At 59.3% G+C, this 57,671-nt stretch carries 44 protein-coding genes, 1 tRNA gene, 1 pseudogene and 1 riboswitch; of the genes and pseudogenes, 22 read left to right on the forward strand and 24 right to left on the reverse strand.

The window, feature by feature from the left end; all coding sequences use genetic code 11:
• Positions 1-394: 394 nt before the first annotated feature.
• Positions 395-1,144 (reverse strand): methyltransferase domain-containing protein, encoded by a 750-nt coding sequence (locus OXE05_00250; GenBank protein ID MCY4435749.1) that lies wholly within the window; start codon positions 1,142-1,144, stop codon positions 395-397.
• Between the two features lie 674 nt (positions 1,145-1,818).
• Here OXE05_00250 and OXE05_00255 point away from each other — a divergent pair.
• The 6 genes from OXE05_00255 to OXE05_00280 all read left to right on the forward strand — a co-directional run bounded on the left by OXE05_00255 (position 1,819) and on the right by OXE05_00280 (position 8,180).
• Positions 1,819-2,337: a c-type cytochrome gene (locus OXE05_00255; protein ID MCY4435750.1), complete on the forward strand. Its 519-nt coding sequence runs from the start codon at positions 1,819-1,821 to the stop codon at positions 2,335-2,337.
• Positions 2,338-2,399: 62 nt separating this feature from the next.
• Positions 2,400-2,858, forward strand: a complete 459-nt coding sequence (locus tag OXE05_00260) for a cytochrome c (protein ID MCY4435751.1) — start codon at positions 2,400-2,402, stop codon at positions 2,856-2,858.
• Between the two features lie 475 nt (positions 2,859-3,333).
• Positions 3,334-4,227, forward strand: coding sequence for a 4-(cytidine 5'-diphospho)-2-C-methyl-D-erythritol kinase (ispE, locus tag OXE05_00265; protein ID MCY4435752.1), 894 nt, complete (start codon positions 3,334-3,336; stop codon positions 4,225-4,227).
• Between the two features lie 84 nt (positions 4,228-4,311).
• Positions 4,312-5,706: a sulfatase gene (locus OXE05_00270; protein ID MCY4435753.1), complete on the forward strand. Its 1,395-nt coding sequence runs from the start codon at positions 4,312-4,314 to the stop codon at positions 5,704-5,706.
• Positions 5,707-5,910: 204 nt separating this feature from the next.
• A complete protein-coding gene (locus OXE05_00275) occupies positions 5,911-7,461 on the forward strand; it encodes a GMC family oxidoreductase N-terminal domain-containing protein (GenBank protein ID MCY4435754.1) in 1,551 nt (516 codons plus the stop codon).
• A 74-nt stretch (positions 7,462-7,535) separates the two neighbouring features.
• Positions 7,536-8,180 (forward strand): hypothetical protein, encoded by a 645-nt coding sequence (locus tag OXE05_00280; protein ID MCY4435755.1) that lies wholly within the window; start codon positions 7,536-7,538, stop codon positions 8,178-8,180.
• Positions 8,181-8,339: 159 nt separating this feature from the next.
• Here the strand turns inward: OXE05_00280 and OXE05_00285 are convergent, their stop codons facing one another.
• A complete protein-coding gene (locus OXE05_00285; GenBank protein ID MCY4435756.1) occupies positions 8,340-9,272 on the reverse strand; it encodes an acetamidase/formamidase family protein in 933 nt (310 codons plus the stop codon).
• A gap of 325 nt (positions 9,273-9,597) precedes the next feature.
• On the opposite strand from OXE05_00285, the gene OXE05_00290 reads away from it, so the two are divergent.
• From OXE05_00290 to OXE05_00305, 4 genes are all read left to right on the forward strand, one after another.
• Positions 9,598-9,674, forward strand: a tRNA-Val gene (locus OXE05_00290).
• Between the two features lie 66 nt (positions 9,675-9,740).
• The gene (locus OXE05_00295; GenBank protein ID MCY4435757.1) at positions 9,741-10,100 is read left to right on the forward strand and encodes a hypothetical protein; all 360 of its coding nucleotides are present in this window, start codon (positions 9,741-9,743) and stop codon (positions 10,098-10,100) included.
• A gap of 267 nt (positions 10,101-10,367) precedes the next feature.
• Positions 10,368-12,110: a purine/pyrimidine permease gene (locus tag OXE05_00300; GenBank protein MCY4435758.1), complete on the forward strand. Its 1,743-nt coding sequence runs from the start codon at positions 10,368-10,370 to the stop codon at positions 12,108-12,110.
• A gap of 636 nt (positions 12,111-12,746) precedes the next feature.
• Positions 12,747-13,319 (forward strand): GNAT family N-acetyltransferase, encoded by a 573-nt coding sequence (locus OXE05_00305; protein MCY4435759.1) that lies wholly within the window; start codon positions 12,747-12,749, stop codon positions 13,317-13,319.
• A 215-nt stretch (positions 13,320-13,534) separates the two neighbouring features.
• Here the strand turns inward: OXE05_00305 and OXE05_00310 are convergent, their stop codons facing one another.
• The 13 genes from OXE05_00310 to OXE05_00370 all read right to left on the reverse strand — a co-directional run bounded on the left by OXE05_00310 (position 13,535) and on the right by OXE05_00370 (position 32,355).
• The gene (locus OXE05_00310; protein ID MCY4435760.1) at positions 13,535-15,151 is read right to left on the reverse strand and encodes a SulP family inorganic anion transporter; all 1,617 of its coding nucleotides are present in this window, start codon (positions 15,149-15,151) and stop codon (positions 13,535-13,537) included.
• Between the two features lie 379 nt (positions 15,152-15,530).
• Positions 15,531-16,550 (reverse strand): potassium channel protein, encoded by a 1,020-nt coding sequence (locus tag OXE05_00315; GenBank protein MCY4435761.1) that lies wholly within the window; start codon positions 16,548-16,550, stop codon positions 15,531-15,533.
• A 471-nt stretch (positions 16,551-17,021) separates the two neighbouring features.
• Complete coding sequence (locus tag OXE05_00320) at positions 17,022-18,869, reverse strand: ATP-dependent helicase (protein MCY4435762.1); 1,848 nt, start codon at positions 18,867-18,869, stop codon at positions 17,022-17,024.
• A 2-nt stretch (positions 18,870-18,871) separates the two neighbouring features.
• On the reverse strand, positions 18,872-20,683 hold the full coding sequence (locus OXE05_00325) for an AAA family ATPase (GenBank protein MCY4435763.1): 1,812 nt from the start codon (positions 20,681-20,683) through the stop codon (positions 18,872-18,874).
• Positions 20,684-20,848: 165 nt separating this feature from the next.
• The gene (locus OXE05_00330; GenBank protein ID MCY4435764.1) at positions 20,849-21,247 is read right to left on the reverse strand and encodes a hypothetical protein; all 399 of its coding nucleotides are present in this window, start codon (positions 21,245-21,247) and stop codon (positions 20,849-20,851) included.
• Between the two features lie 902 nt (positions 21,248-22,149).
• Positions 22,150-24,324, reverse strand: a complete 2,175-nt coding sequence (gene katG, locus OXE05_00335) for a catalase/peroxidase HPI (GenBank protein MCY4435765.1) — start codon at positions 24,322-24,324, stop codon at positions 22,150-22,152.
• Positions 24,325-24,654: 330 nt separating this feature from the next.
• The gene (locus OXE05_00340) at positions 24,655-25,728 is read right to left on the reverse strand and encodes an ABC transporter permease subunit (GenBank protein MCY4435766.1); all 1,074 of its coding nucleotides are present in this window, start codon (positions 25,726-25,728) and stop codon (positions 24,655-24,657) included.
• Positions 25,725-26,645 (reverse strand): ABC transporter ATP-binding protein, encoded by a 921-nt coding sequence (locus tag OXE05_00345; protein ID MCY4435767.1) that lies wholly within the window; start codon positions 26,643-26,645, stop codon positions 25,725-25,727. Before OXE05_00345 ends, OXE05_00340 begins: the two co-directional genes overlap by 4 nt.
• Positions 26,646-27,085: 440 nt before the next feature.
• Positions 27,086-28,657, reverse strand: coding sequence for a D-aminoacylase (locus OXE05_00350; GenBank protein MCY4435768.1), 1,572 nt, complete (start codon positions 28,655-28,657; stop codon positions 27,086-27,088).
• Between the two features lie 74 nt (positions 28,658-28,731).
• Positions 28,732-29,079, reverse strand: coding sequence for a nucleotidyltransferase domain-containing protein (locus tag OXE05_00355; protein ID MCY4435769.1), 348 nt, complete (start codon positions 29,077-29,079; stop codon positions 28,732-28,734).
• Positions 29,076-29,420: a DUF86 domain-containing protein gene (locus OXE05_00360; protein ID MCY4435770.1), complete on the reverse strand. Its 345-nt coding sequence runs from the start codon at positions 29,418-29,420 to the stop codon at positions 29,076-29,078. The genes OXE05_00355 and OXE05_00360 overlap by 4 nt, the downstream gene beginning before the upstream one ends.
• A gap of 237 nt (positions 29,421-29,657) precedes the next feature.
• On the reverse strand, positions 29,658-30,626 hold the full coding sequence (locus tag OXE05_00365; protein ID MCY4435771.1) for an acetamidase/formamidase family protein: 969 nt from the start codon (positions 30,624-30,626) through the stop codon (positions 29,658-29,660).
• Between the two features lie 28 nt (positions 30,627-30,654).
• Complete coding sequence (locus tag OXE05_00370) at positions 30,655-32,355, reverse strand: thiamine pyrophosphate-binding protein (protein MCY4435772.1); 1,701 nt, start codon at positions 32,353-32,355, stop codon at positions 30,655-30,657.
• A 107-nt stretch (positions 32,356-32,462) separates the two neighbouring features.
• On the opposite strand from OXE05_00370, the gene rplI reads away from it, so the two are divergent.
• The 4 genes from rplI to OXE05_00390 all read left to right on the forward strand — a co-directional run bounded on the left by rplI (position 32,463) and on the right by OXE05_00390 (position 36,084).
• Positions 32,463-32,915, forward strand: coding sequence for a 50S ribosomal protein L9 (gene rplI / locus OXE05_00375; protein ID MCY4435773.1), 453 nt, complete (start codon positions 32,463-32,465; stop codon positions 32,913-32,915).
• Complete coding sequence (gene dnaB / locus OXE05_00380; protein MCY4435774.1) at positions 32,916-34,289, forward strand: replicative DNA helicase; 1,374 nt, start codon at positions 32,916-32,918, stop codon at positions 34,287-34,289.
• A 664-nt stretch (positions 34,290-34,953) separates the two neighbouring features.
• Positions 34,954-35,748, forward strand: a complete 795-nt coding sequence (locus tag OXE05_00385) for a carbon-nitrogen hydrolase family protein (GenBank protein ID MCY4435775.1) — start codon at positions 34,954-34,956, stop codon at positions 35,746-35,748.
• Positions 35,749-35,811: 63 nt separating this feature from the next.
• Positions 35,812-36,084 carry a HigA family addiction module antitoxin gene (locus tag OXE05_00390; protein ID MCY4435776.1) on the forward strand — a complete coding sequence of 91 codons (273 nt, stop codon included), beginning with the start codon at positions 35,812-35,814 and terminating at the stop codon, positions 36,082-36,084.
• 43 nt (positions 36,085-36,127) lie between these two features.
• Here the strand turns inward: OXE05_00390 and ybeY are convergent, their stop codons facing one another.
• From ybeY to OXE05_00405, 3 genes are all read right to left on the reverse strand, one after another.
• Positions 36,128-36,613, reverse strand: coding sequence for an rRNA maturation RNase YbeY (ybeY, locus tag OXE05_00395; protein MCY4435777.1), 486 nt, complete (start codon positions 36,611-36,613; stop codon positions 36,128-36,130).
• Positions 36,614-36,690: 77 nt separating this feature from the next.
• A complete protein-coding gene (locus OXE05_00400) occupies positions 36,691-37,425 on the reverse strand; it encodes a glycosyltransferase family 2 protein (protein MCY4435778.1) in 735 nt (244 codons plus the stop codon).
• A gap of 837 nt (positions 37,426-38,262) precedes the next feature.
• Positions 38,263-38,391, reverse strand: a riboswitch (cyclic di-AMP (ydaO/yuaA leader).
• 160 nt (positions 38,392-38,551) lie between these two features.
• Positions 38,552-40,114, reverse strand: a complete 1,563-nt coding sequence (locus OXE05_00405; protein MCY4435779.1) for an ABC transporter substrate-binding protein — start codon at positions 40,112-40,114, stop codon at positions 38,552-38,554.
• Positions 40,115-40,555: 441 nt separating this feature from the next.
• Here OXE05_00405 and OXE05_00410 point away from each other — a divergent pair, with 441 nt between their 5' ends.
• The gene (locus OXE05_00410; protein MCY4435780.1) at positions 40,556-41,497 is read left to right on the forward strand and encodes an aldo/keto reductase; all 942 of its coding nucleotides are present in this window, start codon (positions 40,556-40,558) and stop codon (positions 41,495-41,497) included.
• 34 nt (positions 41,498-41,531) lie between these two features.
• Here the strand turns inward: OXE05_00410 and OXE05_00415 are convergent, their stop codons facing one another.
• Together OXE05_00415 and OXE05_00420 are read right to left on the reverse strand one after the other, a co-directional pair.
• Positions 41,532-42,425 (reverse strand): hypothetical protein, encoded by an 894-nt coding sequence (locus OXE05_00415; protein ID MCY4435781.1) that lies wholly within the window; start codon positions 42,423-42,425, stop codon positions 41,532-41,534.
• Between the two features lie 183 nt (positions 42,426-42,608).
• A pseudogene (locus tag OXE05_00420) lies at positions 42,609-42,911 on the reverse strand (ABC transporter six-transmembrane domain-containing protein).
• Between the two features lie 12 nt (positions 42,912-42,923).
• Here OXE05_00420 and OXE05_00425 point away from each other — a divergent pair.
• The 3 genes from OXE05_00425 to OXE05_00435 are packed head-to-tail and all read left to right on the forward strand — an operon-like array spanning position 42,924 to position 44,712.
• Positions 42,924-43,130 carry a hypothetical protein gene (locus tag OXE05_00425; protein MCY4435782.1) on the forward strand — a complete coding sequence of 69 codons (207 nt, stop codon included), beginning with the start codon at positions 42,924-42,926 and terminating at the stop codon, positions 43,128-43,130.
• A complete protein-coding gene (gene thiI / locus OXE05_00430) occupies positions 43,114-44,391 on the forward strand; it encodes a tRNA 4-thiouridine(8) synthase ThiI (GenBank protein MCY4435783.1) in 1,278 nt (425 codons plus the stop codon). The genes OXE05_00425 and thiI overlap by 17 nt, the downstream gene beginning before the upstream one ends.
• A gap of 33 nt (positions 44,392-44,424) precedes the next feature.
• The gene (locus tag OXE05_00435) at positions 44,425-44,712 is read left to right on the forward strand and encodes a DUF2283 domain-containing protein (GenBank protein MCY4435784.1); all 288 of its coding nucleotides are present in this window, start codon (positions 44,425-44,427) and stop codon (positions 44,710-44,712) included.
• On the opposite strand, the gene OXE05_00440 is transcribed toward OXE05_00435, so the two are convergent.
• From OXE05_00440 to OXE05_00450, 3 genes are all read right to left on the reverse strand, one after another.
• The gene (locus OXE05_00440) at positions 44,709-45,404 is read right to left on the reverse strand and encodes a ribonuclease H-like domain-containing protein (GenBank protein MCY4435785.1); all 696 of its coding nucleotides are present in this window, start codon (positions 45,402-45,404) and stop codon (positions 44,709-44,711) included. The genes OXE05_00435 and OXE05_00440 overlap by 4 nt on opposite strands.
• A gap of 883 nt (positions 45,405-46,287) precedes the next feature.
• Entirely contained in the window at positions 46,288-47,586 is a 1,299-nt protein-coding gene (locus tag OXE05_00445) for a DegT/DnrJ/EryC1/StrS family aminotransferase (protein MCY4435786.1), read from the reverse strand.
• Between the two features lie 354 nt (positions 47,587-47,940).
• A complete protein-coding gene (locus OXE05_00450; protein MCY4435787.1) occupies positions 47,941-49,218 on the reverse strand; it encodes a hypothetical protein in 1,278 nt (425 codons plus the stop codon).
• 548 nt (positions 49,219-49,766) lie between these two features.
• Between OXE05_00450 and dxr the strand changes: the two genes are divergently transcribed.
• From dxr to OXE05_00470, 4 genes are all read left to right on the forward strand, one after another.
• Positions 49,767-50,972 (forward strand): 1-deoxy-D-xylulose-5-phosphate reductoisomerase, encoded by a 1,206-nt coding sequence (gene dxr, locus OXE05_00455; GenBank protein MCY4435788.1) that lies wholly within the window; start codon positions 49,767-49,769, stop codon positions 50,970-50,972.
• A gap of 37 nt (positions 50,973-51,009) precedes the next feature.
• Positions 51,010-52,038 (forward strand): M50 family metallopeptidase, encoded by a 1,029-nt coding sequence (locus OXE05_00460; protein ID MCY4435789.1) that lies wholly within the window; start codon positions 51,010-51,012, stop codon positions 52,036-52,038.
• Positions 52,039-52,109: 71 nt separating this feature from the next.
• Positions 52,110-53,276 carry an iron-containing alcohol dehydrogenase gene (locus tag OXE05_00465; GenBank protein ID MCY4435790.1) on the forward strand — a complete coding sequence of 389 codons (1,167 nt, stop codon included), beginning with the start codon at positions 52,110-52,112 and terminating at the stop codon, positions 53,274-53,276.
• A gap of 330 nt (positions 53,277-53,606) precedes the next feature.
• Positions 53,607-55,985 carry a YfhO family protein gene (locus OXE05_00470; protein ID MCY4435791.1) on the forward strand — a complete coding sequence of 793 codons (2,379 nt, stop codon included), beginning with the start codon at positions 53,607-53,609 and terminating at the stop codon, positions 55,983-55,985.
• A 423-nt stretch (positions 55,986-56,408) separates the two neighbouring features.
• Here the strand turns inward: OXE05_00470 and OXE05_00475 are convergent, their stop codons facing one another.
• Complete coding sequence (locus OXE05_00475) at positions 56,409-57,260, reverse strand: sugar phosphate isomerase/epimerase (protein MCY4435792.1); 852 nt, start codon at positions 57,258-57,260, stop codon at positions 56,409-56,411.
• Positions 57,261-57,671: the final 411 nt, after the last annotated feature.

Raw genomic sequence — 57,671 nt, forward strand, 5'->3', positions numbered from 1 at the left:
CAGGAGACCTTTGCATAACCCTCGCCACAGCGCAGATGTCCCCTCTCCCTCGACGGGAGAGGGCTAGAGCCTGCCCCGTACTCGATACGGGGGTGAGGGTGAATCTCCTGAATTCTCTCCATAGCATACCGATGTTTGCTCGGCTACATCTTGACACTGCACCAGCGCAAGGGGCCACTGCAACATAAAGATCCCCTCACCCCGACCCTCTCCCCGAGGAGAGGGAGGTTTTCTCGCCGACAGGTAAGTTACGCAAAGGTCCCCCCAGGGAGAGGGAGTCACTTTGCGCTTGCGGGTCGGTCGTACGCCAATCCCGCCGGTCATATGACAAAGCCTCTATTGAGCGTTTCGCCAGGCTTCCGACCCCGGCAGGAGAAGATGCGTGCCGTTTCGTTCATTGTTTTCGGCCTACCATGAAGCGGGTGAGCAAGCCGAATTGGGGCGGCGCGATTGCGAATGTCTCGCGTAGTGCCGGCGGCGCAGCGGCGAAGCGCGCACGCAACTCTTCAACAGCCTCCGGCGGTGTTTGCTGGCGGGCAACCCAATCGTCAAATTCCAGCATCTTCAGCCAGGTGTGCGTCACCGCAAAGTTGAGGCCCGCAGCGTGAAAGAAACCCCGCCACTCACCTTGGCTCCACTCGCGCACGTGCGAAGGGTCGCGCAGCACCTCCACAGCATTAATCCAGCGGTCCGCGATGGAATCGTCTGGTGACGTATTGTCCACCACCAAGAAGCGGCCTCCAGCGGTCAGGACACGCGACACTTCCTGCACCACGCGGGCGGGCTGTTGGAAGTGGTGCCCGGTGTAACGGCAAACGACGAGGGAAAAGCTCTCATCGGGAAACGGCAGGTGCTCAGCATTGCCGACGCTGGCTGCAAAATGAGCAATGCCGCGCTCGTAGGCGTTGCGGCAGGCGGTCAAGACCATCTGGGGCGTGATGTCAAAGCCGATGATCTGTCCCGCTGCGCGGGACAGAGCAAAGGCGGCGTGGCCCGCGCCGGTGCCGACATCCAGTGCGCGGGCATGTTGGCCGGGGCCGGCCTGCTCCACGAGCCAGTCCAGGTCCTCGCCCTCCGCGAAGGCCGCGCTTTGGCTATACGCTTCTGCCGCGCGGCCGAACTGTTTCTGAACTTGCTGATACATCGTCTCAGATAACCGTATCGCTCCATCAGGCCGGCAGACGAGATGAATCACTTACTCTAAGGAGAACTTCGCCCATCCCATGCTGTCTGCCCGCAAGACTCATTCTGCCTGGGAGACCATCGCGCAGCCCAATTCTGCAGGCGGCAAGACTCCCTCTCCCCAGGAAGACCCTATACACCCACCTAGCAGGCCGAAAGACTCCCTCTCACCAGAAAGCCCCTGTGCGCCCCTGCCCTGCAGGCCGCAAGACCCCCTTTCCCTGGGGAGAGGGCCGGTGTGAGGGGAATTCTACACCGTTACCGTCTATTGCCGCACGCTCGTCAGGACCGAAAATACATCCTTGGGACCAAGCCGTCTCATCCGCAGTCCCAAATCATCCGGCCTCCGCTTAATCGCCGCACTCCGCGCGGTTGCACAGCAACGACACAACTGGGCACTCACGGCGGCTGTAACGTTACATCCTCAATGGGTCAAGCAGTCTCGATTCAGCAACTCCACGCCTCCGCCTCTCCGCATGGTAAAGGATGCGCCGCACTCAGGGCAACGGGAACATGACACTGGTTTAGTGCTATGCTAGAATCGTGGTTCGGGTGAAGAAGATGACACGTCCTTTGACGAATGGATATATAAGTTTCTTTGTGTACGAAGCTCGTGGCAAGAAGGAGTTGCTCTTGATGCGGTGGGGTTTGCGCGTTCCCTTGGCGCTCGTCGCGCTTGTGCTTTCGTTGATACTTATCAGCGCATGTGGTGGCGGAGAGAAAGCAGCCTGGAGTTGGGATGAAGACCCAACGCCCGAGACAGTCGCCTCCACAGATTCCTCTACCAACAAGAAAGATGATGCATGCGAACCGATGCCGGATTGTATCGAGGTTACCGTGGACCTCAGTAAGGGCAGGGCCGAGGACGGGATGGAGTTATTCGAGACAAAGGGATGCGTCGCCTGTCATCAGGTTGAAGAAGGCGGCCCCGGCGGCACAATTGGCCCCTTACTTGCCGGCATCGGCGATCCCGCGGCGCGCCCGCAACTGGCGGCGGGTGATGAAGGTGCGGCAGGCATTCCCAACACGCCGGAGAACATCTGGCGCTGGGTGCAGTTCCCGCAAAAGATCAAGCCGGGAACGGAAATGGCGCCGCAACCCCTTGATGAGCAAGAGGCCGCTGACCTGGTGGCGTATCTGCAGACGCTGAAGTAGTGCCTCCGGCGAACCGCAATTGGCCGCAGAGTTCGTGCGGCTCTTTCAGGGACCCGTAGTCGATGCGCAGGCTTGTCCAAATCGCTGCGGGCCTATCTCTCGTCACTCTGTTGCTTGCTGCACTTACCGGCTGTCTTCCTTGGGATTCTCAGGAGCAGTCGCCTGCTCAAACCATCGCGAATGGCGGTTCCCGCGCTTCCGCCAAGCCGCTGCCGACCGTTCCGCCGGGAATTCTGGACAAAGGCAGCGCATCACAGGGCCAAGCGCTCTTCGCAAGCAAGGGGTGTACTGCTTGCCACAAGATCGGCGGTGAAGGCGGCAGCGCCGGTCCCGCCTTGGACGGCATCGGCGACAGGACGAAGCGGCCAACGCTGGCAGGCAATCTTAAAAATACGCCGGGGAACTTGTGGCTCTGGATTACGGATCCGCGAGCAGTCAAGCGTGATACCCTCATGGCGTCGCAGCCGCTCACCGCCCAAGAAGCCGCCGACCTCGTAGCATACCTGGAGACTTTGAAATAGGGGACAGTACGGGCGGGAGGACTCCCTCCCCCTGGGAAGAGAACAGGCGAATGATCCCACTCTCCCTGAGGAGACTTTTGCATAACCCTTGCTGGGGCGGGAAAGTCCCCTCTCCCGGCGGGAGAGGGTTAGGGTGAGGGGGAGATTCCCGCAATCCGGGAGCTTCTTTTGCCGCTATTGCACTCTGGCGTATCGGTCTTGCTGGTATTGAGGACGGGTTAAGCAGAAATGCCCCTCACCCCGGCCCTCTCCCCAGGGAAAGTGAGTAGTTCTTGCGCATCCGGCCGGGGTTGCGCAAAGGCCTCCTTAGACAACATGACCTGCCTTTCCACTCTTCGTCAAACTCAGGACAGGCAAGCTCTGAGAGTCCGCATGCTCGTGCAGACTGCACCTTTGAAACACCCTAGAGCCGAATTGAGTTGAACGCAGGGATGGCAAGGTACCGGCCATCCCTGTTGTGCATTAAGATGGTGTCGTGCCTGCACGAGAGATCGGGATCACCGTGGTTGTTAAATGCTTCGCCAAGATCAACCTGACCCTGGAGATACTGGGGAAACGCGCCGACGGCTTCCATGAGGTCCGCTCGGTTATGCAGACCGTCGGGCTGGCCGACCGGCTGGAGGTCGCGGCGGCAGACGAACTATCCTTCACATGTTCAGACCCCGTGCTGGCAAAGCCGGAAAATCTCGTGTATCGCGCCGCGCGGCTGCTACAGACAGAATTCTCCGTGCGGGCGGGCGCCGCGCTCCGTCTGGAGAAACGCATACCGGTCGCGGCCGGCTTGGGCGGCGGCAGCAGCGATGCGGCGGGAGCTATCATTGCCCTTAACCGGCTGTGGAATCTTCAACTATCCCTAACGGAGATGCAGGCACTGGCTGCCGGATTAGGATCGGACGTGCCGTTCTTTCTCACCGGCGGCACGGCGCTTGCCACCGGTCGCGGTGAACGCATCACACCACTGCCGCCACTGCCGCCGCACTGGGTGGTGCTCGTACCCCTGCCAATCACGCTCAGCACGGCGTCTGTATACGATTCCGTAAATCCGTTCGATTACACCGCAGGTGTCGCGACCGCAGATATCGTCGCCGCTGCCCAACACGGCGCGCTCTCATCGCAGACCCGCTGGCACAACGCGCTTGAGCGCCCCGCCCGCGCGCTCGCGCCCGCCCTCGCGGCAGCACAGGCTGCACTGCTTGACGCTGGCGCGCCACACGCCCACGTCTCCGGCAGCGGCCCGACGGTGTTCACAGTCTGCCGAGACGAAGCTGCGGCCCGCAGGCTTGCCGACCGCCTCCGGGCGCAGGGGTGCACCGCGGCAATCGTCCCCTTCGTGCAGTCCGGCTGGACGTGGGGCGGCGCAGTCGCGTAACACCAGGAGCCAGCTGGAAAAGATTCCGCCCGTTGCTCGCGGCTTATGGTACATTTGTCAGAAGTAATTCAAGGGGGCGGAGCGATGAATGTCATCTGGATTGTTGCCGACACCTTCCGCAGAGACCACATCGGCGCCTACGGCAATCCCAGGATTCACACGCCTTCCCTCGATGCATTGGCCGCCAGGTCAGTCAGGTTCGACAGCCACTATGCCGCCGGCTTTCCCACTATGCCCACGCGGGCAGACCACCATACGGGACGCTGGACGATGTCCTTCATGGGGTGGGAACCCCTGCCTGCAGGCGTGAACACCATCGCGGAGATGCTGGCGGGGCACGGGTATCATACGGCGGCATCGGTGGACACGCCGTACTACCTGCGGGACGGCATGAACTACGACCGGGGCTTTCAGTCCTTTTTCATGCATAGGGGCCAAGATACAATGTGGTCCCTCATACCCCAGCCCGGCTACCACAATGAGGCTCTTGACGTCCGTGAGGCCTGGCGTCACGAAGCGGACCGGAATGCCCCACGCACGTTCATGACCGCTATGCAGTGGCTGGAACAGCACTATAAAGAGGACTTCTTCCTTTACATCGACACCTGGGACCCGCATGAACCGTGGGATGCGCCGGCTTACTATACGGAGCTCTATTGGCCCGGCTACGACGGCGAACTGGTGCTGCCACTGTATGGAAACTGGCATGACGCGCCGGGCTACGATGAAGGGCAGGTCCGCAAAGGTCACGCCACCTATTGTGGTGAAGTCACCATGGTCGACACGTGGCTGGGCTTCTTGTTGCGGTTCGTCGAGAATATGGGCCTGACAGACACAACCGCCATAATCTTCACGACAGACCATGGCTTCTGCTTTGGGGAGCATGGCGGCCTGTTCGGCAAGATGAGTGGTGACAAGCGCCCGGACGGGAGCCTGCGGCCTTACGGCGAGCCGGGATCAATGTGGACTCACTCCCCTCTCTATGAGGAGCTTGTCCACTTGCCGCTCCTGGTTTCCGTCCCGGGTATAGCGCCGGGCCCATACACCGGCCTCAGTTCCGCCATTGACGTCATGCCGACCGTCCTTGAACTGCTGGGCGTGGAGATTCCGGCCTCCGTACAAGGCAGGTCCCTGGCTCCCCAAATGCGAGATACCGCGCTACCGGGACGAGAGTACGTCGTCAGCAGCATTCCCTTTGCCAACCCCGGGGACCCAGTCCACTCAGTGGACAGCCTCCTCCGCACGCTTTCCGCTTATCCCGTAACCACCATCACGGCAGGGGAGTGGAGCTTGCTCTATAGCCCGGCAGCCGGACTATCGGAACTTTACAACCTGAACTCCGATCCACATCAGCATTCAAACCTTATCGGCTCGCACCGGAACGAAGCCAAAGAACTCCATCGTTTTCTGGTTGAGTTTATGGGCGAGACCAACGTGCCGGATCGCTTACTGCAGCCGCGGCTGGAACTGCGTGTCTAGACGCACTGGGTTCCGTTCCCGCGCATGCCCATTCTCAACAGGGAGAGTCCGAAGAAAAGCAACGTGTTCCCTGCCAGGCTACCGATTCCGGGGCAAGCGCCGCCCGCTACTTGCGCCGCTCGACAAGGCCGTCCAACTCGACGGCTACGCTCGTACATACCCATCGCAATCTCATGACTACTCGTACATACCCATCGCAATCTCATGACTAGAAGATACGATCACATAATCGTTGGCGCGGGTTCGGCCGGCGCGGTCTTGGCGGCCCGCCTGACCGAAGACCCCCACCGGTCGGTGCTGCTGCTCGAGGCCGGGGCGGACTTTCCCTCGGAGGCGCGGGTGCCGCACCCGCTAAAGTACGTCTACGGCGTTGACACAAGCCTCTGGGAGACCGAACACATATGGAAGTTTCGTGCCCGGGCGACGGATGAAGCCGAGATAGATGTACCGCGCGGCAAGGTCACCGGCGGTTCCAGCGCCGTCAACGACGCGCAGTTCTTGCGGGCGATGCCGGAAGACTTCGAGCGGTGGGCGTCGTGGGGGAATTCCGAATGGGAGTTCGCGAAAGTCTTACCCTATCTAAAGAAACTGGAAGCAGACGCGGACTTTCAAAGCGAGCTTCACGGCGCGGACGGTCCCATGTACTTCCACCGGTTTCAGCCCGGCGAATGGGGACCCCAGCAGCACGCGTTCTATGAGGCCTGCCGTGACGCCGGGTTTCCCGACTGTCCCGACCACAATTTGCCCCATGCCACAGGCGTAGGACCGCTGGCGTTCAACATTGCGGGCCGCACGCGCGTGAGCACGGCCTTCGCCTACCTCAATCCTGCCCGCGTTCGTCCAGGGCTGACTATTCGACCCCGCTGCCTCGTCCACCGCATCATCTTTCAGGGCAACCGCGCAGTAGGCGTGCGCGCTATCAGCGGGAACGAAACGTTCGACGTCTATGGCGACGAGGTCATTCTCTGCGCCGGGGCGATCGGCTCGCCCCACATCCTGGCGCTATCGGGAATCGGACCGGCGGCGCAGTCGCGGCAGTTTGGCATACCCGTCGTGCACGACCTTCCCGGCGTCGGCCGCAATCTTCGCGACCACCCGGACGTGCCCATGGCCTGGCGTACGCGAGCAGGATTTCGCCTGTTTACCTCTCAGGTGGCGACGGGCATGGTCACGCTGCGCTATACGGCCTCCGGCTCCCCCTACACGAATGACCTGGTAATCTACATGGGCAACTACGCGGCGGAACGGCCCATGCGGGGTGCGGACCATCTGATTCCGATAGGAATCGGCGTGAGCCAGTGCCTCTATTTGGCCCTGAGCCAGGGCGAACTCCGCCTCCAATCCGATGACCCGCGGCAGCAGCCGTATCTCGACTTCAACCTGCTGGACGACTCGTTCGATCGCTCGCGGCTGTGCGAGAGCATCCGGACCTGCGCCGGGTTGTTCCAACATGCAGCCTTCGCAGACATGGTGGCTGAACGGGTCGCGCCCGCGAACAATGTCCTTGACGATGACGCTGCCCTGGACGCCTGGATGAAACGCGAGGTGGTCACGGCCCATCACGTCTCAAGTACCTGCAAAATGGGGCCCGCCACCGATCCACTGGCCGTGGCGGACCAATACGGCAAGGTGCACGGCGTCGCGGGCCTCCGCATCTGCGACGCATCCATCATGCCCGACACCGTGCGGGCGAACCTCAACCACACGGTTATCGCGATTGCGGAAAAAATGGCAGACTTTATCAAGGAACGCTGACCGCGCGTCGGGTTACTGCTGCCGCCGAGTGCCAAGGCCCGACTACAGAACGACGATGTAAATCGTGAGGGACTATGTTCGCTGCTCGCACGCTGCAAGTTGCCACAATCGTGCTCTTTACAGGGCTCTGTTTCCTCTTTACTACCGAAGTTACTGAGGCTTGCTCGTGCGGGGAGACGCCCTCTCCCACCGAGGCGTTGGCGCAGAGCGCAAAAGTGTTCTCCGGTAAAGTCGTGCACGTCAGCGGGGGCGACGGCACGCTGCGCGAGCCGGCGCTGCTCAGCGGCTACGTTACGGTAGAGTTCGAAGTGTTCACCGTCTGGAAAGGCCACGGCTATGCCACCATGTTTATCGAAACGGCATGGTGGAGCGGCAGTTGCGGTGTCGAGTTCTACGTGGGACAGGAATGGCTGGTCTACTCCTACGACGGCGAGACCGCGGTCCCTTGCAGCCGCACGCGCCACTTGTCGCTTGCGCAGTCGGACATTGACGCGCTGGGTGAAGGCCAAGTGCCTGCCGCGGGAACCAGCGAGCCCTATCGACAGTCCGGTCTTCAGATTGAGCGGACGCGCACAACACCTGCCGGGGCCGATGCAGCCACGTCCGCTGAAAGTCCTTTGCAGGAATTTATTCCGGCGTGGCTGGGCTTTGCGGTGCTCTTAGTTGTGGTGGTGGCAGTGCTGGGTTGGGTGCTGCGGGGAACCAGCCAGAAGGGCTAGGGCTGTCCTTGCGCTAGGCAGACCCGTGCGGCTCAGGCCGCAGTCTCGGCAACAGCTCGGCAATGGGCCGAGCCGCCAGCCCGCAGTATTCGCCAGCAGTTGTCCCGCGCGACTATTGCAGACGGAACAGCGCCTTGTCGTTATGGAATGACCGCTCGCCTACGCCCTGAACGGCTTGCCGGTGCGGCGGAGCTCTTTCGTCACCGCGATCTGGCAGGTAACGTAGGCGCTCTCGGTGGGCCGGCCGCGGTGATTCATATCGCCGGCGGAGTAACCGGGACGGGCGTCGCCGATGGTGCCGACGATGAGGTTCGCGTGTTCGGTGGTCGTATCGTAGCGGTCGGCGATGAGACCCACCATGTCCGCCCACGCCGCGCGCACGGCATCCGTCCACGTCCGGCCCTGACCGGCGGTGAGGTACTCTTCCGCACTCTCTACGATGTTGGTCGTCTCCACCACGGGGCTGGACGTCGAGAATCCCGGCGAGCGGTCGACTCGTATCGTCACCGTCGTGTCGATCTCTACACCGGTGCCGGTGAGTTCGCCGTCGGACATGCGCGCGTGGGCGTCGGCGAGGGTCAATAGGCCGCCGGCTTTCTGCGCGCGAATGTGCACGGTGCTGCCGGGGCGCGTTGAGTTGAAGTCCATGTTGCCGCCGTGGTCGATCTCATACGGGTCCACGGATTCCAACATGACCACGCCGACCATGGGGCGCTCCGGCACCACAAAGTCCGGTGGAAAATGTACGAGACCGTCGCGCACCGGAGCGATGAGGCGCACGCTGCCCCAATTTGGGCCGCCGTTGCGGTAGAAGCCGTAGGGGCCGCACTCCATATCCAGAATTTCGATAGATACCCAGTCACCGGGTTCGATGCCCTCGATGTAGAACGGCCCGCCCGGCCGCGAGTAGCGCGGCGTGCCGACTTCCATGACGGCGCCGGGCTTGAGTTCGCCCTTGATCTTCAGGTCCTGGTCGTGGCCGCCGACCGTTTCGATGACCACCGTCTCACCCAATCGCAGGGTGCCTCTAAGCTCATCACGCTCAGGATCGTGGGGTCCGTCGTAGTAGGGTGTACGGGTGAAGCGCCGCATGAGAATCCTCCCGCTTGCGGTATTGCTCGGCCGCATCGTGTCGTGTTCCCGGTGAGGAAAGCCGGCCGGACTTTCTCCTCTTAACCTAAATCCTATGCCGAAATAAAGTCTAGGGCTAGCCCTCTCGCGCTAACTCATAGGTGTAGTCAAGCTTTCTCCTGGGGTACGCAACCGGCAGACCCGGCATGCAGTTGCATAGCGCTAGTTCGCTTGACATAGGCGGAAAATCCGCCCTATACTTACGGCAATCTGTCAGTGTTGCCAGTGGAGATAGACTAGTGGTTATATACCAAATGAAGCCCAAGCGGCTTCATTAGCGTTTCTTGGGCGTGTAGCTCAGCTGGTTAGAGCGCACGGTTCACATCCGTGAGGTCACAGGTTCGAGTCCTGTCACGCCCACCAAGAGAAGACATTCAGATTCTTAGCCTACTCATTCCGCCGAACAGTGTGGGATTTGACGCGAACACAATGATCGAAAACGCATCCGAGAAAACACAGCTTGCCGCTGCCAAAGAGGTGGGAGCGAAGCCTGTCCTGCTCTTAGGCGGCAACCCACAGATGGCTATGGCCGACGGCGACACACCTGTGCAGGCCTGCATGGCGGCCATGCCGGAGTGGCAGAGCGACGTTTGCAGCCGCCCCGGCACACTCATCGTGCGCACAGTGCCCAAGCTGCGCGAAGCCGTGCGGTGGATCGAAAGCTACGAGGGCAAGCTCACCGAAGAGCAGATGGCCGAGTGGGTCCGGCAGGCAGCGGCCCTGCCCGGCTTGGGATGGGTTCAATCAAACCAAAGGCTGAAATCCGAACTGTCCAAGGGGCCCTCTTAGGGGCTTATCCGATCCCTTCAAAGGAGAAGTGGAGCGAAAACGTGCGCGGCGGCACGCGGCTACGAATGACCGGCCCAGTTAGGAGTGAAATGGAGGAGACGCCCCTGTCGAACTGACTTCCCGCTTTGCCTAATGACTTCTGGTGACGTACGTGGGCCGCTCGAGCGGCCCACCACATTGGATAGTTCACGCGAGTTTTCCGCAGTATTGTACACGTATTTCCACGGCGGCAGTATGTGTCGAGTAGCACGGAGTGAGGTGTGAAGCATGGCTGCAGTAAACGTCAATGACAACGTCCGCTACGAACCCGATGAGAATCCTCCCCCGTTAGTAACTATAGGCTCCGGCATTCAGGCGGCAATACTGATCCTGGCGCCGGTGGTCTTGACCGTCGTCATTGTGTCGCGGATTGCCGGGCAGTCCGAAGGCTTCATGACGTGGGCCATATTTGCGGCGTTGCTCGTCAGCGGCTCCACAACCGTTCTTCAGGCTGTGCGGGTCGGGCGGTTTGGGTCCGGGCACGTGCTGATGATGGGTACGTCGGGGGCGTTCATTGCGGTCTGTGTGGCGGCGCTCAAGTTCGGCGGCCCGGAGACGATGGCAAGTCTGATTGTCATTTCGTCGCTCTTCCAGTTTCTGCTGGCGGCGCGCCTCTCATGGTTGCGCCGCATCTTCACGCCCATAGTCACCGGCACCGTGATCATGCTGATCGCGGCCACGGTGATGCCGATCATCTTTGATTCACTAAATGACGTCCCGGAAGGGTCGCCGCAAGCGGCGGCTCCTGTAGCGGCGCTGGTGACGATGGTCATTGTAACGGCCATGGTGGTGCGGTCGCCGCCGGCGTGGCGGCTATGGTCGCCCATTATCGCCATTGCCGCGGGGTGCCTCGTGTCGATTCCCTTCGGCATCTTCGACTTCCAACCTCTGATCGACGCGCCGTGGATCGGCATACCCTTTGACGGCTGGCCCGGCTTTAACGTCGCGCCCGGCGTCGAGTTCTGGGCGCTCTTGCCCGCCTTCATCGTGGTTACCCTGGTTGGCGCAATCGAGACTATTGGCGACGGTGTGGCGATCCAGCGGGTCTCCCGCCGCAATCCACGCGCGACGGACTTCCGTGTGGTGCAGGGCGCTTTGAATGCCGACGGCGTGGGCAATCTGCTTTCCGGTCTACTCGCGACGGTGCCTAATACCACCTACTCATCCAGCATCTCCCTCGCCGAGGTTACCGGCGTGGCCGCGCGGCGTATTGGTGTTGTGATCGGTGTCATCTTTGTTGCCTTGGCCTTTTTCCCTAAAGTTGCCGCCTTACTCATTGCTATTCCCGCGCCTGTGGCGGCTGCCTACATTACCGTGCTCGTTGTGCTGCTCTTCGTCCAGGGCATGCGCATCGTCATCAATGACGGTATGGACCACCGCAAAGCGATGGTTGTCGGCTTATCGTTTTGGATTGGCGCGGGCTTCCAGAGTGGATGGATTTTCGCCGACCTGTTGGGAGAAGGATTCTTAGGCGTGCTGCTGAGCAACGGCATGACCGCCGGCGCCATCGTGGCGATCATTGTGATGGTCTTCATCGAACTCACGCGCCCGCGGCGTCGACGCTTGCAAGTTGCTCTAGAGAGTGACGCGCTGCCCAAGATCGAGCAGTTCCTGCTGGCGTTTGCGGGAAAGCGCGCCTGGAACGATGCTGCGACGGAACGGCTGACCTCGGCGGGTGAAGAGACGCTCGCAATCCTGTTGCAGGAAAGTGGCAAGGACGAGGCCGCTGATACCGCGCGAAACTTGACCATTAACGCGCGCATGGAAGGCAGTTCGGCAGAGTTGGAATTCGTGACGTCGCTGGAAGGTGAGAACGTGGAAGACTATCTGGCGCACTTGAACGAAATGCCGCCTGTTCCCGATGAGCGCGAGGTGTCGTTCCGCTTGCTGTGGCACTATGCCTCTTCCGTGCGGCACCAGAAGTACCACGGCCTCGACATCATCACGGTGCAGGTGGAGGGCTCAAGCTAAAGGCTCGGCCCCACGCTCGGGGCCGGCTGTGGATGGCTCACGCCGGTTCATGGCACCACGGGCTCGTGTCAGAATGACGCGCCCGGCCCGCCTTGGGCACGGGGCGTTGTTATTCCTGTAAGAGTCAGGTAATTCGTTGACAGAATCCGCTTTCCATTCTGAGGAGTTTACGGCGCATTTCATTCCGAGACGAGCGTCGAACGATGTATGCGGAATCTAGGGTCCCTTCTCAACGCACTTTAGCGGCTTCAGCACACTAGATTCCGCGCTAAGAGCGACTCTTCGCTGCGCTTCGTTCGGAATGACATGTGTACTAGCCATGTCTAACACTGCGGAAGGTTGCTTTTGTACTTGAATCTGTCAACGAACTATCTCACACGTACAATTCCTATGCGTGTTGGCAGATTCGTTATTCTAGCTAATGCCATGGACTGCGGCAGACATCCGGTTCCGTCATGCCCGCGCGCTCGCCCCCGCACGGGGACGCGGAATCCATCTACACTGCACGCCCTGAACTCCGGCATCCATTTAAGTGACGACACTCGCGCCACCTGACAAGCGTGCACTTGAAGCCTGGCACCTGCAATTCCGCCAATAGTCGCCTGAGTTTCGGAGCTCTCAAACAGTTGCAACGCCATGCCAGTTGAAATCACCGAACAGTGCCTTAATCGGTTGCGCACGTATGGCAGTATTCCCATCTCGTTCACGGTCGACTCCAAGTACCGAGTCGATGCCGTTGGTCGCGGGCGTGGCGCCTGGAGACTGACCGAGGAAAGCGTGGATCACCCCTATGTCAAAGACTATGACGAGGGAGGCGAGCGACCGCTCCGGTGGGCGCAGCAATTCGATCTCTCTAACTGGGTAATCTTAGCAGCACTACAGGACTCGGCACGACTTGGCGGGGCTGTCGTCGCTTGGAACACTCCCGGCGTAAACATGCTGGAGGATCGCGAAGATCTCGCCGTGCTGTGGGACGTGCGGGTTCATCCGCGCCGCCGCCGAGAGGGCATAGGTAAACGGCTCTTCGACCACGCCGCCGCCTGGGCGCGCGCCAAGGGGTGCCGGCAACTCAAGGTGGAGACCCAGAACATCAACGTGCCGGCGTGTAAGTTCTATGCCAAGCAGGGCTGCTACCTTGGAGCCGTACAGCCTGGCGCCTATCCGGAGTACCCCAACGAAGTACGACTCCTTTGGTATCTGGACTTGTGACGTCGTTCCTGCCACTCGTGGTACTGCCGCAAGAGTTTGGCTTCGCGCCCGACCTCGTCACAAGCCACGAGAAATCCGGCAGGGGAAGCGCGCCAGGTGTCGACGTGAACGCGTGCTAGGTTGCCGGCATCTTTCGCGCCGGCCTGTCGTATGCGCAGTGCCGCGTTAATTTCTCTAGCGACAAGAGACCCTTGGGGCGACGCTGTAGAATCCGCCTATTCCGGCAAAAGGCGCTGCGCAACTTCCTTGGCTTCGTCGAGGTCTTTCGCGAATTGATCGGCGGGGACCCGCTGCAATATGTTCAGCGCCCGCAGGGCAAACGCAGGCGGGCCGGTGAGACCCATGATGATGCACTCGGTGTCTTCCGCAATGGCGGTATCGATCATCTGCTCCACCACCAGCGCGGCGCTGTCGTCGATGTAGACGGTCTCAGTGAAGTCGAGGATGACGACCTCATGGTCGCGAATGTCCACGCTGATCGTGTTGATGAGCTTGTTGGACGAGGCGACGGAGAAGCTGCCTCTGAGCGCCACCAGCCCCACGCGGGCGGAGAAGGCGTCCGCCTTTTCATCAGTCTCCTCACTGCCAAAGAAGGTCTGGTCCAGCAGCGGCACTGAGACGACTCTATCGAGCTCCAGGCGCTCGAACTGGCGCGCGCTCGCCATGCCTGCGGCGATCAGTCCAATAGCTACGGCGGTGACAAGGTCGACGAAGACGGTGAGTCCCAAGGTGATCAGCATCACCAGCAGGTGTTCCCGCTGCACGCGGTGCATGCGTAAGATAAAGCGCCAGTCGATGATGTCCCAGCCGACTTTCATCAGAATGCCAGCCAACACGGCATGAGGGATGGCCTCGACGTACTTACCGAGCCCCAGCACAAGCGCGAGCAAAATGGCCGCCCGCAGGGCGCCGGATACTTGCGTCTGCCCACCGGCACGGATGTTCACCACCGTGCCCATCGTAGCGCCGGCCCCCGGCAAGCCTCCGATGAATCCAGTAATCAGATTGCCGATGCCCTGGCCTACCAACTCGCGGTTGGGGTTGTGGCGCGTGCGGGTCATGGCGTCGGCGATCAGTGAAGTGAGCAGACTGTCAATGGAACCGAGCAGCGCGAGGATTAGGGCAGGCTCGATGGCCCTGACGAGAATCCCGGCCGAAATGGCCGGCATCTCGATCTGCGGCAGACCCGTCGGCACCTCCCCAATCACCGGCACATTGGTCAGCCACAGCACGCCCAGCAGCGTACCGGCGACCAAAGCCGCCAAGGTAGGAGGAAAGTATCGCCGCAGTTGCTGGGGCCAGAGTATACCCACGACAAGAGTCACGGCGGCGATGGCAAGTGCGCTGAAGTTTATGTTGCCGATTGCCTGCGGCCACGCGCGCACGGCCCCCAGCGGGCCGCCCGTCGCACCGGCTGCTCCCATGAATGGCAGCGTCTGGAGGAGCATGATGATGACGCCGATGCCGGACATGAAGCCGGAAATCACCGAGTACGGCGTGAAGGCCACGAAGCGCCCGATCCGCATGACGCCGAGCGCAATCTGCAGCAGGCCGGCCATGATGACGATGGTGAAGGCTTCGGGAAGCGTGTCGGCGTGGGTGGTGACGATGACGGCCATGGCAACCGCCATGGGGCCGGTGGGACCTGAAATCTGCGACTTCGTGCCCCCAAAGACCGCAGCGAAGAACCCGACGGCAATGGCGCCGTAGATGCCCGCCAGCGCGCCCAAGCCGGACGCTACACCAAAAGCCAAAGACACCGGCAGGCCCACCACGGCTGCGGTAATGCCGCCAAAGATGTCTCCACGCAGTGTTTGGAGGTTGTACGTCACTCTGAGCTACCCACCACAACGGAGCGGAACCACATCCACTACGCTTCACATCAGCAAACTGCACACGCCCTCCGGGCGACCATCGCAGTTTTCACACAACTAGCAGCCACTAAGTGCCCCAATTTGCCAAGCATGCTACCACAACCGGGCGAGAATGTCAGGAAGAGTCCTAATCAACTGAATACCCCTGCGAATTCTAATATTTATACTTAAACGGAGACTCCGAGCGCGCGCGACCAGACTGCGACTTTGCTGGAGATTGGCGCCGCAAACCCTGTCAAGGCCTGCTGCAAAACTCGCAAATGCAAGAAATCTCCCGAGAGGTTTTGGCGCGGCCGTGGGCAAGCGAATGGCTGGTTGCGTATGACCAAGTCTTGTGTTAGACGTCTTTCTTCACGTGTTGTAGTTGGTCGTCGTCTCCGGCCACCACAACCCTGTCACCGGCCTCCAATACGACTTCCGCAGCCGGAGTAAAGAGCACCTGTCCGTCTTGTTTTCTCACGGCCAGCACTTGCAGGTGGTGTAGCGCCACAAATCCAGCAAGGTCCATACCGGCGTAGCGCGACTCGGAGGCTACGGCTATTTCGGCAAGTCTTGGGCCAATGCGCGAGGAATCGAGCATGTCATCGAGAAAGTCGGCGGTGAGCGGTCTCACAGCGGAGAGCGCCATGCGCCGTCCGCCAATACTGTAGGGAGTGACTACCCGGTCCGCGCCCGCCAATCTGAGTTTGTCTCTCGTCTCCACGGCATCGGCACGGGCGACTATGGTGACATTGGGGTTAATCGCCTTAGCGGTGAGCGTGATGAGCACGTTGTTGCTGTCGCTGCCGGTGGCGGCGACGAGACCGCGGGCACGCGCGATCCCGGCTTGGTGGAGGGAGTCATTCTGGGTGGCGTCCCTGCAGATGGCAAGCAGCCCATCCTCCCCCGCTATCTCCACCGCAGGTTCCGCGCTATCCACCACAACCACATCCACGTTTTCGCCACTGAACGCGGATGCGGCCTCACGGCCCACTCTGCCGTAGCCGCAAAGGATGAAGTGGTCCCTGGTTGCGTCGATTCTGGCTTTCATACGTCGCCTCCGCACGAATACTCTGAGTATTTCATCTTCAACCACGGTCTGCACGGTGACCGTGAGTATGTAGAGCATCAAGCCAACACCGGCAAGCATGAGGAAAAGATTGAAGAAGCGGCCGAGCTGCGAAAGCGGCCGCACCTCTTCATACCCCACAGTCGTCATGGTGACCACCGTCATGTAAACGGCGTCAAAATAGCCCCAACCCTCGATGAGGACAAACCCGGTGGAGCCGACGAGAAAAACCAAGGCGAGAGCGAGACCGCCACGCGTAAGCCGACTGGCGGCAACGGCTGTGAGGATGTGGTGGAAGTGTTCTCGCATAGCCACGGTGAGTTTCCGGGGACGCTAAGCCGAGAACGGGAGACTAGCAGTGTGGAAAGATGGACCCTGCATGTGGTTCTCAGGCAGTGCTCTCGGATTGAGTACGGACTCTCCTCTTGCCGCACGCAAATGGCGTATGAGAGCGGAGCATCTCATTCACTGCAGCAATTCTAGCACACGCCCAAGCGATTCAATTCTTCCTTGAATCGTTAGCATTGGCTGGCCTGGCTCACGTGAAGTCGTCCTTGCTTGGATAGAGACACTTCGCGTGGTATGTATTTGATGGCGGATAGCTGGACCTGATCTTTGGTGAGCATAGCTGGGCCTATCTTGACGATAGACAGAACCGCCTTCGAAATGTGGCTGGGTGCTCCGTGACCTTTGAACCGGCGATCTTCTACGCGAAGTCTGAGTCTGGTTGAGTAGCGTATGGTCGGACAGTAAGCAGCATCGGGGCATCCGTCCTCATACTTACAGGCCAGCTTCACGCAGAAACTGCGACGGCTCCGCTGCACGTTCGCCGTAACGAGTCCGCCGCTTTTGAGGCCAGGTTAGCAGTAGTGCACGCGAGGCACGAGTGATAGACACATAGAAGGCTCGGCGCTCGGCCTCCAGGGCCTCTTGATCGCTCAACGATCGGTAATCAGGAAATGCGCCTTGGGTTAACCCAACGACGGCAACCGCGCGAAACTCAAGCCCCTTTGAACGATGGGTGGTCGTCAGCCGAATACCAGGCTCGTCTGGCCTGGTTTGCTGTACGCGAAGAAGGTATCGCAGGAAACCTCCCAAATTCCTGTCTTGCAGTGCAGTGCTCGCCCGATATTCAGTCCACCAGCTAGCAAGTCGCTCCACGTCCGGTTCAAGGAAATACTCGCCACGCTTCAATGCTTTAATCAACTCCTCTAGACCATCAGCATCAAGCGTGCTGCCGATTACGAGTTCTACCATGCTATCGGTCGGAGTCCCGGAGACAGCCATTAGCACATCGGTGAGGCCGCACTGCTCCTGAGGAAGTTCAGGATAGTCTCCGAGTAGGTTGAACAGCTCTTCCTCTACGCGGCGCAGCGCTGGCCGATTACTTGGGTTCGCCTTTACTTCGAGAAGAGCGTAGAATAGCCGCGCTTCGGAGCTACTCAGGAAGCTCCCACTGTCAACTTGGACTGACACCTGGTATCCGCGCTTGAGTAGTTCTTCTTGCACGTCATCAAGCCCATAGCGAGTTCGGGCAATCACCGCGATATCTTCAGCGAAAACTCGAGGTTCTTCTCCCGGGACTAGGAGACTGGAATCCACACCCTTCAGGACAAGGCCATCGACCCAATCACCAACTATGTGCGCCTCTTCCTCAGAGTTCTCCGCCTCACGCTGGAGTAGCATGCCCTCAGGAGCTCCGGGCGGCGTTCCTCCATCTGCTCGGGGCGGATTGAAGTGACGGGCAACCTGGCGGGAGAGCGAGAGGATTCGAGTTGCGCACCGGAAGTTGTGCCGTAGTTCAAACCGCTGGGGGTGCGGCCCTACAAGCTTCTCTGCCCACTGCATACCGCCGCCCGCCCAGCCGTTGATCGACTGCCGGTCGTCAGCTACCACAAATAGCTCAAGGGCATCTCCCTTTATTGTACGCAGGAGTTCTGCCTGAGCATGTGTCAGATCCTGACCTTCATCTACCAGAATCTGATAGTAGGTCCGTTGGATTCTTCTGAGAACCGCTGGGTCGGCCTCAAAGAGGTCTAGGAGTTTCACGAGCATACCTGGAAAATCGATACCCCCGGCGTTGTCCAAGGCGGTCAAATATGCTTCGTAAATTTCGGGAAGCTGGAAAGACGAGCCAATAAACGACTGATTAGGCGCAGCGCTTGGCTTCACAAGACTAGTTCTAAGGTCGTTTATTTGCTCGAGAATATCCAGCAGGGCTCGATCCTCAAAATGCGACTCCTCCACGGAGTCCAAAAAACGCCGAAGCAAATCCACACAGTCGCGGCTTTGGGCATAAACGACAACATCAGGCGAGATGCCAACCGGTTGGCCAGAGCGCTGCAGCCAGTCGAGAGCAAAACCGTGGATTGTATTCGCATCCACCCTCCAGGCTTCATCTCCAAGGGATCGGGACACTCGACTCTTCAGTTCATCTGCGGCCTTGACAGTGAATGTAACGGCCAATAACCGAAAGGAATCGCCTTGACTCTCGTCTAACAAGCGCTCAATCCTGCGAATGAGCACCTCAGTCTTGCCACTTCCTGCCGGAGCAATTACGAGGCTAATCCGTGCTTTCGCATCCACAACATCCTGCTGATCGGGTGTCAGTTGTTGGGGGATAGCCATGGCTACACTCCCCCGGAGGCCGCGCGGTACGATTCCGTGACAGGCTCGACAAGGTTGAGAGTGGCTCGAATGCGACTCGCCAGATCGATAACCACAGCAGGTGCTGCCTTACCATTCCGCATTGCTTCACGAGCTATCAACTCTCCAGCCCAGCCTTTGGACTTCTTCAGGAAAGCCAAGTACATTGCGTCCATTGAGGGTCCGTACGGGGCAAGACGAGGCTGGTCGCTGGCCGGGTCGGGTGACAGACGTGGAGAATACTTGTTCGCAACCATCTCAATCTCAGGGCCATACCCGGCATCGAGAAGTAGTTGCTCAAGCTGCTTATTGCCACTTACCACCACCTGCGAATGGCTTGTGGACAGCGGCGTCCCATCTGACCCAATGCACCCATCTATCGCATGTAGCCCGTCAGAATCGTTATCTACGAACGCAATCCAAGGAATCCCACCCAGCGCGTCGAGTCCTTCTACTACCTTCTTCACCCACTCCCTACTCGGGCTTTCCATATCCAGAATGGTCAATCCGAGCCCTGCGATATCTCTTCCGAGCAGTGGGCCAAGCAATTCTGGAAGAGTGATTCGCTCGGCCGCCCCATCCACAAGTACAACCATACGTGCGAAGAACAGCTCGCCGAGTGGACGTGATATGTAGCGCCGAAACACCGCGAGCTTCTTGGCCGTGTCACTTCCCAGCTTGTGGACAGTGGTCCCCTCTTTGGTTGAACGGAGTATTCTCACTGCCTCTAGATCGGTTTCGCCGATCAGCACGCTCGAATGAGTGGCGACTACTACTTGACCAGGAAGGTCCTGAATGAAGCGATACATGGCCGCCTGTGCTTGTGGGTGCAAGTGGGCCTCAGGTTCCTCCAGCAACGTGATTAACTGTGGACGCACTCCTTGATCGACCCCAACCCGAAGCTCGCAAAGCGCGCGGAAAACTCTCAACGCTGCTAGGCTTCGACTGCCTAGCCCCTGTAGACGCATGGGAAGGGCCGGCCTACCACTTCCTGCTCCCACTACAATGTCTACGGAGCGAGCCAAATCCTCTAGGCGTCCCGGAAGCGGTCGTAGCTGGACCTCCTCGACATCGGACTGGCTGTCTTTCATCTTCACCAATTCCGAGGCGAGCTTCCTAAAGGTTGGGCTCGCGTCTTGCAATGAGTGGCCAAGGTCTGAGAGGCTCTCTTCTAGAGTCTTGCGGTCTGCTTCGCTTACCCCAAGGTCCGCTAATACCCGTCCCCAATCGGAGGTGCGACTGAGGACATCGACAGAGAGATCACGGAACGCATCGACCAGATGGGCAGCCAACAACTCAAGGACCTGCGAGGATGGTGCGCGTGTCGTCGCAATCCATGTTTGCGTACTAGCGTCCCATGATAAGTAACTCCGCCTCGTGCTGAGGAAGGAAGACTCCCGACTTTCAACGAGTCTGGTCCGGATGGCAGTCCACTCACCGGGCCCCGGCCCGTTACTGAAATTGCCGTTCAGACGCTGTGCCACGGCCTCAACGAACTCTTTCCCTACGGAACGGATTATCAGATCGATAGTAGCTTCGGTCGATGTGCCTTCGTCGCTCTGGTGGAGATCATCGCGGGTTGCCCTGTGGAAACCACACGCTGTAGCGATCGCGAGCAAGGACGAGGACTTCCCAGCGTTGTTCTCACCGACAAGAAACGTCGCGCCCGATTGGAGGGGAATACGAATGTCGACAATGTTCCTGAAATCCGAAACGTGGACCTCATCAATCATGAGATCGGCACTAGGTGACGTTTGGGCCTGCGGCCCGGCATCTGTGGTATAGGAATCAGTCATCTCAGATCTGTCGAGTCTCGTCTTGGTACGGCATATGCGGCGTTTACGGAGGTCAGGTCACACATTAAGGCCTGTAGGCCATCATCCCGCCACTTTGGGAGTCTAAAGACTTTCACGAAAAACTAAGACTCATAGTAGCATGATGGTCAGGTCTTGGGAGGTCAGTCAAGCACTGAAGCGCTGCCCCATTGTTGAACGGTGCATTTCTTGCCGTGACACGGTCGAACTCAGGCGACAAGCGGACCAAGGACTCCCTGTCGTCGAACATAGTGCTCCATCGAATCCCTGGTCTTCATCTTCCGCATCTTCAATTGCCTGCACGGCGCTGTCGTGTCCCTGAATGTCCAGATGATCGCGCATCGGCTTGCCGTGGGCAGTTAGTCCGTGGAGGATGAGACTGCGCGTCTCGCCAAGGGTAAGGGTATTGCCTTCAATGGCGTTGGAATGGTAATTCGCCTCAAGCCGCAGCTTCTGCTCGACCTGAGCCAGGACGGTTGGCGGCAACGGTCGCAACTCGTCGGGTTCTCTCTTGAGCTTGGAGATGGTTCCAAGTACGTTGACCATCTGACCGGGGCCTATCTCAGTTCAGAGGTTGTTCGTGTTGTGCGCTGAGACGAATTGTTTAAAGCCAGTTGGCGTGCGGGATTTCAGGAAAGCTCAAACACCTCAAAGGCTCTGCTAGCTCATTCCATTATAGAGCTTGACGTTGAGGATTCGATAATGGCGGCGAAGTATATTTGGTGCAAAGGGTGGTAGGTACCGGGATGAGATCTATGGGATTGAGCTCGCGCGAGGGGGTCATCTTGGGTCGCAATGGCCAAGAGAGAAGGCTATTCCAAGGAAGTTCATTCTGATTGGGCTACCGGAGCCAAACGAGGCGAGGCGCAGAGCCTGCCCCATACTCGATACGGGGTTGCAAATCTGTCCTGAGCACTTCGGCAAGCTCAGCACAGGCTCTGTCGAGGGGCCTGCGCTACCGAAGGAAATTCTCCCAGTTGGCCTGAATCAATGGCACGCTTGGACAACTGCCATGCGCGTGGCATGTCTCAGAAACAATCCCCTTTAGGGGAATCTCGAAAACCTGTGACGGACGTCCCAAATCGAGCCTAAAAGGGGAAGGGGTCAACAGGTTGGCGTTGACTAGCCTCTGTGGACATTCAGTGTCATTCCGAGCGCAAGCGTCGAACGGGGTTCGCTGACTTCGTCAAGGACGCTGACTTCGTCACAGGCGCGGAATCTCAAGCGTTTGTACGGGACTGTCTCTCGTTTTGCTCCGCAAAGTGGCAAGGAAAGTGGTTGACAAAGATGATACTTGCGTATGTGATGCACGCCACCTCACGTAGCAGTACGATCCGGTGTCGCGTGAAGATGGATTCCCGTTTTCACGGGAATGACGGCAAAATGTCCACACAACCTAGGTCTTCAAGATGTGCGCAAGAAACCGATCCTCGCAATCACCGGCGACATTACGCCAGGTCGAAGCGATCGAGGTTCATGACCTTATCCCACGCGCTCACGAAGTCGCGGACGAACATCTCTTGCGCGTCGTCGCAGCCGTAGACCTCGGCGTAGGCGCGCAGTTCGGAGTTTGAACCGAAGATCAGGTCCACCCGGGTACCGGTCCACTTGAGTTCGCCGGTCTGGCGGTCGTGTCCCTCGAAGATCTCCTCAGACTCCGCCGACACGTGCCACGCGGTGTCCATGTCGAGCAGGTTCACAAAGAAGTCGTTGGTCAACGCTCCCGGTCGCTCGGTAAAGACGCCGTGCTGCGCTTGGCCGGTGTTCGCATCCAGCACGCGCAAGCCGCCCACGAGCACTGCCATCTCAGGGGCGGTGAGCGTGAGCAAGTAGGCCCGCTCTACCAGGAGTTCCTCCGCCGGTTCGCGATGTTCGGCCTGCAGGTAGTTGCGAAAACCGTCCGCGGTGGGTTCGAGCACGGCGAACGACTCGACGTCGGTCCACTCCTGCGCAGCATCCGTGCGCCCCGGCGCAAAGGGTACCTGTACCTCGTGTCCCGCATTCCTGGCAGCTTGCTCCACGCCGGCGCATCCGGCCAGGACGATCAGGTCGGCCAGGGAGACCCGCTTGCCGTCGGTCTGCCCGCCGTTGAAGTCTGCCTGGACCTGCTCTAGCGTCTGCAGCACTTCTTGAAGCTCGGCCGGGTTGTTGACCGTCCAATCCTTCTGCGGCGCCAGGCGGATGCGCGCCCCGTTAGCGCCGCCGCGCTTGTCGGTGCCGCGGAACGATGAAGCCGACGCCCAGGCGGTCGCGACCATTTGGGAAACGGTTAGACCCGAGGCGAGCACCCGCGCTTTGAGGTCCGCGCTATCCTGCTCGTCGATCAGCGCGTGGTCCACGTCGGGCACAGGGTCTTGCCACAATAGCAGCTCTTCGGGAACCAGGGGCCCCAGATACCGGTTTCGCGGCCCCATGTCGCGGTGGATCAGCTTGAACCATGCCCGCGCAAAGGCGTCTTCCAGTTCCTCTTGACTCTCGAGGAAACGCTTTGCAATTGGCGCGTAATCCGGGTCCACCTTCAGTGAGAGGTCCGTGGTAAGCATCATGGGAGCGTGCATCTTGGCGGGATCGTGCGCATCCGGCACGGTGGCCACCGCAGACGCATTCTTGGGCGTGTACTGCCATTTGCCGGCGGGGCTCTTGGTCAACTCCCAATCGTGTTCGTGCAAGTTCTCAAAGAAATTGTTGTCCCACTTCACCGGGTTATCGGTCCACGCGCCTTCCAAACCGCTGGTGAACGTATCTTCGCCTTTGCCGCTGCCGGCGTCGTTCTTCCAGCCGAGGCCCTGCTCCTCTATGCTCGCTCCCTCGGGCTCGGGACCGACGTTGTCGTCAGCCATTGCGCCATGCGCTTTGCCAAAGGTATGTCCACCGGCAATGAGCGCTACGGTCTCCTCGTCATTCATCGCCATGCGGCTGAAGGTTTGGCGTATGAACTTCGCCGCCGCGAGGGGGTCCGGATTGCCGTTCGGTCCTTCGGGGTTCACGTAGATCAGGCCCATGTGGTCGGCGGCCAGAGGCCCCTCAAGTTCGCCTTCACCGTCGTGCCGCTCGTCGTCGAGCCAAGTTTTCTCAGACCCCCAATACGTCTCGTCGGCTTCCCAGACGTCCGGACGTCCGAAACCGAAGCCAAGAGTCTTGAAACCCATGGATTCAAGGGCGCAGTTGCCGGCATAGATGATGAGGTCCGCCCAGGAGATGCTGCGGCCGTACTTCTGCTTGATCGGCCAGAGCAAGCGGCGCGCCTTGTCCAGGTTCGCGTTGTCGGGCCAGCTATTGAGGGGGGCAAAGCGTTGGTACCCGGCGCCGCCGCCGCCCCGACCGTCGCTGATGCGGTACGTGCCCGCGGCGTGCCACGTCATGCGGATGAAGAGCGGGCCGTAGTGGCCGTAGTCGGCCGGCCACCAGTCTTGCGATGTCGTCATGACCGCATCGATGTCCTGCTTCAATGCAGCCACGTCGAGGCTACTGAACGCCTCCGCGTAATCGAAGTCCTCTTCCATCGGATCGGAATGGGGAGAATCCTGGCGCAGTGCCTTCAGATTCAACTGATTCGGCCACCAGTCTTGGTTGGTACTCACAGTGCCTCTCCTTCCACACGTCAATTGCGCATGGCGCAATATTCTTATACGGGCAAAAGTCACCTATGCGCGCGCCGAATCCCAAAGCCGCTGAATTCTTGCGGCACCACGGTTTCCTGGCAATCAAGCAATCGCGTTCACCGGTCGGGTCTCGTGTCTGCGTCCATCAAATTCTGCGTGTACCCCAAATACGCCCGCCGCCGGCCTCGCAATGACTCCGTGCGCACGCCTCTGTACGTCGCATACTACCATACCGGTACGGTACTGTCTGGCCTAGAAATTATACTGTTAAACTCGTAGGGTCACGACGTGTCGTGACCCTACCCATCGGCAACTCTTGAGCGCGCCGGAGCGCTTTATCACTGTCGCCGGTCAGCCGCCTTTGGCGCCGGTGATGTCCCGCCGCTGGAAGAGCCAGAACGTCAGTACGCCGAAGACGAGCGTATACCCTGCCAGGACGAGAAAGGCGTGGAGGAGTTCCGGCTGCGCCGCGTCGCCGTTATCTCCGATATTTATACTTACCTCGCCGTAACTCGCTTGGAGCACGGTCGTAGCGTTAGTGCTGAGCAAGTACTCGGAGATTCGCTGGAACCATTCAAAGTTGCTGAAAACTGGAATCAGCGTCGTTTCAATCAGGTAGTAGACCACAAATGCGACGATGCCGAGCGCCGTCGAGGAAGTCACCGCCGTAGCGAGCAGCGCCAGCATGACGTAGGGGAGGAAGCTGAAGAGCAGAGTCCCCATCTTGATGGGCACGTCTAGCCATTCTGCCGAGCCCTGCAGCGAATCGCCTTCCAGACCGAAAAACCCGATTAAGACGCTGCTCAGCGCCACGGTGGCGGCGGCCACAATCAAGCCAGCCAGTGTGGCCAGCATGAGCGCGACGAGCTTTGCCGTCAGGAACTGCCAGCGGCCGGTGCCTTTCGTAAGCACCGTGCGCAGCGTGCCCCAGCCGTATTCGGCACCCAGCGCCGCCGCACCTAAGATGCTGACGAGGATAAACAGAGTTCCCTGCAACAGCGTGAAGCCCAAGAGGATGCTATTCGGCAGCAAGACGGCGTTGCTGGTGAACGTGCGGAACTCCTCATAGCCTGCGCATGATTCGCGGAATTCCTCCACACTCGCCAGCGCACTCTCGCGATGCTCGTCAGCGAGCTCTTCGACTCCCGGTGGGATGCGGTCGCCCCGCACGTCCTTGCACGTCCATTCCGCTTCGAAGATCGTTTCCTTGTTCTCGCTTGCGGTCTCGCTTGCAGTCTCGCTTGCAGTCTCGCCTATGCCGATGCCATGCCGCGGCGAGAAGGGTTCGGTGCGGTGCACAACGTAGGCGCCCCAAACCGCAACCTGCATCAGGATCACGACAATTGCCAACAGTATCCACGGCAACAGGCGGCGGCGGAGCTTGTGCCATTCCCAAACACTGAGTCGCAAGACGTGGGCAATCATCTGGCTTCTTCTCCTTCCTCGGCGGCAGTGATTTCCAGGAAGTAGCTTTCCAGCGACTCCTTGCCGGACGACAATTCAGTTACATATATCTCTGCCCGGCTCAGCGCGGCACTCAATTCCGCCGCGCGCTCCGACGGCGCCGTGACCACTACAGTGCCGTTCTCGGTTTTCACGTCATCTACCCACTCCAATGCCGCCAGGACAGCGACCGCCTGGGCATTGTCGGTGGTGCGGAGGCGGACCTGTCCGCGCCCTTTGAGCAGTTCGTCAACCGACCCCTGCGCGATCAGCTTGCCCTTGGAGAGAATCACCACGCTATCGCACACCTGTTCAACCTCGTTGAGCAGGTGACTCGAAAGAAAGACCGTGCGGTCCTTAGTCCCCAGGCTGCGGATTAGTCCGCGCATCTCGGCCATGCCGGCGGGGTCCATGCCGTTGGTGGGCTCATCCAGGAAGAGTAGCTCCGGATCGCCTAAGAGCGCGTAGGCCAGACCCAGTCGCTGCTTCATGCCCAATGAGTACGTGTGGAAGCGGTCATCGGCGCGGTCCGCCAGTCTAACTTGCTCGAGCAGATCATCGAGTTCCGACGCCGTCCCTCGCCCCAAGATGCCCTGGAAATAGGCGAGATTCTGGCGGCCCGTGAGGTACGGATAGAACGTCGGGGTCTCGACGATAGCGCCGACGCGGCGCAGGGCGTCCAGGTTATTGCCCTGCTCGCCAAACAGGCTGAAGCTGCCGGCGGTCGGCCGCGTGAGACCCAGCAGCATGCCCATGGTGGTGGTCTTGCCGGAGCCATTGGGGCCCAGCAATCCAAAGACATGGCCGCGCGGTACCGTCAGCGAAAGATCGTCCACGGCAAGGATGCTGCCGTACCTCTTCGTGAGACCCTCCGTCTGAACGACGGGGTTAGAGTCCATTTGGGTTTCCCTCCACTCGTGTTTGCGTAGATGCGAGAACGCACTTGACTGGACTTACGTCCGATCCAGACTGTAGCGGTTTTGCTACCCTCCTAACCGCATGTTTAGAATTCTATACCTTCGGGAGAGTATAGCGCACCTTTTTGAAGAATGCAATTTATATTGCAGTAACTATCACTATTATTGAGAAAAATAGGCAATTAACTGAGATTATTGTTTCATTGCGCTCAAATCGGAACTTCATGCACGGGCTTGTGTGGGACCGCGTGGTTAGCGTTTACCGCACGTGTGCCACGCGGGTGTCGCCGGTATGCGTCAGCACCGCGGAGTGCACACGAGGGAGGGGAATGGGAATGCGGCGAGAAGCTCGCGGCGCAGATTGCGAGGGATATCGTCAGCGAGGCGAGGCAGCGCTCATAGGACGTCAGTCGGAAATAGAATTACCCTCGCCGGAGCGCCCGGCCCGGACGCGCGCCGGTGGGGGCGCGGTCTGCGATGACGGGTGTACCGTTGACGAGCACGTGTTCGATGCCGTCGGGATATTGCCGTGGGTCGTCGAACGTGGACCGGTCTATGACGGTCGCAGGATCGAAGACTACGATGTCGGCGGCCATGCCGTTGCGGATGATGCCGCGGTCGCTCAGCCCAAAGCGCTGCGCCGGGAAGCCGGTGAAACGCCGGATGGCGTCTTCCAGCGTGAAGAGGCCGAGTTCGCGGGCGTAGTGGCCCAGGAAGCGAGGGTAGGTGCCGTAGGCGCGGGGATGGGGAGAACTGCCCATCATGATGGCGTCGGTGGAGCCCATGTGGGCGGGATGCTGGATAATCGCCTGCACGTCGGCCTCGTTGCCAAAGTGGAACGTAAAGCCGATCTCCAGCGCGGTCTCATCGAGGAGCCGCAGCAGGAGCGCGTCGGGCGCTTCGCCGACCTCGTCGGCCACGTCCGCCAGGCGGCGGCCTTCCCATTCCCGGTAGCGCTCCAGCCCGATGTGCGTAATCTGCATGCGGGCGTAGAAGTCGCGCTCACGGCCCTCGATTTCGTCGAGGATTTGCGCCATGACGTTGGGCGAGCGGACACGCTTCAACATGGCATTCGGTCCATCCGCGCCCATCCACAGCGGCAGCACGAACATGCCGGTTGTCGAGCCGGCGGGATAGCAATACGCATCGTAGGTAACGTCCAGACCTTCGGCGCGGGCCGCATCCACCAGCGCCAGCCGCTGGCTGCTCAATCCCCAGGTATGGACGCCGGAGATGAGGTAGTGGGCGATGTGCACCTGAATGTCGGCCTGGCGGGCAACGTCGAGTGTTTCATGCACCGGATCAAGGAACTGGTCGCCGAGGTGGTAGCGCATGTGCGTGTTGTACACGCCGCCGTAGGCGGCAACGGCCTGGCTGATGGCGACGAGTTCTTCCAGCCCGCAGAACACGTGCGGGTGGTACGAGAGGCCGGTGGCAAAGCCCACGCAGCCCTGCTCCATGGCTTCCGCCGCCAGACGCGCCATCTGATTGAGGTCATCCTCGTGAGCGGGGGAATTCTCCCAGCCAAGCACGGCCAACCGCAGCGCATTATGCGGCACTTGAAAGGCCACGTTGACGGCAACTTTGCCGTCGAAGCGGTCCAAGTACTCGGGAATGGTCCGCCAAGGCTCTACGTCCTGGGGCAAATCGCCATTGATGGCATGGTAAAGCTGTGTGGTCTCGCGCAAGTGCTTGCGCGACATGGGCGCGTAGCCGATACCGTCGGAGCCGAGAATCTCGGTGGTGATGCCCTGCGCGACTTTGGGGGTGTGGTCCGGTTCGCGCAGGAGGATCAGATCGGAGTGATTGTGGACATCGATGAAGCCGGGGCAGACGATTTTGTCGTGGGCATCGATCTCGGACTCTGCGGTAGAAGAATCCAAGCGTCCGACGGCGGTAATGCGGCCTTGGCTAATTCCCACATCGGCACGGAACCACGGGTTGCCCAGCCCGTCGATGACACGGCCGTTGCGAATGAGTAGGTCAAAGGACATGGTCTATGCTTTGCATGGGAAGGACAAACGAAGTTGGTTTACCGCCACTCGCACTGGAGACCTCCGGTACTGCACTACGCCTGCGAGAGTGCCTTCTCTGCCTCCGGCTCCATCTCGTGCAAACCTTCGAGAAAAACCGCGTCCCGCATCACCAAGTCGCGGGAGAAAGACTTTAGGCCACTCTCGGTTATGACATCTACCTTGCGTTGGAAATGGTCCCTCAGAAAGTATTGGAGTCCGAAGAGGTTCGCGGCATTTTCGTCGGAACTCGCAAAATCCACAATGATGTCAATATCGCTGTCGTCGCGAGCCGTGTTGCGCGATACGGAGCCAAATACCCCGATGCGCCGCACGCGGAAAGAGAGCAGCGTCGTGCGGACTTTGAAGAGTTCGGCAAGCACGAATTCTCGAGTTGGGATCATGGTGCGCCCAATAGTTGCTCAAGTTGTGCGACAAGACGAGGCACATGTTTGACGGCAGTGTTCCACACGGTCCGGTCACTGGTAGTCATGTATCCATGGATAAGGTGGTTGCGCATATCGGCAATTTGCCGCCAGGGAATCTCTGGGAGCTGCGCTTTGAGGCCGTCTGAGACATGGTGCGCCGCCTCTCCAGTAATCTCGATGAACCGTTCTGTGGCGGCGCGCAATCCAAAACTCTCCGCAGCAGTGTATTGCTCCAGAGAGATACCGGAGACCAAGGCTACCGCCTTTCTCGATGCATCGAGCATGTGATGCAAGCGTACCCGATCCTCATCGGTCATCCTGTGAGCCCCATTCTTACCCTTCGTCACCAAAGCACCATACCCCACTCCCTTAACTTAAGAATACCATCAGGCGGCACGATACGCTGCCTAGACGAAAGGATACTGCGTGTTCAACACGTTTTCTAGTGGTAGGTAGAGGCAATGGTAGCGTCGGTTCGCAACCTGCGCCGTTTGCACGCGCCACCGGACAACGTCACGCGCGCAAATGTCCGTCATTGCAAAACTGTTAAACTGCTACGGCAAATACTGCTTCGGGAACTTCGCAACCACGGTGAAATTCGGGTCGACGACGTTGCCGACGCGGGTGCGGCCCACCTGGGAAACTACTTGAAAAGCGTCCCACAGATCGAACCCGTAGTCGCTGGCAAGCCAGCGGATCAGTTCCACGTGGGCAATCTTATAGGCGTCCATAAGCGGACGCGCGTTGGCCGCGACCATGATCCACTCGTCGTTCTCAAAGCGCGGCCAGTGTATCGGGCCACCGCTCTTGATGACCTCGACCTCCACCTCCACTTCCGCCGTTGTCTCCAGCGCCACGCCGCAGAGTTCGCCGTCGCCTTGGGCGGCGTGCACGTCGGCAAATTGCAGGTATGCGCCCTTCACGAATACCGGCAGATAGACGGTCGTGCCAGGCCCGGTCTCCACGCAATCCATGTTGCCGCCGTGGTGGGCGGATGAGAGCGTGCTGATGTGCTCCCCGAAGCGCGGAGCCACGCCGATGCAGCCCAGGAATGGCTGGCACGGGATGGTGATGCTGCCGAGTTTGCTCTCCGGCAAGTCCAGCGTCGCCATCTGGCTTTCGAGGTCGATATCCCAGTGGTAGTACTTCTGCGGCAGCGGCTCGTTGAGACCGGTCGGCCCGCCGGGATAGTCCTCCACCCCCAGGTTCCCAAACCCGGGATTGAAACGCGAAAAGGCCCAGTCGCGGTTCAGGTCTACCCGCAGGATGCGGACACGCAAGACGTCGCCCACTGCGGCCTCTTCCACGTAGTAGGGGCCGACCTGCGGGTTGGCCTGGCGGAACTCAGTGTCGGCGCGGGAATAGCGCAGCTCCTCCGGCAACTGCTCGCCATTGCTGTCCCAATGACCGGCATCCACCGTCTTGGCGATAACGCGGTCGCCAGAGTTTATACGCAGCGCCGGTTCGTGCGGGGCAAACGTATAGTAATAGATGTTCGGTTCGTGTCGGTGTACGGTAGCCATGCGACGCTCCTTTCATTGAATGTGCGGGTTAGCCGCCCATGTGTCGATACTCGTCTACATTTACCTCCACTGCTACGAGCGCAGGCTGGTCTTGCGCCAGAGCTTCCTGGAGTTCGGCGGCGCACTCGTCTTCTCGCTGAATGTGGAATGCAGTCAAGCCGAACGCGGCGGCAAGCTGCATGTAGTCAGTGAATCCAAAGTCATTCTCGATGCCTGCGTATCCCCGCTCTTCCGACTTCATGCGAATCAAGGCCAACGTGGAGTCGACGAAGACGACAATGACGAACGGCGAGCTGCTCTCAGGCGCCAGGCGCTTCACGGTCTCCAGTTCACCGGCATACATGAGCAAACCACCGTCGCCGGTGACGCAGACCACCGGACGCTCAGGGTCGCAGAGCCTGGCGGCCAAAGCCGCCGGCACACCAAAGCCCATGGTCGAAAGGCCGTTGGAGACGAGGAATGTCTGGGGCTGCGTGCTCTGCCACATTTGGCACGCGAGCAGTTTGTGCGATCCGACGTCGCAGGCAAAGACCGTTTCCGGCGGCGTCAATGCGCGGAGCGTCGAGAGCAGGACTTGTGGGGGCACGCCCGTTTCGCCGCCCGTGCGTTTTGGCGCCAAGCGCTGCCGGATCTTCTCGCGGCAGGCTGCCGCCGCGCGCGCCCCCCAGTCTCCCTGATGGGAGAGTTCGGGCGTGAGCATGCGCACGGTGGAGTCTAAATCGCCAACGAGCACGTAGTCTGCCGCAAAAGCTGAATCGACCTCAGTATGTGGGTGGATGGCAATCGTGGTCGCCTCTGTCTGCCAGGGATGGATAAAATCGGAACCGTCCAAACCGACCGCCAGGATGCAATCGGCCTGATCGAGGAATTCATCAACGATGGCATAGCCGTATACGCTGTGAATCCCGGCAAACAACGGGTGGTCCTCAGGAAAGACACCCTTGCTCATGGGCATATTGATCACCGGCGCGCCCCATTGCTCTGCCAGCGCGACAATAGATTCTTGACTGAGACGATGGTTGGTTTCCAGTCCCAGGACTACCACCGGCGCGTCGCAGGTCGTGAGACGCGCGAGCGCGGTATGCGGCAACGGCGCGGCGTCCAAGACACCGAGAGGGCGTGCCGAGGCGTGTAGAGGCATTGCGGCCAGGGGCTGGCGCGCCACGGCAGCCGGTAGCGCGAGATGCACCGGACCGGGACGCCCTTGCGCCGCCACGGCCCACGCATAGGCCAGCGCATCCGCCACGTTGGCGGGGGTCAGGCGCACGTTCCATTTGGTGATGGGCCGCAGAAGCTCCAGCAACGGCGCATTCTGATGCGTAGCAAACTCCACGGTAGGGTCTTCAAAGTCAGCGGTGATCACGATGACCGGAAGCCGTGCCAGATACGCGTCGGCAACGGCATTGATCATATTCGTAGCGCCGGGTCCCAGGGTGGTGAGTAAGACCGATGGAACGCCGGTCACAAAGGCGGTGTTTTGCGCCAAGAAAGCGGCGGTATTTTCGTGGTGGACGAGCTGGAATTCTACGTGTTCAGCGTAGCAGGCGTTGATGAGATCGACGTTCTCACCGCCGGTGACGCCCCAGAAGCGTTGAATGCCCTGCTGACGGAGAAATCTGGCAATATACGCCGCGACCGTGAGTTCTGAATTCTGTTGGGCTGCAGCCATGAGGGTACGTGAAATGGTGTTAGGATAGTGAGTGAGTTCTCTCCCTAGCTTGCGCGTCACTATGCACCTTGTCAACTTGCCTCTGCGAGCGCGCAAGTCACTTGAGACATGCCGCACGAGTCAGTAGTATAGCCCTACAACCTCAGAGAGTTTAAGGAGTTCAATCTATGCGTGTCGTCTTGCTAAAGAACGTGCCGGACCTTGGTCAGGCTGGCGAAGTGAAGGATGTTGCCGACGGTCACGCGCGCAATTTCCTCATCCCGCGCGGCTTTGCCCAAAAGGCAACCAAGGGCTCCGAGCGCTTGTGGGAGGATCAACAGGCCGCCACGGTGCGGCGCGCGGCGACGGAACGGCAGGAGGCCGCGGAGACTGCAGCCAAGCTCAGCGGCTCGACCATCGTCGTCACCGCGCGCGCCGGTGAACAAGATCGCCTGTACGGCTCGGTCACCAGTCAGCAGATTGCCGAGGCAATCAAGGAACAGACGGAAATCGAGATCGATCGGCATGCGCTTGAATTGGAGCAGCCAATTCGTGACCTCGGTACCTTTACGGTTTCGATCAAGCTCGGACACGCCATAGAAGCGGCGATCTCAGTGGAAGTGCAAAAAGAGGAAGTGTAAGTGGCGTCCGACTTCATCGCCAACTCCAGTACCGGACGCCTGCCGCCGCAAAACATCGAGGCCGAACAAGCGGTATTGGGCAGCATGCTCATCGATCCCGAGGCCATAGAGCGTGTGGCACAGTTCTTGCAGCCTGAAGACTTCTACCGGGAAGCGCACCAACACATCTACCGGGCAGGACTTACCCTGTACGAGCGCCGGGAGCCGACGGATTTTGTGACTATCTGCGATGAGTTGAACCGCAATTCTCTCATCGAGGAAGTCGGCAACGAGACTTACGTGGCATCCCTTGCCAACGTCACCCCGACGTCGGTGCACGCGGAACATTACGGGCACATCGTCGAGCGGCACGCGGTGATGCGGCGTATCATCAGCGCCGCCGCCGAGGTCGCGGCGATTGGGTACGACATGCAGCTTGACGTCGAAGATGCCATGGACAAGGTTGAGCAGGTGCTCTTCAGTCTCGCCCGTCACGCCGCAGACCAAGACTTCGTGCACATTCGCCCCATAGTGGATGAGTATTGGAAAAAGCTGGTAGGTGCGCGTCAAGGCGAGCAACCGGCGCCCGGCATCCGGTCGGGCTTCCTCGAGCTAGACCGGATCACTGCTGGCCTTCAGCGCTCTGACTTGGTCATAATTGCCGGGCGACCATCTACCGGCAAGACAACCTTGGCGCTAAACATCGCCAGCAAACTCGCTATCATAGAACCACGTGTACCTGTGGGCATCTTTAGCCTGGAGATGTCGGCCGAACAGCTCGCTCAGCGATTCCTCTGCATGCTTGGCCGTGTCGACTCTCACCGTCTCCGTTTGGGCGAGCTGACCGACAGAGAATGGGAGAACCTGACCGGCACGGTTGGAGCTTTGACCGAGGCGCCGATTTACGTTGACGACAGCGGCTTTCTCAACTCCATGGACCTGCGCACGAAAGCGCGGCGACTTCAAGCGAGAGCAAACATCGGCCTGCTCATCGTGGATTACCTGCAACTCATCCAAGGCCGCCGCGGCGGCGAAAACCGCGTACAGGAAATCTCCGAGATTTCGCGCTCGCTTAAGGCGCTCGCGCGCGAACTAGATATTCCCGTGATCGCAATTTCACAACTTTCCCGTGCCGTGGAGCAGCGGGAGAATCACCGCCCCATGCTCTCCGACCTGCGCGAATCAGGGGCATTAGAGCAAGATGCAGACCTAGTGATGTTCGTTTACCGCGACGAGATGTATGACGAAGACTCGCCACGCAAGGGCGAGGCGGACATCATCCTGGCCAAACACCGTAACGGGCCTACGGGAACGGTGACTCTAAAGTTCCTTAACCAGTATTTCGCGTTTGAAGATAAGCAGGAGTCCCAACAGACGAACGGCGCGCCGTTCTAACGGGCATTCTGGTTGCGATTGGGTGGATCGTGCGGGTGGAATTGGCAAGGTGCGTTTTCCTTGCGTGTGCCGCATAGGCCCGTGCGAATCAGGGCCCGTGCGCAGCCATTGTCATCTTGCACATTGCAGTGCCCCCCAACTGCAAAGAAATGAAAGACCGGAAACGGTAGCTTCTGGCTTACCTGCTCCGTTGTGCTGAAGTACCTGTCATTCCTGTAAGTGTTGACTAATTCGTTGACAGATTTGAGAACAAAAGCAACCCTTCGCAGTGTTAGACATGACTAGTACACATGTCATTCCGAACGAAGCGCAGCGAAGAGAGGAATCTAGTGTGCTGAAGCCGTTAAAGTGCGTTGAGAAGGGACCCTAGATTCCTCGCTCCGCTCGGAATGACATGCACCGTCAACTCCTCATAGTGGATAGCGGATTCTGTCAACGAATTACTCAACACATACAATTCCGAACGGAGCGCAGCGGATTGTCGCTTTTAGCGCGGAATCTAGAGTGCTGAAGCCAATGAACTGTGTATAGGTGTAAAGCATGGTCCCGAGATTCCGCGAATACGGTTCGATACTGGGCTGCGCCCCATCGGCTGCGCGCTACGTCTCACAAGCCGCATACTTAGTCCTATAACTGCTACCTATCTGAACGATAGTGCACTCATATGAATACGATCCGCATCGGTCTGGCGCCATTGAGACAACCGGACTCCGTGCTGCACGGCGCCGAGAAAATCGACGTCGTCCTCGCCAGGTGCGCCACTGAACAGGTTGCCATCGTGTGCTTCCCGGAAGCTTATCTGCCCGGACTGCGCGGGGCGAGCTTCGATCTGCCGCCGGTAGACCAAGCCGTGATGGAGGCAGCGCTCAAGCGCCTGCGCCAGTCCTGTAGGACCCACCGTGTTGCCGCTATTGTCGGATTGGAATGGGTGAGCGAACTGGGGCTGGAAAACCGCGCCGTGGTGATATCCGCAGCCGGGCGGCTGCTGGGCTACCAAACGAAGAACCAGATTACGCCGGGCGGAGAATCGAGAAACTACGTGCCGGACGGGAAGCGGCGGGTCTTTCGTACCGCAGGAGCGGTCTTCGGCATCACGATCTGCCATGAGGGCTGGCGGTACCCGGAAACCGTACGCTGGCCCGCCGTGCGCGGTGCGCGCATTGTGTTTCAACCCCAGGTTACCGGCAGCGACAGGCAGGGCAATGTGCTTACGACATGGGGGGAGTCCTTCTACGAAAAGGCCATGCAGTGCCGTGCCGGAGAGAACGGCATCTACTTTGCCAGTGTCAACCAGGCGATGCGCTATCAGAACTCAGCCACAAGCCTCATCGACCCCAAGGGCAACCTCATGGCATCCGTTCCCTACGGCAAGGAAGACCTGCTCATCGCCGACCTGGACTTGTCCGAAGCCACGCGCTTCTACGCCCGCCGATACAATCCTGACTGGTATCCGCCGTAGCTTTGGCGATGCGGCTAAAGTGATTTACTCGCAGTTTACTATTACTGAACAAGGGTAAGGAAGATGAACACGCCAGCCAATCAATACAGTCCAGACTATGTGGTTTCGCCGGGCTGGGTACTGGAAGAATACCTTGAGACACGGGGCATTTCGCAGTCTGAACTTGCCCGGCGGTGCGGCTGCTCGCCCAAGCTTATCAGCGCGATAGTCGCCGGTGCAGCCCCTATTGGTCCCGAAACTGCACTTCAATTTGAAAAGGCGCTCGGCCTCACTGCGGCCATATGGCTCGGTATTGAGTCTGACTATCGGCACCACCAAGAGCAAGCGGTCGAGTAGTTTGCTCTTGCCCACCACCGGCGCGTGAGATCAAAGCTCACGTTTACGCTGGGCTGGTAGAACGCGGCAGGCCGGCTGAGTTGAGAATGGCCTCTTCCCGCGCGCGCATCTTCGTATAGGCGGCATCTTGGTCATGCGTGTGCCCGAGCAGATGCAGGAAGCCGTGGACGAACAGGTAGGCGAGTTCACGCTCCTCGCTGTGGCCGTATTCTGCCGCCTGGGTCTTCACCCGCGCCAATGAAATCGCGATGTCACCCAAGTATTCGCAATTCTCCGGCGGTAGCGCAGGTTTGCAACCTGCGTCCGGGGACCGCGTATCGCGGTGGGCAAATGAGAGCACGTCTGTAGGCGCATCCTTGCCGCGGTAGGTACGGTTGAGTTCCTGAAGGCGCGCGTCGCTCGTTAGCAATACCGTGACTTCGACCGACGCAGCGGTGCACGTAGCAACGCGAGCCGCGGTGAGCAGACGCTTGAGCAGCGCCGCTATGTCCGGACGTTCTTCCACATCTTCCCAGAGGATTGTCAACATCGCACGTACATTCATCCATCGGGGAAAGTGGTAGAGACACTGATGAAGTTTCCCCTTCTCGGGAAAGTGCCCGCGTGTTAGTTCCGTGTTGGTCGCGGTTCCCTTAAGAGGCGCCATCGCAACCGCAGCACCTCTCGCATGGCGCGCAGGATAACGCGGAGGCTGCCGCCGGTATTCTCGCCGGCGTGGCGCGGCAAGTGGCTGATCGAAACTTCGCCGACACCGAAACCGGCGCGCTTGGCTTGGACAAGAAACTCGGTGTTGAAGACCGCGCCTGCCGCCTTGATGTCAAGCGTCTCCACCACCTCACGCCGAAAGATCTTGGAACCGCAGTCCACATCATGCACCACAAAGCCAAAGAGGATTCGATTGAGTACATTCCAAAGCAGTGCGAACAACAGGCGGTGAGAAGGGTCTTGGCGCTGCACGCGGTGGCCGACCACCACGTCGTAGGTATCCAGGGCCTTGAGCATGGGCACAATATCGGCCGTGCGATATTGTGTGTCGGCGTCGCGCCAGCCGACAATCTCCCATTGTGCAGCCTTGAGGCCCGCCCAAATCGCGGAACCATAGCCGCGAATAGGTTGGTGGATCAGCCGGACGCGGGCATTCGCAGATTGAATCTGTCGTACGATCTCCGCGGTATTGTCGGTACTGTCGTTGTCAACGACGATGACCTCATAGTCTTGGGCTACCCGCTGTAGGGTCTGCACACAGTCGTCAACCGTAGCCGCAATATTGTCTGCCTCATTCAGTGCAGGCAGCACGAGGGAGACGGTCAGGGAAGGTTGCTGCGGTGTCTTCATTGACATATGCGGGCGTTGCTTCGCTTCCTTATCTTGGTAGGCGCCGAGACTACTTGATGCGACTCGTTGAGTCTTCGCTGCCAGGCTCGTTGGCAGTAGACCCATCTCATCCGACAACACCGGCTGGCGTTCAACTAAACGTCTCGCCGTAATGGCGACGGTTTGCGCACGTTGCCGGTTTGCAATGACTATCGTGCGCTTTAACGACCGTCAGGCCTTCTTTGCGCCCGGAACCCAGGGTGCGACCAACTCGCGGCGCGGCAGGAGGTCTTAAATACAGTATAAGCCGAACTGGGCCTCGTGACACAGGTGAAGCGCCCCGTCCCCCAACATGCCGCCAAACCGACACTCATCTTGGCACCGCGAGGCGCTAGTGCTTGCAGGTCCTGGCATATCAGGCCGGCCACGACAGACTCCGGTCGCATGCCGGCGAGCCTCATGACGCTCGTGAGAACGTCAAAGACTACAGAAGTCTGCCGTGGGCCGCTTGGCCGCATCAGTCGTCTTACACGAATCAAGACTGAGATACTCGCGGTACATGCGCCTCTTGCAAGCCCGCGCCTGCTGCAAGACTCACCTTGCGTCGATGGCTGCCCCGGGCATTAAACCGACACCGGCCCTTGGGGGAAAGGGCCGGTGTGGGGTGGTGCGAACAGGAGGAGCATTCAGGAGGCAAGCAAGTTTAGTGAACCATCTGGACATGAATCCCTCGGAATCCGTAGTTGGCACTGGGCGTGGGTGAGTGGCAGTACACCTGGAGCGACGTTACCGTTCCGAGAAGAGAAGGGTGCAGTATGTGTGCGTCCACTTAACGACAAAAGAGCTTCCTCGGCTTTGCCAGCCTAAAGCTCTTCCTATCGCCTACGAGGTTAGCTGTCGGGTTAGGGTGGAAAGAGTCACCCTCCGCACGACTGCGGTTCACCCCAATTGCCGGGTCCCCCGCTCCATTTAAGGATTTGGCGCATTACTACGGTAAATTCACCGTACCACAACAGTTTTTGGTGCGCAAGAGTTTGAATGCATAATCTTCAGATTTTCCGTGTGCAACTCTGTGATTGAACAGCCGGCGGAGTCAAGACCGCAGATACCAATTGCCGAGTCTTCTCTTCACAGATGCAACGAGTCTCCGCGGCTAGGAATCCAGGTAGACTCGATTCAGCCATGGTCGCGCCGTAGCGGAGAGTTGCACGTCACGCACCCAAGGCTTGATGAGTACACATTGCTTGCCGTGCCACAGCGGTGTCACGGGCGCATCCAACGCAATGCGCTGTTCGATCTCTCCGATCGTCGTTCTTCTCCGGCCTTTGTCTTGCTCTCCCCGTGCTTGGAGCAGGAGTGCGTCAACTTCCGAGCTGCGGTAGCCACTGTAATTCGTCAGACTTGTCGAGCGAAAGAGCGGATCGAGGAGAGCTTGCGGATCAGGATAGTCGGCTTGCCGCGTGAATAGGAAGAGCTGATAGGGATTCTCACGGGTTTCAAGGTTGCCGGCGAATGTGGCCCAGGGCTCGCGCTGGATGCGGACTCGTATGCCGAGATGCTCCTGAAACATATTGATCAGCGCCGTCATGGTAGGCGGCGTCGGGCCGCGCGTGCCCGGTACGGTAAACGTGACCTCCGGCAGGTTGCTGGCATCGCGATACCGGGACTCCGCCAGCGCCTGCCTCGCCTTGAAAATGTCAAAATCCACGGTTTCAGCGTCGCCGTTGTGCGCCAGCGAAGGTGGGAGGAGCGAAGTTGCCTTGCCCACGGTATTGGAGAATACTTGCTCAACGATGGCCGCGCGGTCAATGGCAAAGGCAAATGCCTGACGCACGCCCTCGTCATCGAAGGGCGGAATGCGGTTGTTCATGGCGAGAAACGTCATCTCGAGAGCATCGTGGATAACCAAGTCTTTATGTAAAGGATTATTCCTATCAAGCACTGCCGCAATGTCGTTCGCGTCAACGTACAGAATGTCCAGGGAATCGTCAGCATAGCCGCTCAGGGATTGCGCACCAACCCTACCGGTGATCTCAATCCGATCCAGCAGCGGCTCAAAACCATAGAAGCCTTCACTCCGTGCCAAGGTCAATAATTCGCCGGGAATCCAATCTACAACAGCAAACGGGCCGCTGCCCTGTGGCGATGCACCGTTCCCTATCCCAGAGGGCGCCTGGACATACGTGGTCGGGTGCGTGAGTTTTGTGGGGAATGTAAGATCGGGCTCGATGAGGTCAATTTCGAGCGTGCGCGCATTGACGACGCGTACACCGCTTATGTCCTGGGCGACTTCATTGCGGTACTGAGCAAAACCCACAATATTGCCGAGGAATAGTCGCGCCCGCGGCGACTCGAAGCGAGGATCAAGGAGGTGCTCCCACGTATCCTTGATGTGAGCGGCAACGAGTTGCTCTCCATCGTGAAAGCGGAGACCCGGACGCAGAGGAAATTGATACGTGCGGCCATCTGCTGACATCGACCAACGCTGCGCGAGGTCAGGGATTGGATCCCCTTCAGCATTCAGCGCAACCAGTCCGCTGTACACGTGGGCCGCTAACTGGGCGTCGAGATCGGATTGCAGCGTCGCCGGGTCAAGCTCGTTCGGCAGTGGCATTTGGATGCGCAATGTCCCGCCGGACTTATCGTCACCACAGCCAGTGAGCAAAGGTGTCAGAAACCCCGCAAGAATGCTTGCGAGCACCGTGCGGCGTTGCACTAAACAATTCTCCTCGCAGGAGCGCATCTCAGCCACCGTGGCGCTCCTTGGTTTCGTGATGTCATGGGCAATTCTCTCTCAATAGGCATGCTCGGTCTTCTCCTCTGCACGCAATGGCTTCCCGCAATTTATTTGAGTCCAGTAGGACCGCAACGTGCGGAATTCTGCAATCACACGGCACCGGACCTAATGGGGCGGGAACTAGGGTAAACTCGCTTACCGCAAATCAACGGGTCACATGTTTGGCGTTCGAGAACGCCCTGTATCTATGAATCTAATCGGATTCAACCAGACTAGGAGCACACATTCAGCGGGGACACCGGATCCTCCGAGCGGTACATACAGGGATGATTCCGATCGATGCCCTCATAGAGCACGGTATCGTGCCCCTCTCGTATAATATGCGTTGAGAACCCATGCTGTCGAGAGAAGGGATTTCGGATGCGCTATCGAACGTTAGGTCGCACTGGCTTAGAGGTTTCACTGCTCGGCATTGGAACCGGAGGACCCAGCAACTTTGGGCAGAGTTCCGGTGTGCCGGAGGCCGACATCCATCGCCTCGTGCGGCGGGCGCTCGACGTAGGGGTGAACATCTTCGACTCTGCCGCCGGGTACCGAGACAGCGAGGCCATCCTGGGACGGGCGCTCAAAGGCGTGCCGCGCGATCGCTACTACCTGGCGACGAAGTTCACGCCGGAGCAAGATGGCGCGGTCGCCACGCCGGATGACGTGGTGGCTTCGGTAGAGCGCAGCCTCAGTCGCTTGCAAACGGATTCCGTCGAGGTACTTCAGTTCCACGGCGTACGTCCGCAGCAATACCGCGCGGTGATGGAACGCTTGCTGCCAACGGTGCTGAAGCTGCAAGAACAGGGCAAGTGCCGCTGGATTGGCATCACTGAGCAATACGGAGAAGACGGCGCGCACGAAACGCTGCAGATGGCGCTGGCAGACGACCACTTCGACACAGCCATGGTCGGCTACAACATGCTCAATCAAAGCGCCGATAATCTCGTATATCCGCAATGCCTGGAACACAATGTGGGAGTTTTCATCATGTTTGCCGTGCGGCGCGTCCTCGCCGTGCCGGCGCGCCTGGAACAGACGGTTGCAGACCTGAAGCAGCGCGGTCTGGTGGCCGCGGACGCCGTACCTCCTTCTGCGCCTCTCGATTGGCTGATCCATGGCAACGTGGATTCCATACCGAGCGCGGCATACAAGTTCACGGCGATGCATCCCGCCGTGAGCACGGTGCTGAGCGGCACCGCCAATCTGGAGCACTTTGAAAACAACCTGCGGGCGCTCGAGGACCCCACGCTGCCGGATGCCGACTACGCGCGTTTGCATGCACTCTTCGGCAATGTCACTGATCCCATTGGGAACTAGCCTTGTAGCCGGCGCAGATTCCCATGGTATCGACTTACTCCCAACGGCCCAGGTGCGGCAGTGGTCTCGTAATCGCCAGCATAGGGCGCGCAAGTGTCGGCGCAGTGGCTAGCGGTGTCTCTTCCCCCCCGCCAGGGGATTGTAAGCCCCAATAATCCTTGTAGAGCAGGAAGACGGCTGGAATAAGCAGTGGACGGATCAGCTGAATTGCCGCCCACGTGAGGTCTGGCAGGGCAACGAGGAGCAAGGCTCGCGTAGCATGCGGGAGGGCGAGCAGCAGCCCACCGCCTACCAGGCCGAGGGGAAGCGCGATGGGTGCGCTCGCAAGGACAAGCGTACTCATGCACACCCAGAACGAGCGCCCGCTCAGCCGCCAGGACTCGACGGTTGCAAGCGTGCCCGGCAGATCACCGTGCACGGCAAAGAAGGGCGCCAGCATGGTGCGCGTGTGAATGGCAAGCGCCACGCCACCTGCAGCAATCCACCAGAATCCATCTGCAAAAGGTTGGACGCCATCCCCCAGCGGGATTATATCCTTCTGTCTGGCATGCAGCCAGACGAGCGCACTGAACGGAATCCAGAACATGAGGCTGGTATGAGCATTCGTCCAAAGGTAGCGAAACACCCAATGCAGCGCAATTCTGCTCGCTTGTACCACACCTATTGCGCGTCCCTGCGCGTGATACGCCACCAGCACCATAACTACTAGCGTGCCGAGTACGACAGTAAGCGAGCGCAGGAAGTAGAGCAGCACTTGCTGCCAGCCGTTAGGTTCAGGAATGAGCACGGTCAGTGCGGCTACGAGGAGCGCTGGCGAAACATACAATGCGGTAAGGCGTCCGTAGGTGGCGATGTGAGGACGCACCAATGAAATGCCTCTTGCAAAGTATTGCGCTGCCAACCGCCATGCAGCAAAGAAGGTATCCATCTTTTACGTCGTCCTCGTGTGCCTTAGAAGGACAACTATCCTACCGTAAGAGTAGCACAAGGCCGGAGGACGCGGACACATGCGCAGTGTCGCGGCGTTTCTTGCACGAGTTACAGAGAGCGCTCCGGCGAATCCTCACGGCAGCCGCAAATGCGCCTCCTGCATAGGGCATGAGTGTAGACCTTAAGCCGGATCATTTGCCCTGTTCATGCGTTGAATTATCTCCGATAGCCGCGACCAACTTTGCAGAGTTGCCGGCAGCACCAATGCGGATTCAACGAACTCCCTTGAATAGCTGATAATCGAAAAGATCCTGCCGACGGTGAATTCCATGTTCGTTGCCGCGAAACAGAGATTGAAGAGGATGAGGCCAAGCTTCGCGGAGTAGATTGCGCCGTAGACGTAGGCTTCCGTGTCCGACAACCTAATCCCGATTCTTCGTATATTTTGCAAGTGGGACAGCATGCCTTCGGGATGCGCTGACTCTAGAACGCGGACTTGCTACTCCGTCTGCTGGTTGTACGCGGCATTCAAGCGATAGAACCGCCGGGGCCCCGGATGGTCGTTGGCCTGCGGAACGGCTGTGGTATCGTGAAGCCGGTGCTGGTCGCAGACCGCTTTGAAAAAGACGGCCGCATCGCAGTCCCACAAGAGTACCCCCTTCAGAATTTGAGTGAGTGTGCGATTGATGACGAAGACCACTGAAAATAACGAACCTAACAGAGAGCCAACCACACCGCCGGGTCAGCCGCGCATGCGGCCCTGTGTGGTTGTGCACTATCACGAAGTGGGCCTGAAGGGCCGCAACCGGCCGTTCTTTTTGAGTACGCTCGAAGAAAACCTGCGCCAAGGTACCGCGGGCCTGGGTGTGAAGCAAATCGAGCGTGCCAGCGGACGCATTCTGCTGTGGCTGGAGCCGGACGCCCCCTGGGAGCCGTTGCGCGCTCGCATCGCGCGGGTTTTTGGGGTCGTGAACTTCGCGCGCGGGTATGCAGTGCAACCGGTCCTCGATACCCTCATTCGGAGCGTGCTGAATCGGTTACCGGAAGCGAATTCCTTCAAGACATTCGCCGTACGCGCGCGCCGTGCATTCAAGGACCTCCCGCTTTCCTCGCGGGAGATAGCGGTCAACTTAGGCGCGGCAGTGCAGGCGGCGAGTGGCGCGGGGGGAAACCTCAGCGCGCCGGACATGACGATCTACGTCGAAGTGCTGCCGCAGTTTGCCCTGTTCTTCTTTGACAAAATACGCGGCCCCGGCGGACTGCCGGTTGGCTGCAGCGCGCCGGTCACGGTGCTGCTCTCCGGCGGCATCGATTCGCCCGTGGCCGCCTGCCGCATGCTAAAACGCGGTTCCCGTGCCGTGCTCGTGCACTTTCATTCGTTCCCGTACCTCAACAACGCTTCCCAAGAGAAAGCGCGCGAGTTGTCGCAAGTGATTCGCGGGTACCAAGGGGATACTGTGCTCTACCTTGTTCCATTGGGTGAGATCCAGCGCCAGATCGTCGTTGCGTGCCCTGCGCCTTACCGCGTTGTGCTTTACCGGCGTTTTATGGTGCGCATTGCGGAAGAACTAGGCAAACGGCACGGCGCGCAGGCGCTGGTAACCGGCGACAGCCTGGGCCAAGTCGCCTCGCAGACCATCGAAAATCTTACCGCCATCGATGACGCCGCCACACAGATCATCCTGCGACCGCTCGTCGGCATGGATAAGCAGGAAATTGCCGATGAGGCCGAACGCATCGGCTCCTACGCCATCTCGATCCAGCCCGATCAGGACTGCTGTGCGCTGTTCGTGCCTGCCAATCCCTCCATACACACGGACCTCAATGGCATCCGCAACGCCGAATCTGTATTGGACGTGGAGTCTCTCGTACAGCAGGGCATCGCCGAAGCGGAGATTGTGGAATACCGGCAAGGAGACACCAAGTCTGCCGCCGTGCAGAAGAAGAGTACATTGTCTGTGTAAAATGAAACATACGTAGCTAGTCAGGTTAAAACAATGAAAATCAGCTATGACCCTGAGGCAGACGCGCTTTACATCCGCCTCATCGCGGGCAGGCAGGAGTGCCGCACGCTGCGGCTGAATGAGGAAGTCGCCCTCGATGTCGGCCCTGGAGAGGTACTCGTCGGCATTGAGATTCTCGATGCGTCACACGTGCTGGGAGACGGTGAGGCGCCGGGCTGTGGAACTGATAAACGTGAGGGCAGCCGCAGAGGCGACCGTAGAGCGCCAGTAGCCAGACTGTCGGTCGCGCCCGGCGGGAGGAGCGGGGGCGTCACCCCCTAGCCTCGGCTCTTTGGCTCCATGGTCTCGATCATCGGCAGCAAGCGCTCGTAGAGCTCCGCCGTGGCGCGGGCGTCTTTGAGACAATAGGTGGCGATGTCGTCATACCTGCCGTCGGCAAATGCCTTGGGGACTGCGCTGCCGGTCAGGCCCTCTTTGGGATCGCCTATGCCGAACTGGTGGCACCAGAAACGCAGGCTGTACGGCTGAATGGCGCGGTGGAAGCTCATGACTTCCTGCAAGTCGCAGTGATCGCGGAAACTAAAGCGGTAGGGCATGAGGTTGCGGCTGGGGCGGACACCATTCACGGCGGAGCGCAGCATGAGGATGGGGCAGTCAAAGCCGCGCCCGTTGTACGTGACAATCGTGCCGAACTGTGGGACGAGCTGCCAAAACTGCTCAAGTATCTCCTCCTCACTGCCATGGAAGACGCGCGCGCCGTCGTGGATTTCATGCCATTCCCGCCCGCCGGTCGGGTTGTTGACGAGCACGCCGCCACTCTGCTCGCCGGGCCGCCACATGCCGATGGAGACAACTTTCGCGGCGCCGGGATACAGCGCCAATTGGCCCGGAAACGCCGCAAGCTCTTCATCGTTCTTTGCCCGGCCTTTCAGGTAATCCTGGATTTCGGGCACGAAGCCCTCCCACGGCTGATGCGTCGTCTCGATGTCAATGGCTAGCGGCTGTGAAGCCATAGGTTAATTTCTCCTTGGCGTGAAGACCGTCGGCGCACAAGACCTCTCCGGCTTTGGTCGCCGTGCAGCGCTTGGCATCGTAGCGCAAGCGGTACGACTATGGCTATAGACGCAATGGCTACAGCCGCAGATTAAGGGGTCAAGTATACCTCACTCCGTCATAGTAACGAAATAACAGTCCCCACCGTCACCCCAACCCCACGGTCATTTCGGTCCTCTTGTCATTGCGAGCCCACTGTCATTGCGAGCCTACTGTCATTTCGAGCGCAGCGAGAAATCTAGGGTTCTCAACCCACTGTCACGCGGCTCAGTCTACCAATATTCTAGACTCCTCACTCCGTTCGGAGTGACAAGCTCAGGGGTTCCACAAGCCCGACCGTCACTCCAATCCCACTGTCATCGCGATCCCACCGTCTTTTCGAGCCTACTGTCATTTCGAGCCCACTGTCATTGCGAGCCTACTGTCATTTCGAGCGCAGCGAGAAATCTAGGATTCTCGACCCACTATCTCGCGGCTCAGTCAACCAATATCCTAGACTCCTCACTCCGTTCGGAGTGACAAGCCCAGGGGTTCCACAAGCCCCACCGTCACTCCAATCCCACCGTCATCGCGATCCCACCGTCTTTTCGAGCCTTCTGTCACTGCGAGCCTACTGTCATTTCGAGCGCAGCGAGAAATCTAGGGTTCTCAACCCACTATCACGCGGCTCAGTCAACCAATATTCTAGACTCCTCACTCCGTTCGGAGTGACAGACCTAGGGGTTCTCACTAATGACAGACCTGTTTCGTTGCTCCGGTTGACAAGGCGCCTTGGTATGCGCCGCACCATTCTTAGGCGTCGGTCTCGCGTTACCCATACACAATAGAATTGCCGCACGTGACCTAGGCAGACGCCGCATCGGTCTGCTGCTCACGTTCCCAGGCGCGGAGTTCGTCCTGATGGTCTGCTAGCTTGTGCAGGACGTCGAGGAGGCGGTCCATGTCGCTTAGGGGTCCCAGGAACGTCGCATGCGGGAGGCAGAGCGCTTCTTCCGCGTAGATGCGTTCCGTTTCCGGCAGGTAGACCTTACGATAGTCGATCTCCTTGCCGTAGAACGAACACGTAAAGGGATGCCCGGTGCGGCCGAAGTTCATCTCCTGGAAGATCGGGTTGCGGTAGACCGGTTGGGTGTGGCCCGTGTGCACGCGCAGTCCCTCGGCGTTCAGGGCTTTCATGACCGTGTCGCGTGCGATGCCGCCGAACTGCGCGCTATGGTACTTGAAGTGCCAGAAGTAGAAACCCCAGCGGGTCACGCGGGGATCGCGGTAGAGCGGCGAGAAACCGTCAATCTGCGCAAGCTGCTCTGACAGGAAAGTGACATTGCGCTCGCGGGTGGCGGTCTGCGCTGCCAGGCGGGCGAGTTGTGCGTTTCCAATGGCGCCCTGCCACTCGGTCATGCGCAGGTTCGTGCTGGGAATGTGGTGCTCGTAGAAGGGGCGGCCCGGATAGCGTCCGATGTTGTGGAAGGAGGATGCATGTTGCGCCACCTCCTCCTTACTCGTTAAGACCATACCGCCTTCGCCGGTGGTGAGGGTCTTCCCCATCTGAAAGCTGAAACCCCCGCAATCGCCAATTGCGCCGGTACCGACGCCCTTCCACTGCGAGCCATGGGAGTGCGCGCAGTCAGAGACGATGGCGATGTTGTATTTGGCCCCGATGGCTTGCAGCGCGTCCATGTCGCAGGGCATGCCGCCGTAGTCTACGGGCATCACCGCCCTGGTCTTTGGCGTAATGGCAGCCTCCACAGCCTTGGGGTCGATAGTGTAGTTGCGCGGGTCGCAGTCTACGAAGATGGGAATGGCATTGGCCTGCAGCACAGCGGAAGCACTCGCCACAAAGGTAACGGCAGGGACAATTACCTCGTCTCCCGCTTCCACACCCACGGCCCGCAGCGCGGCCTCCAGCGCCACGGTGCCGTTTGCCACAGCTATGCCGTACGTGGCGTCCTGGAAGGCGGCAAAGTCGCGCTCGAACCTTCCGACTTGGGAATCGTCTTGGTCTGCGTGCCCGCCCCGCCACCAGATGCCGCTCTCCAACACGCCTTCCAACAGCGCGTGTTCTTCCTCACCAAAGACCGGCCAGGACTTGCCGAGCGGTTCAGCGATTGCAGGCGAGCCGCCGGTAAGCGCAAGTTTTCCCATGCAGTCATGCTCCTTGATTTCGTTATTGCTGTGGGAGCGGCATGCTGCCCTCGGTCATTCCCGCTTGCGCGGGAATGCATCATCTCCGCCCCCGCCTTGGAGTCCCGCTCCGGAATCGGATCACGAAAAACACTTCGCAGGAAACACCATAGCCTCTACAGATTACACAGAGGCAGTGGCGGCGATTGGCTCCTTTTTCCGCGCCGGTAGTCTGCGCCCCGCGGTGAGGTGATCGTCAACATTCATGGTGATGAAGGACTGCTGTGATCCTTGCTTCCTCCCACGAGCGCCGCGACGCTCAGATTCGCCCTCACCCCGGCCCTCTCCCTCGGGGAGAGGGTGACATACACAGCCTCAGACCGCCACCGGCTCACGCAGTTCGGCCAGCAGATTGATGGCGGCTTGCCGGATCAAGGGCTCGCTGGATGGCGCGATGGCCGCGAGGTTGGGCTCCATGCCGCCCTGGTCGAAGGCTTCCGGCGTGGGCACGTAGGCCACCTCGCGTGTCGGCCGGCTGATGACGACTGTATGCCGGAACGGCGACGCTTCCTTGATAGCCAGCACCGTATCGTGGAATAACTCACCGGGCATGTGGACAAGCGCGGTGTCGCCCAGCGTAATGACCTTCATCGGATACCGGATGGTGGGGTTTTGCTCGTACCACTCGAAGAGGAAGCGGTGGTAGCGATCATGCATCCGCGTGAAGTTGAATCGCAGCTCTTCCGGCTCTTCCGGTATCCTGCGCGCCGGAATTTCCACTTCGTGCACGTGCGTTTCCATGGCCGGCGTGTGCTCGGGTTCGATCTGCTCAAAGACGTAAAGCGCTTGCGCGCCGACGGAACGCCCGATGCGACGTGCCGCTAAGCCATCGCGCTCGATAGGCACCACGTCGCCCAGCCCGCCTTGCGCAAAGACAACCGGCAGCCCGGCGACCTCGCCAAAGACGTCCGCCACATAGCGCGGATAGTCGGCAGAAATACCGCCGTACTTGTCGGTGGAGCAGAGCGCGTGGCAGCCAAAGTTGATGAAGGCGCCGATGGCCTCGCCATCCAATGAGTCAAAGCGAAGCACGCTCACCTCGTCGTCTTTGCCTTGCTCGATCCACGCCGGATCGGGTGGCGATTCCTGACGATTGAAGACCATGTGCACTGTCCCGTCGGGCTTGATGAAACGGCGATTGTAGCACACGTCAGGCGCATGCCCGCCGCGCGACGCCATCCGCACGGGTACCAAGGACTCAAGCGCGTCCTGAATGCCGTCGGCAATACGTGCGCTGATCTCATCCTCGTAATTTTCGATGATCAGGTCTTGGGCGAAGATCATGATGTACGCGCCGTAGTTGGAGATGGGCGTGGAGCCGATGTGGGAAGGGCAGAAGAGCGTGGGAAAGGGCGCAATGCCGCGGGATTCTAAGTCAGCGGCTACTTTTTCGTCGAAGTCGATGCCGAGCTCGAATGCGTCCACGGCCACAATGGCAGCCGTATGCTCCTCATCTTGGAGGAGCAGTATCCGCGCCTTAAGGGGATCATAGACCGGATAGCTGCGTTCCTTCTTCTTTCCGTTTGTCCCTGGTCGGTTCTGATCGGGAGTAATGTCTACGGCCGTAAAGGCAGCGTGTAAGCCGTTGCTCACCAGTGCTCTCCTCTCCGATGCGTTTGCGTACGCTTACTATGATACCTGCGGGTGCTCAATTAGCAAAGAAACCAAGAACCAGAGACGCGGACGTGCCAATTCGCGAGACCGTATTTCACGTCGCTTGTATGGTGTCCGTCTACATCTCACTGCGTTGCTCCCACGTGTCATTGTGTGTTGCAAGCAACTATTATGCAGACCGCAGCGAGGATTCAGGGTCTCAATCAAGAAAAATGCACTCGATACCGTAGCCGTATTCTACGCAGTAGCCGTACTCTACGACGAGGAGCGGGGGACAAGCCCCCGCGCTACGGCATCTCGTATCTCGATTGCTCGTCTTACGATCGGTAGCGCAGGTTTGTAACCTGCGCTTCTGCCAAAAGGCCAGGAGAACAGATGGCAGAATCACACTATTGCCGCAATCTGAGGTGCAGTTTACCTAGCACGGACTCCATCGACCAGAGGCTTGCGCGCATTCACCAACCTGCCGCTCGCTTATAATGGAAGAGAAGAATACCGTCCTAGAAACTTGAGAAGAAAAACCTGCGATGAAGCGTGTGGTGGTGCTGGGCTCCACGGGGTCCATCGGACAGCAGACTCTTGACGTGATTCGCGCAAATCCTGACGACTTTGCCGTCGTCGGCCTCGCTGCGGGGAGAGACGCACGGACGCTGGCTGCGCAAATTGCCGAGTTCAAGCCGCAGGCAGCCTACTGTATAGATGGCAGCGCGGCGAAGTACGTGGACGGTGCCACGCGCATCCACTCCGGAGACGACGGCATCGTTCAACTTGTCGAAGCGGTTGCGGCCGATGTGACCGTTGTGGGCACGCCAGGAATGGTCGGCGCACGAGCGACGATGGCTGCGCTGGAATGTGGGCAGGACGTCGCGTTGGCGAATAAAGAGACACTCGTCATGGCCGGGGATCTGGTCATGCGGCAGGCCGCCGCCCACGGCGCCACCGTCCTGCCGACCGACAGCGAGCACAGCGCCATCTGGCAGTGCATTCGCGGCGAAGATCAGGCAACAGTTCGACGGATCATTCTGGCTGCATCCGGCGGTCCCTTCCGCACGGCGTCCGCACAGGAACTGGCAGAGGTCACCCCGGAGCAAGCTCTGCAGCATCCGACGTGGTCCATGGGCGCCAAGATAACCGTAGATTCTGCCACGCTGCTTAACAAAGGCCTCGAGATCATCGAGGCGCATTGGTTGTTCGGATTGCCGTATACGCAGATCGATATCGTAATCCACCCGCAGAGCATTGTGCACGCACTCGTCGAATTCGCGGACGGGGCGGTTAAGGCGCAGTTGAGTCACCCCGACATGCGCTTGCCAATCCAGCATGCGTTGAGCTTTCCGGACCGCCCGCCGACGTACTGGGGCGGACTGGACTTTGCACGAGCGCCGGTGCTGGAGTTCTCCGCGCCGGAGAGCGCGCGGTTTCCCTGTCTCGCGCTTGCCCGCCAAGCGGCGGAAACCGGCGGCACGGCGCCCACGGTGCTCTGCGCCGCCGACGAGGTTGCCGTTGAGCTTTTCTTAGCGGGCAAAATAGGTTTCTTGGACATCTCACGCATTATTTCACAGGCACTGGAGTCTCATACGAGCACGCCGGTAGAATCATTGGATCACGTGCTCGCCGTCGCCGCTGAGACCCGGCAACTACTCTTGGAAGCCACGGCAAAGCTTCCCGTCAGTTCGGCAAGTGCCGGAGTCCGAGGGACTGGGGCAGATGGATTACCGCTTGCGCGGGAATGACGGGCTTTCTCATACCAGACAGGATTCTTAACGAACGATGTTTACCACGATCGCCGCCTTTGTCTTCGTCCTTTCACTCCTCATACTCGTCCATGAAATCGGCCATTTCGTGGCGGCACGGCGCGTAGGCATCCATGTCGTGGAGTTTGGTTTCGGTTGGCCGCCGCGGCTCTTTTCCCGGCGCATCGGCGAGACTATCTATTCGCTTAATCTCCTGCCGCTGGGCGGCTTTGTGCGCATGTTTGGAGAATTCGGCGGAGCGGAGCCCGGCAGCTTTATGAGTAAGCGGCCGGCGGAGCGCGCGGTTGTCATACTGGCAGGCGTTGCCATGAACATCCTGATCGCGCCGGTGCTCTTCTCCCTTGCCTTTATGCTTGGAGAGCCGGTGCTAACGGATCGCATATTCGTTCAGGAAGTGATTCCGGAGAGCCCGGCTGCGGCGGTTGGCCTCCTGGCAGGCGACCGCATTCTCACGATCAATGATGTGGCCATTACTGAAATGGCGCAAGTACGCGAGCAGATAGGCAGCACGCAAGACGGCACCCCGATTCGCCTGACGATCGACCGGGACGGACGGCAGCAGGCACTGCGCGTGACACCCACCTACAATCCAGAGATAGAGCGCCTGGCGGTCGGCATCGTACTGGCGCCTGAGCAGACGTTCAAGCGCTATTGGCCGTGGGAGGCGGTATGGCTCGGCGTGAAACGCACGGGAGAGATGTTTGCACTAATTGGCCTGGGCGTCGCCAGCCTCATACAGGGCACGGAAGAGGGGGATATACTGGGGCCGGTGGGCATTGCGTCACTTACCGGACAAGTGGCGCGTTCCGGCTTTTCCCGCTTACTCACGTTCACGGGGTTCTTGAGCATAAACCTCGCAATTATCAACCTCTTGCCCTTTCCCGGCCTCGATGGCGCCCGCTTTGTGTTTACGATTGTGGAGATGGTGCGCGGACGCCCAATGAACCCAAAGCGGGAAGCGGCCATCAATTTTGCAGGAATCATCATACTGCTTACCCTAACGGTACTTATTACCTACCGAGATATCGTACGGCTCTTGGGTTAGCACTGCGTGCGGGCGGCTCTATGTACCGTCACAATGTGCTACAATATTGAGCACAGTCCGTCTGGGCTGGGGTGGGCAACGAAGGGGATTCACGTTTGTCTCAGGCATTCTCCTTTCGGATTCCGCAAGCTATTGAGTTTGGGCCCGGAGTTCACCATCGGCTCCCTGCGCTTTTGCGCGCGCGCTCGACTGAGCGTGTCTTGCTAATCACAGATCCCGGGCTCGTCGCTGCCGGTGTGGCGACAACAATTGAGAGCACATTGACTGCTGCTGGGAGCGAAGTAGTTCTCTTTCAAGATGTGCCACCGGAACCCCATCTCGACGACGTGGAGCGGTGTCGCGCGTTTGCCGCTGCACAGCACGCATCACTAGTCGTGGGTGTGGGCGGCGGCAGTGTGCTCGACTGCGCCAAGATTGTGGGTGGCTTTGCTTCAAGTACGCAGCCTTTGGCCGACTTTCTCGACCGTGAAGACGAAAGCCTTGCGCCGGGACTGCCAATCTATCTCCTGCCCACCACCGCAGGATCGGGGGCTGAGGCGACCACCGGGGCCATCGTCACGGTCAACGGGCGCAAGTGCCGCCTGGCGGGCAGCTACGTACACCCGGTGGTGGCCATCATTGACCCTACGTTTACCCGGAGCTTACCGGCAAGCATCACAATCGCAGGCGGTCTGGACGCGCTAACGCACGCGATAGAGTCCTATGCAGCGCGGCGGGCAAGCCCCATGAGCCGGTTGTATTCTCGAGAAGCCTTTCGTCTCATCCTGACGTCGCTGCCGCGCGTACTAGAGGACGGGGACGACATGGAGGCACGCAGCGATATGTCGCTGGCAGCCCTATATGCCGGCATTGCCGTTGCAAATGCGGGCGCAGGCGCGGTTCATGCCCTCGCATACCCGCTGGGCGGACGGACCAACATCCCCCACGGCATTGCCAACGCAATTCTTCTCCCGCATGTGCTGCGACAGAATGTGGCGACTAATCCCGAATCCTACGTCGCCCTTTGCACCGAGCAAGACTCTCGCAGCGCGGGCGCTCAATGCGACGCTCTGCTTGACGCCGTGCAAGGTCTGCTCCATTCGCTGAAAACGCCGACACACCTTGCCGAAATCGGCATGCAAGATGCCACGCTACCCGCGCTGGCGAAAGAAGCCCATACTATTCGGCGTCTCCTGGACAATAACGTGCGCGACTACAGCCCTGCGGAAATTCTTGCCATATATGAAGCGGCTTGGTGACCGCATGGCCTGCCATATAGTATCGTCTACTCTGAAGGTAATACGTCACGCTCGCAGATGAAACGTTACGAGCCCTCGCGGCAATCTCCTGCTGTCTTTCCACCGCCTAGTTCTCAGTTACCGGGATCTCCAGAGAATTAGAAGCTGCCGTAAAGAGAGATTGGTCTTCAAGGGAAGAAACCCAATGCAACGAAAAACCCCTGAACACGTGCACCACAAGCGAGTAGCGTATGCCGGTGAGTACTGGCTGGCCCCAGCCAGTACTCCCTCTCAAGCGGCCGCTTTCAGACTTCCGAGCAGCTTGTCCACGACAACCTCATTGCGTAGCCCATGAATGTACAACAGCGACAACCATTCTTAATTGACTTAGTCGCGCTGGGTAGTTTCCTGCTCCTGGTGCTCGTCTTCTTTTGGAAGTCGGTCTTCGGGCTGGGAGTGATCGGCAGCGTAGACTTAATTATGCGTTTCTACCCGTACAAGGCGTACATTCGCGACTTGATCAATCAGGGGGAACTGCCTCTATGGGATCCCCTCATATTCCTTGGTGCTCCCCTGCTTGCCAATATCCAGGCCGCCGTCCTCTATCCACCGGACTTCCTCTTTACGCTCTTCTCATTCGCTTCGGCACTCACGTGGAGTGTCGTGCTGCACATCTGGTGGGCATTGGCCGGAATGTACCTATTCCTGCGGTATGGGTTTGGCACCTCGGTCTTCGCTGCCTGGGTCGGCGCCTTGTGTTTCGGCTTAGGCGGTTTCTTATTGCCGCACATCGGACAAGTGAACGTACTGCACACTGCGGTTTGGCTTCCCTGGCTCTTGCTGTGTGCAATTCGCGCCAGCACATCACCAACTCCCACCTGGCTCATACTTGGCGGCATCGCTACCGCCTTCAGCTTCACAGCAGGGCATACGCAGGAATTCTACTACTCGATCCTCATCCTGGGGTTGTTCTGTGCGTACTCAGCCTTAGTCTCTCCTAACGGAGAGACTTCGCGCTGGTGGCCGCTGTTTGTGCCGGTAATCTTCCTCCTGATTGGCGGTATTTTGAGCGCAGCCCAACTCTTGCCGACACTGGAGGCAGCGATACACTCCTTCCGGCGAGGAGGCCTGCCGTTAGAAGAATCAGCGGCGCTGGCAGTCAGTCCGAATGAGGTATTGTTGTCTCTATTTCCTCGCTATTGGGCTCTGCCTGGTATTGAAGTAGTTGGGTATATCGGTATAGGCGGCGCCATCCTTACATTCTTCGGTGCACTGCAAGTCACGTGGCAGCGTTGGGTGCTGTTCTTTATACTCATCGCGTTGTTGGCCTTTGTCTTGGCTCTCGGTACGTACACACCGCTATTCACTGCCCTTCACACAGTCTTGCCGGGCTTTTCACTATTTCGTGTGCCAGCGCGCTGGCTTTTCCTGGTTAGCTTCAGCCTTTCGACGCTGGCGGCGTTTGGCGCAGACCGGCTCCGCGATGACCTGCGTCCGGAAGAACGGCGTCAACTCTCTCTGAAACTCCTTCTAGGGACGGTGGTAGCTACAATCCTATTGGTCGCCTATATTGGCCGCTTATACCTCATCGGTTCCGAACAGTCGTTGCCGGATCCAAAGGTGGTTGTGTTCTGGGCAACTACTGCCGTCATCATCTATGCGACTATTCTCCTTGTTCTTCACCACGGCCTGGCTAATGTACTGGCCTATCTCACAGTTGGAGGAATTGTGCTCGTAGAGCTCTTCTTTGCCTCCCGACCCCTGGAATTTAATCAGGTGATGCCGCCGGAGATATACACGCATTCAGAAACTACACAGCAACTCTCGCAACACTGGACCGAAGCGCGCTACATCAGCATCGCGGCAGAACGCTTCCCTCTGGAGAATGAAGAAGCGCGAAGGCAAGAGCTATTGGAATCGCTCTCCGAGGCCTGGGTGCAACCTGCCATCGTGTATGGCAAGTACAGCGACGAATTGCGGCCAAATCTCAATCTCCCATTGGGAATGTCGACCGCTGACGGGCACGACGGCGGTCTGCTGCCTAGCCGATACTACGCTGACCTGCGCGGCGCTCTGCTCAACGATATGGAGTTTCCGCCGCATCAAAGTCTATCGCTTGTAGATATCGATCAGATCGATGCGAGACTGTGGGGATTGGTCAGTGTGCGCTACCTCGTCACCGACCACCAGCAAACCGAGCCGGGAACTGGGTGGGAGTTGATCGGCCAGGCCCGTACAGACGGCCCCCTGCTATTCGAGAATAACGAGGTCTTGCCGAGAGCTTTTGTAGTCTACGAGACCGTGGTAGACGATGACCCGCTGCGGCTGCGGACTATCGACGTGGCCCGACAAGTCCTTGTGGAACGACCGATTCCGGAGCTCGTCGGCGTCACCGGCGAGCCCGTGGCAGCGACGATAGTTTCAGAATCCGCGTTGCGCGTGGAAATTCAAACGACGACGTCACAACCGGGATTGCTCGTGCTCTCCGATTCCTACTTTCCAGGATGGATTGCCACCGTCAACGGTAGCCCGAGGGAGATCCATCGCGTGGATATCGCCTTGCGCGGTGTGTTGCTGCCTTCAGGCGAGCATACCATCGTATTCGAATATCAGCCGCGTTGGTTCCAAATCGGCGTTGTCGTGAGTCTGATCGGCTGGCTGCTCGCGTTGGCTCTGCTCTTACCGCGACTCTTGCGTCGGACTCCGAAGAGATTTCCAAATCGCATGTAGTGCCGTGCGGTATGCCACATGTCGCTGACTGCAAAGGGCCGCGCCTTTACTCTCAGCAGGCGCCTGTACCACCCATGCCGATTGGCAATGGCCTGCCTCTCCCCCTGTATTGATGGGACTCCCGGGTTACACCTGCTCGGGCGCACGGGCTTCACCATTGCCCATGGAAAAACTCTTAGCTGGATGAGCACCATGCGTAACCCATGCCCCCCGCACAACTGTTCCCTCTCTCCCCGCACTCCCGAAGGAGAAAGGAGCTTCTCGCCTGCCGGCGTGAGTTGTGCAAGAGTCTCCCGAGGGGGTTGGCTTGAGCCAGCCCCAAACTCGATGCGGGGATGAGGAATCGACCGAGGGCATAGACGTAGCAGAGCCGGACGGCGCTGGCGTGACCGGCTCGAGCGCCCTCAACTCACAGAGCAATTGCTACCTACCGGCCCGTGCCGCCGGCTCCGCGTGACGGGATTCCATCTTGAGGTGTTCGCGGCAGAATGCCGCGGCCTGATGGATGCGATCGCGCACCTTCTCGTCGTCGCGGCCTGCGTGAAGCGCAAAGGGGTGTAACTCCACAACGACAATGCCACCAAAGCGGCTGCGGCTTAGTTCGCCGAGAAAGTCGGCAAGCGGCAGTGTACCCTCGCCGGGAAAGAGGTGCTCGCGACCATTGTATTCGTCAGACAAATGGATGTGCTGCACTGTGGCGCTTAGTTGCTGCCACGCATCCAAAATATTAATCTGCGAAACGCCAAAGTGTGTGGTATCCATCGTCAGCGCCGCGAAGGGGCGCATGGCATCCGGATGCCAGAATTCGTGAAAGTCCCGCTGCAAGATGCCCAAGCGTTTCACTACCATTCGCGGCAGGTTCTCGACGGTGAGCAGGATCGGAGTCTGTGCCTGCAAGCCGGCAAGGTTTTGCTGCAGCCATTGGGCGAGGTCCGGCGTGCCCCGCGAAATCGGATGAATGACGACCGTGCGTGCCCCGACCTGTTCCGCCAAACGTATCGTCGCCTTGAGCGTGCTAGGGTAGTCGGCTCCCATCTCAGATATGGTTCGAAACGGTGCGTGAATGCTGTGTACAGGAATGCCCCACTGTTCAGTGAGCGCCTTAATGTACTCCGCTTGGCGGGTGTCCCATCGGCTATCAACTATGATTTCCACACCGTCGAACGGGGAGCCCTGCATCAGTTCGAAGGTTCGCGCCAAGCCGTAGGTGTAGAGCGAGCCGGTGGAGAGTGTGAGATATGGTGTTTGGACGGCGGAATTTCTTGCGTCAGACATGTGTGCACGCCTCTTCAGGGTTCGGGGGACTCTGCCATGCGCCGTTTTGCGCTCTTGCGCCGCAATGCTCTTCTTGCCGTAGATCAGCCAGCCACTGCGGCTACGGCGTGCCATGCGGCGTCTCTGCGACGGCAACTGTTTAGTAAATTCCTTGCTACTTTCATTATAGCGACGTAACTCCCGATACGGCTATAGCATGAAGCACGCCAACATGGTCCACGGTGGACCGGCTAGCCGCACTCTGCCGGTGGATATTCTTGCAGCCCTTTGCCGGTCGCCCGGCTAGCCGCCTCTTGCCGCGGAGTCGGCATCTCGCTATTCTTCCTAGTACTAGCTTGAATTGCAAAGGGCCTTGCAGGATTCATTGGTTGTGCCAAGAGGGGGGCAAGCCCCCGCGATACGGTTGAGGCT

The organism is Chloroflexota bacterium (assembly GCA_026710945.1).
In the GTDB taxonomy this organism is placed as follows: Bacteria; Chloroflexota; UBA11872; order VXOZ01; family VXOZ01; genus VXOZ01.

Bases quoted from the DNA above. Each gene is read 5' to 3' on its own strand.
- OXE05_00410 (MCY4435780.1), top strand. From the start codon at position 40,556: ATGCGCTATCGAACGTTAGGTCGCACTGGCTTAGAGGTTTCACTGCTC.
- thiI (MCY4435783.1), top strand. From the start codon at position 43,114: ATGACGAAGACCACTGAAAATAACGAACCTAACAGAGAGCCAACCACA.
- OXE05_00350 (MCY4435768.1), bottom strand. From the start codon at position 28,657: ATGTCCTTTGACCTACTCATTCGCAACGGCCGTGTCATCGACGGGCTG.
- dxr (MCY4435788.1), top strand. From the start codon at position 49,767: ATGAAGCGTGTGGTGGTGCTGGGCTCCACGGGGTCCATCGGACAGCAG.
- OXE05_00440 (MCY4435785.1), bottom strand. From the start codon at position 45,404: ATGGCTTCACAGCCGCTAGCCATTGACATCGAGACGACGCATCAGCCG.
- OXE05_00415 (MCY4435781.1), bottom strand. From the start codon at position 42,425: ATGGATACCTTCTTTGCTGCATGGCGGTTGGCAGCGCAATACTTTGCA.
- OXE05_00270 (MCY4435753.1), top strand. From the start codon at position 4,312: ATGAATGTCATCTGGATTGTTGCCGACACCTTCCGCAGAGACCACATC.
- rplI (MCY4435773.1), top strand. From the start codon at position 32,463: ATGCGTGTCGTCTTGCTAAAGAACGTGCCGGACCTTGGTCAGGCTGGC.
- OXE05_00325 (MCY4435763.1), bottom strand. From the start codon at position 20,683: ATGACTGATTCCTATACCACAGATGCCGGGCCGCAGGCCCAAACGTCA.
- OXE05_00275 (MCY4435754.1), top strand. From the start codon at position 5,911: ATGACTAGAAGATACGATCACATAATCGTTGGCGCGGGTTCGGCCGGC.
- OXE05_00470 (MCY4435791.1), top strand. From the start codon at position 53,607: ATGAATGTACAACAGCGACAACCATTCTTAATTGACTTAGTCGCGCTG.
- OXE05_00435 (MCY4435784.1), top strand. From the start codon at position 44,425: ATGAAAATCAGCTATGACCCTGAGGCAGACGCGCTTTACATCCGCCTC.
- OXE05_00460 (MCY4435789.1), top strand. From the start codon at position 51,010: ATGTTTACCACGATCGCCGCCTTTGTCTTCGTCCTTTCACTCCTCATA.
- ybeY (MCY4435777.1), bottom strand. From the start codon at position 36,613: ATGTTGACAATCCTCTGGGAAGATGTGGAAGAACGTCCGGACATAGCG.
- OXE05_00295 (MCY4435757.1), top strand. From the start codon at position 9,741: ATGATCGAAAACGCATCCGAGAAAACACAGCTTGCCGCTGCCAAAGAG.
- OXE05_00305 (MCY4435759.1), top strand. From the start codon at position 12,747: ATGCCAGTTGAAATCACCGAACAGTGCCTTAATCGGTTGCGCACGTAT.
- OXE05_00255 (MCY4435750.1), top strand. From the start codon at position 1,819: ATGCGGTGGGGTTTGCGCGTTCCCTTGGCGCTCGTCGCGCTTGTGCTT.
- OXE05_00315 (MCY4435761.1), bottom strand. From the start codon at position 16,550: ATGCGAGAACACTTCCACCACATCCTCACAGCCGTTGCCGCCAGTCGG.
- OXE05_00340 (MCY4435766.1), bottom strand. From the start codon at position 25,728: ATGATTGCCCACGTCTTGCGACTCAGTGTTTGGGAATGGCACAAGCTC.
- OXE05_00385 (MCY4435775.1), top strand. From the start codon at position 34,954: ATGAATACGATCCGCATCGGTCTGGCGCCATTGAGACAACCGGACTCC.
- OXE05_00320 (MCY4435762.1), bottom strand. From the start codon at position 18,869: ATGGCTATCCCCCAACAACTGACACCCGATCAGCAGGATGTTGTGGAT.
- OXE05_00330 (MCY4435764.1), bottom strand. From the start codon at position 21,247: ATGGTCAACGTACTTGGAACCATCTCCAAGCTCAAGAGAGAACCCGAC.
- OXE05_00475 (MCY4435792.1), bottom strand. From the start codon at position 57,260: ATGTCTGACGCAAGAAATTCCGCCGTCCAAACACCATATCTCACACTC.
- OXE05_00300 (MCY4435758.1), top strand. From the start codon at position 10,368: ATGGCTGCAGTAAACGTCAATGACAACGTCCGCTACGAACCCGATGAG.
- OXE05_00250 (MCY4435749.1), bottom strand. From the start codon at position 1,144: ATGTATCAGCAAGTTCAGAAACAGTTCGGCCGCGCGGCAGAAGCGTAT.
- OXE05_00355 (MCY4435769.1), bottom strand. From the start codon at position 29,079: ATGATCCCAACTCGAGAATTCGTGCTTGCCGAACTCTTCAAAGTCCGC.
- OXE05_00445 (MCY4435786.1), bottom strand. From the start codon at position 47,586: ATGGGAAAACTTGCGCTTACCGGCGGCTCGCCTGCAATCGCTGAACCG.
- OXE05_00280 (MCY4435755.1), top strand. From the start codon at position 7,536: ATGTTCGCTGCTCGCACGCTGCAAGTTGCCACAATCGTGCTCTTTACA.
- OXE05_00390 (MCY4435776.1), top strand. From the start codon at position 35,812: ATGAACACGCCAGCCAATCAATACAGTCCAGACTATGTGGTTTCGCCG.
- OXE05_00345 (MCY4435767.1), bottom strand. From the start codon at position 26,645: ATGGACTCTAACCCCGTCGTTCAGACGGAGGGTCTCACGAAGAGGTAC.
- OXE05_00285 (MCY4435756.1), bottom strand. From the start codon at position 9,272: ATGCGGCGCTTCACCCGTACACCCTACTACGACGGACCCCACGATCCT.
- OXE05_00400 (MCY4435778.1), bottom strand. From the start codon at position 37,425: ATGTCAATGAAGACACCGCAGCAACCTTCCCTGACCGTCTCCCTCGTG.
- OXE05_00260 (MCY4435751.1), top strand. From the start codon at position 2,400: ATGCGCAGGCTTGTCCAAATCGCTGCGGGCCTATCTCTCGTCACTCTG.
- OXE05_00365 (MCY4435771.1), bottom strand. From the start codon at position 30,626: ATGGCTACCGTACACCGACACGAACCGAACATCTATTACTATACGTTT.
- OXE05_00360 (MCY4435770.1), bottom strand. From the start codon at position 29,420: ATGACCGATGAGGATCGGGTACGCTTGCATCACATGCTCGATGCATCG.